Below are 57,671 nucleotides of genomic sequence, written 5' to 3' on the forward strand. Positions count from 1 at the left end.
GCTTGGCGTCGCGTAGAAGGTGGTGTTGCCTTCTACGGTATGGAACACCTGCGCGTACTTTTCGAGCCTTTCAGCAGGTTTGGTTCCACTGCCGTAAAAGCTCTGTTGCCAGTCTGAATGGGACCAGAGGGTCAATCCGAGTCTGAGGGGAAGTTTTTCCATTAATTCACTGCCTTTTTCACCGCAATATTACTTTACGTGATTTTTGATGAAATGGGTAAATTCAAGCTATAATCCCCGCCGCGTTTACATCATGCTGCGCTTTTGAACGTTTATTGTACTAAAAAGCATCAAGGCACGGTTAAAAGCAATAAATTGTATTCTGATTGGTCGATTTTGATCTGCTTTCAGCGTATAAATGGAGCTTTACTCTGTCGGCCAAGCAGACCGGCAGTCGGTAGTCATTCAACAATAGAGAATTTGGGAATTTCATTATGCGTACCCATTACTGTGGTCACCTGAACAAGTCCCTGGCAGGACAAACTGTAGAACTGTGCGGCTGGGTTAACCGTCGTCGTGATTTAGGCGGTCTGATTTTTATCGATATGCGAGATCGTGAGGGAATCGTTCAGGTAGTTGTTGACCCAGATATGGCCGATGCGTATACCGTAGCCAACCAGTTACGCAATGAATTCTGTATCAAGCTAACCGGTGAAGTCCGCGCTCGTCCTGACAGCCAGGTGAATGCTGATATGGCGACCGGTGAAGTGGAAATTCTGGCCAAAGGTCTGGAAATCATCAACCGCGCAGACGTGCTACCGTTGGACTTCAACCAGAAAAACACCGAAGAGCAGCGCCTGAAATACCGTTACCTGGATCTGCGCCGTCCTGAAATGAGCGATCGCATTAAGCTGCGTGCCAAGGCGTCCAGCTTCGTTCGTCGTTTCCTGGATGAAAATGGCTTCCTGGATATCGAAACTCCGGTTCTGACCAAAGCCACTCCGGAAGGTGCCCGTGATTATCTGGTACCAAGCCGGGTACACAAAGGTAGCTTCTACGCGCTGCCTCAGTCTCCACAGCTATTCAAACAGCTGCTGATGATGTCCGGATTTGACCGTTACTATCAGATCGTTAAGTGTTTCCGCGATGAAGATTTGCGCGCTGACCGCCAGCCTGAATTTACCCAGATCGATATCGAAACCTCGTTCATGTCGGCTGACCAGATACGCGATGTAACGGAAAAAATGATTCGAGACATGTGGCAGGAACTGCTCAATGTTGATCTCGGTGAATTCCCGGTGATGTCGTTCGCGGAAGCGATTCGTCGCTACGGCTCGGACAAGCCAGACCTGCGTAACCCGCTGGAACTGGTGGACGTCGCTGATCTGGTTAAAGACGTCGAGTTTAAAGTATTCTCTGGCCCGGCGAACGATGCCAGAGGCCGCGTGGCAGTCATTCGCGTACCGGGCGGTGCCAGCCTGACACGCAAACAGATCGACGCCTACGCAGAGTACGTTGCTATTTACGGCGCTAAAGGTCTGGCCTGGATGAAGGTCAATGATCGCGCGGCAGGAATGGAAGGCATTCAGTCTCCGGTAGCCAAGTTCCTTAGTGAAGAAGTGATCAACGGTATTTTGGATCGCACAGGTGCTGAGTCTGGCGACATCATCCTGTTCGGCGCTGATAAAGCTCACGTGGTGGCTGAAGCCATGGGCGCACTGCGTCTCAAGGTAGGTAAAGATCTGCAACTGACCGATGAGTCTGCCTGGACACCACTGTGGGTTGTGGACTTCCCAATGTTTGAAGAGGACGATGAAGGTAACCTGCATGCGATGCACCACCCGTTCACTTCACCGCTGGGTGTGTCTCCGGAAGAGTTGAAAGCCAATCCGGCGGGTGCTAACTCTAATGCCTACGATATGGTCATCAACGGCTACGAAGTGGGTGGCGGTTCCGTTCGTATCCACGATGCAGCGATGCAGTCTGCCGTGTTTGATATCCTGGGTATTGAAGCCGACGAGCAGCGGATAAAATTTGGCTTCCTGCTGGATGCGCTGAAGTTTGGTACGCCGCCGCACGCCGGTCTGGCGTTTGGTCTTGACCGCCTGGTGATGCTGCTGTGTGGTACCGAGAACATTCGTGACGTTATCGCGTTCCCGAAAACCACTGCGGCTGCCTGTCTGTTGACAGACGCTCCAAGCCTGGCCAACCCGGCAGCGCTGGATGAACTGGCGATTGCCGTGACAGCGGCACAGAAAAAAGAAGCGGAATAAGCTTCCAGCGAATAAAAAAACCGCCGATATCCGGCGGTTTTTTACTTTCTACGGCTTAAGAACTTGTCGCACGGCTCCCGTTTATGCTCAGGCCAGGCGAACGTTGTCGAGCAGAGGCGAAGCGCCGTCGCTTTGAGGCAATCAGACTAGATGCTGATTTCGCGCCATTCACCCGGGGCGAGGTTGCCCAATTCAATCTCGCCCATCGCCACCCGAACCAGCCGCAGGGTAGGAAAGCCAATGTGGGCGGTCATACGACGTACCTGGCGGTTTCTTCCTTCAATAATGGTGATACTGAGCCAACTGGTGGGGATATTGGCACGAAATCGCACCGGCGGATTGCGTGGCCACAGTGATGGCTCGGCTATTAGTTCCACTTTGGCAGGCAGAGTCATGCCATCTTTCAGTTCGACCCCGCGGCGCAGTTGATCTAAATCGGCTTCCGTTGGCGCGCCATCGACCTGGACCCAGTAGGTCTTGGCTGATTTCGATTCGGGCTGGGTCAGCCTGGCTTGCAAAATGCCATCATTGGTCAGTACCATCAGCCCTTCGCTGTCTCGGTCCAGACGGCCTGCCGCATAGACATCTTTCACCTTGATGAAGTCGGCCAGTGTCTGACGTCCCTGACCATCGGTAAACTGGCTAAGGGTGTCATAAGGCTTGTTAAAGATGATGACACGGCGATTTTCCGGCGTGACTCTGGCTTTTGTCGCGCTGGCGTTTTTGGCTCGCTTTGGTTTAAAACGTGCGTTTGGGGTCGATTGTTTGAATTGTTTCTGCCGTGCCGGTTGACCGGATCTGGAGGAGGAGCGACTGGATCGCGGTGACATGTTAACTACCTTGCAAAATTGTAAACGAACTGTATGGGAAAGTTTTAACCTGTGACGATTTAAGCTATTATCTGCGCGCCCGAAAACAGGATAATCAAACGAGATGATAGACTATTGTCTCCGTTTTGTTTAATTATAAGCACTCAAGGAATAAGGTTAAGCTTTTGTTTTAAAGTAAGACCAAAACAATTAACGAGTGACAAAATTCGTGAGCAAGTTTTTAGGGGATGCACCAACTTGTGAGCGGCCATTCACACAGCACCATTCATCCAATGATGCTGTAAGAACAATAGGGAAATTTCATGCCTACAGAAAAACCGACAATTATCTACACCATTACTGACGAAGCACCGGCGCTGGCAACCTATTCGTTGCTACCAATTATTCAGTCGTTTACTGCTTCTTCAGGCATTGATGTAGATACTCGTGATATCTCTCTTGCCGGACGTATTATTGCCAACTTCCCAGAGCATCTTTCTGAAGAACAACGTATTGGTGACGCCTTGACTGAGCTGGGTGAACTGGCTCAAACACCAGAAGCAAACATCATCAAACTGCCAAATATCTCGGCTTCTGTTCCACAGCTGAAAGCAGCGATCAAAGAGCTTCAGGCTAAAGGTTATGACCTGCCTGACTACCCAGAAGAGCCGAGTACTTATGAGCAGGAAGCGATCAAAGCCACATACGACAAAATTAAAGGCAGCGCAGTAAACCCGGTACTTCGTGAGGGCAACTCTGACCGTCGCGCGCCTCTGTCAGTGAAAAACTATGCTAAGAAGAACCCACACTCAATGGGTGCCTGGTCAAAAGATTCGCTGTCTCACGTTGCCAGCATGGACGAGAAAGACTTCTTCGGTAGCGAGAAATCAGTCACTGTTGATGGTGCCACCGACGTACGTATCGAATTCGTTGGCAAAAACGGCAACGTAAAACAGCTCAAAGCACCTTTCCCACTGCTGGATAAAGAGATTATCGACAGCTCGGTAATGAATAAGAAAGCACTGGTCAAATTCTTCGAGAAAGAAATTGCTGAAGCCAAGCAACAGGACGTACTGCTGTCGCTACACATGAAAGCGACCATGATGAAAGTATCGGATCCAGTGATCTTTGGCTACGCCGTGAAGGTGTACTACAAAGAGGTATTCGACAAATATGGCCAGCTGTTCGACCAGCTGGGCGTAGACGTGAACAACGGTCTGGGCGATGTATACGCTAAGATCGAATCTCTGCCTCAGGCACAGAAAGAAGAAATTGAAGCTGCGCTGCAAGCGGTATACGAAACCCAGCCGCCACTGGCCATGGTTGACTCAGACCGCGGCATCACCACCCTGCATGTACCTAGCGACATCATCGTTGATGCCTCTATGCCGGCGATGCTGCGCGCATCTGGCCAGATGTGGGGCCCGGATGGCAAACAGAAAGACACTAAAGCCATGATCCCAGACCGTAGTTACGCGGGTATCTATCAGGCAGTGATCGACTTCTGTAAAGAACACGGCGCATTTGACCCAACCACCATGGGCAGCGTGCCAAACGTTGGTCTGATGGCGCAAAAAGCGGAAGAGTACGGTTCGCATGATAAAACCTTCATTCTGGATGAAGAGGGTGTGGTCCGTATCGTAGATTCGTCAGACAAAGTGCTGATGGAACAACCTGTCGAGGCAGGCGATATTTTCCGTATGTGTCAGGTGAAAGATGCACCGATTCAGGACTGGGTGAAACTGGCTGTGACTCGCGCACGTGCAAGCGGTGCACCTGCAGTATTCTGGCTGGACGAAGCTCGTGCTCATGACGCTGAACTGATCAAGAAAGTGAATCAGTACCTGCCAGAGCACGATACTGACGGCCTGGAAATTAAGATTCTGAACCCTGTTGAAGCGTGTAAGTACTCGCTGGAGCGTATGAAGCAAGGCCTGGACACTATTTCAGTAACCGGTAACGTACTGCGTGACTACCTGACTGACCTGTTCCCAATTCTGGAGTTGGGTACCTCGGCGAAAATGCTGTCTATCGTACCGCTGATGAACGGTGGTGGCCTGTTTGAAACTGGTGCAGGCGGTTCAGCGCCTAAACACGTTCAGCAGGTACAAAAAGAGAACCACTTGCGTTGGGATTCTCTGGGTGAGTTCCTGGCTCTGGCTGCTTCTCTGGAGCACCTGAGCGTCGTGGCAAACAACAGTAAAGCCAAAGTACTGGCAGATACGCTGGATAAAGCGACCGGTGAGTTCCTGGATAATAACAAGTCTCCTTCACGTAAAGTAGGTGAGTTGGACAACCGTGGCAGCCACTACTACCTGGCGACTTACTGGGCCAAGGCGCTGGCAGAGCAAACTCAGGACAGCGACCTGGCTGCTGAGTTCGCTCCAATCGCAAAAGCACTGGCTGAGAACGAAGAGCAAATTGTCGCTGAACTAAACGATGCTCAAGGCGTAGCGGGCGATTTAGGAGGCTACTACCTACCTGAAGATGCTAAGGCTTCGGCTCTGATGCGTCCAAGTGCGACGCTGAATGCCATCATCAACCGCTAAGCTAAACGGTTGGATTGCTGAATAAACAAAACCCGCCTTTTGGCGGGTTTTTTACTGTCTGTCTAATGTGTGCTGTGAGTTTTCACAGTGTGATTGCAGCGGCAATTACTTAGATTGGTGGGCCTCGATCGGCACCACGCTACTGGCGTGATATCCTTTCGGCCCTTGCTCTACCTCATAGGTAACTTGTTGGCCAGCTTTTAGGGTACGATATCCATCCATCTGGATTGTGGAGTAATGGGCAAAAATATCCCCGTCCTCTCCTTCGGGGCAGATAAAACCAAATCCCTTGGCATTGTTAAACCATTTCACTGTACCTGTAGCCATGCTATACATCCCTCATTGCATTGTGTTACTGATGTTGTTACTTCGCGAGCATCAAGTCATTTGAACTCACCTCAAAATGTGAATATCAATTCAGCCGCTGCCAAATTATTAGTCACTATTTGACCAATGTAGCCAATGATTGAGCGCAGTCAATAGGAAAAAGGTATAACGTGTCAATTATTTGCGCGCTGATTGAGTGGGAGATTGTCATTTTAATCAGCAATGACCAGCGCTGGCGCCGTTTTCGCCTTTTGAATATTTTTTGGTTTCTTTTTAACCAATTGCTCATGAAGCTCTAATTCTGGGGTATCTTTTATTTGCAGCGATACCGATGCTGCATTAGTCTCTAGGTAAGGGGTTAATCTATTTGGTTGTGTAAACCGCTTGTACCCATAAACTGTGCTCAATATTCTGATATTGCGATGGTAAAATACGCATAAAAATACGCTTAAAACTTAACCTGACTATGAGCAGACATTTTGAATGGGTATCTCCAGGCTCAGACTTGCTGGAGAAGGAAGAAACAAAAGTTAAACCACCTGCAATGTATAACGTGGTTCTTAATAATGATGACTACACACCGATGGATTTTGTGATAGAGGTTCTTGAGCGTTTTTTTGCCATGGATATCGATAAGGCGACCCAAACCATGCTCAGGGTCCACTATGAAGGGAAAGCAATTTGCGGTACGTATACAGCCGAAGTTGCCGAAACCAAAGTAGCGCAAGTGACGATGTACTCTAAAGAGAACGAGCACCCGCTGCTTTGTACAATGGAGCAAGCCTAGACTTGCATGAGCAACAATGTTGTTCTTTTAGGAGGTTGTTATGCTTAATAAAGAATTAGAGTCGAGTCTAAACGGCGCATTTGCTCGTGCCCGTGATAAACGACATGAATTTATGACAGTCGAGCACCTCCTGCTGGCATTGCTGGAAAACGATGCCGCCAGAGAAGCCCTGCTGGCCTGCCAGGCGGATTTAGACGCCTTACGCCAGGAATTGGACGTATTCATTGATCAAACCACTCCACTGATCCCAGAAAATGATGATACCCGCGAAACGCAGCCAACGCTCAGTTTCCAGCGGGTACTGCAGCGGGCAGTCTTCCATGTGCAGTCATCCGGCCGCAATGAAGTAACCGGGGCGAATGTGCTGGTTGCGATTTTCAGTGAACAGGAGTCCCATGCGGCTTACTTACTGAAGAAGAATGACATCAGTCGTCTGGATATTGTTAATTACATCTCGCACGGAATCACCAAGGCGTCCAGTTCTAGTGATGAACCGGGTTCTTCTGATTCGTTCAGTAGTGATAATGTCGAAGAGGTTGGCTCTGACGAGCGGTTGGAAAGCTTTGCAACCAACCTAAACCAACTGGCGCTTCAGGGCGCTATCGACCCGTTAATCGGACGTGACCAGGAACTGGAGCGTACCATTCAGGTGTTGTGTCGTCGTCGTAAAAATAACCCACTGTTGGTCGGTGAAGCCGGGGTGGGTAAAACCGCCATCGCGGAAGGATTGGCCTGGCGGATTGTTGAAAAACAGGTCCCGGACGTTATAGCAGACAGCGTGATCTACTCACTGGATATCGGCTCGTTGCTGGCCGGTACCAAGTATCGTGGCGACTTTGAAAAGCGCTTTAAGACCATTCTTAAGCAGCTGGAAAAAGAGAAAGACGCCATCCTATTTATCGATGAGATCCACACCATCATAGGGGCTGGTGCCGCTTCTGGTGGCCAGGTGGATGCTGCCAACCTGATCAAACCGTTACTCAGTAGCGGCAAGCTTCGCTGTATCGGCTCGACCACCTATCAAGAATACAGCAATATTTTTGAAAAAGAGCGTGCCCTGTCTCGCCGCTTCCAGAAGATTGATATCGTCGAGCCTTCACTGGAAGATACCACCAAAATTCTGATGGGCCTGAAACAGAAGTATGAAGCGCATCATGACGTCCGTTACACCACCAAAGCGCTGCGCGCGGCGGTAGAGTTATCGGCCAAGTACATCAATGAACGCCATTTGCCCGATAAAGCGATAGATGTGATTGATGAAGCGGGCGCCCGCAGTCGTTTAGTACCGGCCAGCCGCCGTAAGAAGACGGTGGGTGTGGCTGATATTGAAGCCATGGTTGCCAAGATGGCCCGGATACCAGAGAAGTCGGTTTCTTCTTCAGACAAAGCTACCCTGCAGAAGCTAGACAAGAAAATGAAAATGCTGGTGTTTGGCCAGGACAAAGCTATCGAAAGCCTGAGCGAGGCGATCAAGCTGTCCCGTGCGGGCTTGGGTGCCGACAACAAACCGGTTGGTTCATTCTTGTTTGCCGGTCCGACCGGGGTGGGTAAAACCGAGGTTACGTTACAGCTGTCTAAATTGCTTGGCATTGAACTGCTGCGCTTTGACATGTCTGAGTACGGTGAACGCCATTCCGTCAGCCGTCTGATCGGTGCGCCTCCGGGTTATGTCGGATTTGACCAGGGCGGTCTGTTGACCGATGCGGTTATTAAGCATCCACATTCCGTGGTGCTGCTGGATGAAATTGAAAAGGCGCATCCTGACATCTTTAACCTGCTGCTGCAGGTAATGGATAACGGTACCCTGACCGACAACAACGGCCGCAAAGCCGATTTCCGGAACGTCATTCTGGTGATGACAACCAACGCCGGCGTGCAGGAAACCGTGAAGAAATCCATTGGTCTGATCCAACAGGATCACAGCCATGACGCCATGGCAGAGATCAAAAAAGTCTTTACGCCGGAATTCCGCAACCGTCTGGATAACATCATCTGGTTTAACAGCCTGGATGAAACTGTGATTCACCAAGTAGTGGATAAATTCATCGTTGAGTTGCAGGCACAGCTGGATGCCCGTGGCGTGTCTTTAGAAGTGAGCGAAGAAGCCCGTCACTGGCTAGCCCTGAAAGGCTACGACAGAACCATGGGCGCTCGTCCAATGGGTCGGGTGATTCAGGAACAACTGAAGAAACCGCTGGCGAACGAGCTGCTGTTTGGCTCTTTGATCAACGGTGGTACGGTGAAAGTCAGCCTGGAAAACGATCAGCTGCACTTTGAATACCTCAACCACACTAAAGAGACCGTCGCTCATTAAGCAATTGTTTTCAGAATAGAAAAGCCAGGGGAGACCCTGGCTTTTGTTTTTCCGACATCGGCAAGTTACGGCGCGCTGGCAAATATGGGCTTGAGCTGCTGGTAGGCCTGTTCCACCTCTTCAGGAATGTCCTGCGCGGTTTGAAAGCCCAGCGCCGGGTAGTCTTTGACCCGCTGAAAATCTTCTATCAGCGCGGATATCACGGTGAAAGAGGGCAGTTCATCACAGAAGTAATCCCATACGCCGAGGGGAGGTGACGTCACTTGCACTTTGCATTGGTTATCTGGCCACTGCTTTTCAAATGTCGCTAACGCACGGCGCTCCATGAATGGCTTTTGCACCAGTAAGATACGCTCGTTAGCCAGGCCGAGCTTTTGAATGAGTTGATAAGAAAACAGTACGTTCTCACCACTGTTGGTTGACTCAGTCTCCAAATACATCGCGTTGCGATCCACGCCCATGCTTTGCGCCACAGCCGCAAAGGTTTCGGCTTCACTGCCAGCAAATTTACCGTGCGTAAAACGGCCGACGCCTCCGGAGAACACCAGCGTGTCGGCCATTCCGCGCTGATACAACTGGGCGGCATATTCGGCTACTCGTAAGTCATTACTGCATAGCACCAGAATCAGGTCGGCTTTTTCGACGTTCTGGTGCATTAGCATGTAATCCCACACGGTTTCTACCGCTTGATAAAGTTTCTGGCTCATAAGGTCTGCTCCAGATGATCCAGGGCATCCAGTGTGTGTTGAAAATGGTACTGGTAGCCTAGCTGAATCAGGGCGTCAGGCATAATGCGTTTGTCCGGTGTGTCGACAACCGCTGGCAGGGCGTCGGCCTGATCCACCAGTTGCAGCGCGTGCTGATAGAATTCGGCTTTGCTAACCGTATTAGGGGTGGTGGCATTGACCACTAAGTTGTCCTGACGCTGCGCAACGAAACTGGCGGCACCGATGGCGTCGATAAGATGCAACATGTTGGCGGGAGCCAGGCGGCTGACCTGCTTCATGTACTGGGCAAACCGGGCTGGATTGCGATCTGGGCCCATCAGGCCGCTGCAGCGGACGATGGCGTAACCGATTCCGCTGTCGATTACTGCCTGCTCCGCGGTTAACATGTCTACCGCTTTGTCCCCATAGCCGCTGTGATGCTGGCTAAGGTGCAGGCTGGCCATGGTTTCATGCATATCACCATCCTGGCTGGGGTAGACAGTGGTGGAGCTGATCATCACTAAACGCTGAACACCGGCCTGTTGTGCCGCCGATACCAGTTGCTGCCAGTTGGCCACGTAGTGGCTGGCTCCAGGCTGGCGAAATCCGGGTGGGAAACAGCCGATGACAATCTCGCTCTGCTGCTCTTTCAACTCTTCGGCCAGCTGGGCTGGCTGGTTGAGGTCGCAGACAAATCCACGGACCTGTTCCGAATCAAATGCGGCCAGATGTTCCGCCGTAGTGCGGCTGGCGTATACGGTGTGGCCTTGCGTGGCCAGATGTTTCGCCAACGGCAAACCAAGCCAGCCGGCTCCAATGATGCTAATAACGCTCATGCCTCGATTCCTTGTAACAGAGTGCGCAGTAATTGCCGTATCCGGAAATGGGCCGGATCATTACTAAAACGCTTATGTTGAATGACTTCTATGTTAGCCTGCCTGCCGAGCTGTTCAAACTGGGCCGGGATGACCACCAACTGGTCGTTGTTTACCGCCGGTCGGGCGATGTGCTCTGGGAGCAGACTCCAGCCAAAACCATAAATGGTCAGCTCCAGCAGCATATAGTAGCTATCGCCGTACCAGATGTCCGGGCTGACGGCTAAGCGGCTTTTGCTCGTCGACATTTGGCGGGAGTGCATTAAAAGCTGCCGGTGCAAACGTAACTCATCAATATTGCTGGTTACCGACGAGGCAAGCGGATGGGACTTGGCAACATAAATGTTAAATGCCACGGTTCCCAGGTGTTCAAAATCAAGCTCTGCAAAAGGGTGGGGGGTACTGAATACCACGCCGGTGGTTGCTCTTCCGGTTCGAACCATCTCGATAACGTCGGTACTGGAAGCACAAAGAAACTCCATCTCGATCGAGGGGAACTCTTGGTTGAGCTGCTGAACAGAGTTTGAAATGTTATCCAGCGGGACGCCTTCATCCATGGCCAGAACCAGGCTGAGGTTATCAGTCTGATGTAGTGAGTCTATGGTGAAGCTCATGCGCTGATGTTGCGTCAGGGTCGCACGGGCAAAAGGCAACAGCCGCTCGCCGGCAGGCGTCAGGACCGGATAACGGCCGCGGCGATCAAACAGTTCCATCCCGGCATCAATTTCCAGGTTAATAATATGCTGACTGATAACAGATTGGGCTTTGCGCAGATGGCGTGCAGCGGCTGAAAATGACCCGTTGTCGGCGGTGGTACAAAATGCTTCTAACTGCTCAATGCTATACATATCGATACCAACGATACTTACTAACTTTATAACATCTAATTTATAGATAAAATGGCACCATGTACAGGAAGCACTAGGGGGCCTTATGTCTGGAAGAGAACGAATTTTTCATGCCGTATTATTTGAACTGATCGCAATACTGATGATTGTCCCCTTGTCAGGATTGGTCACCGAGAATGGCAAATCAATGGTCGTCGCCCTGAGTATTGGCCTGAGCGTTTGCGCCGTGGTTTGGAATTACGTCTATAATCTGATGTTTGACGCCGTGATGGGCGCAGATCGGGAAAGCCGCCGGCTCGGTATACGTATCGTCCATGCGTTTGTCTTTGAAGGTGGCTTGGTGCTGGTCAGCGTACCGGCTATTGCCATTGTACTTAATGTCGATCTGTGGACGGCGCTACTTTATGACGCCTCATTGCTGATCTTTTTCTTCTTCTACACCATTGCGTACAACTGGCTATACGATAAGCTGACACCTTATCAGCGGTTTGGGATCTCGTCACTGGTAGAAAAACAGGGTACCTGAATAAGCCAATGGGCCTGGTAGGCCGCTGCAACATGTCATTGCCCGCCTTCCAAGCCCATCGCCGTAATGTGATAAAGGGTGATAATCCGGAACTATTGACTTAACACTCGCAATATTTTGTCTGCGTGTTCTGCAACTTCAATACCCTCATCGGTCAGATAACCGCCATCAGGCTGGGTGCATAAACCTTTCTGGTAGAGTCTTTTTACACTGGCCTGCATTTCCACGCTGGCGTCACTATGTACCTTAATGCCTGTTGCAGCGCTGCGAAGATCAAATTGCAACAGCAGGTTTAGGTCGTGCATATTTTCGGCTGTGTATTTCATACAATTTCCTGTCTCGATTAGATCTTCTTTACCCTAGGCGTGAGGCCTCTGCGATGCAAATGCTAATCTTCCAATCTGCAAGCAATCACCTAATTTGACTGAAAAAATTCGCTACAACCTTGACTAAAATCATATCGGGTAAAGTGTTGCCTAGCTCACGTTCTTTGGCCTAACTCTAACGAGTTATGATTATGACGTACTGAAAAAAACCGCTTGTATTTGCTCACAATGCGCGAGATTATCCGCAGTCATCGTTAACTGTTACCAAATGTTTCATCGTGCTTAATCTCAATCAATTTGACTCCTTGTTGCCACCACAAATGGCGGAGCGTGCGGCCGAAGTCGGCGTAGGTAAGGCCACCAAAGATATTACCAAATCATTTTTGCTCGCCATTTCGGCGGGTATTCACATCGGAATCGCCTTTGTCTTCTATACCACGGTCACGACAGGCAGCGGAGAGATGGCTTGGGGTATGAGCCGTTTCGTCGGCGGTTTAGCTTTCAGCCTGGGATTAATCCTGGTGGTCGTCACTGGCGGTGAGTTGTTTACCAGTTCGGTACTGACGCTGGTGGCGCGTGCCAGTGGCAAGATTTCCTGGCGGGTGCTGATTAAAAACTGGACTGTGGTTTACTTTGGTAATTTGGTCGGTGCCCTGCTTCTGGTGACCTGCATGCTGATCAGCAAGCAGTACATGTTTGATCACGGTGCAGTGGGCCTCAACGCGATGGCCATTGCTCAGCATAAGCTGCATCACGGATTCTTTTCCGCGGTGGCGCTCGGCATTATGTGTAATGTGCTGGTCTGTCTGGCGGTGTGGATGACTTTCAGTGGCCGGACACTGACCGATAAAATTCTGGTGATGGTGCTGCCGGTGGCTATGTTCGTATCCGCCGGGTTTGAGCACTGTATTGCCAATATGTTTCAAGTTCCGATGGCGATTGCAATTAAAGCTACCGCTTCGGCTGAATTCTGGCAAATGACCGGTGCAGATATTGCTAATTATGCAGATCTAACCCTGACTAACTTTATCCTCAATAACCTCATCCCGGTCACCCTGGGCAACATTATCGGTGGTGGGGTGTTTGTCGGCATGTGGTACTGGATGATCTATCTGCGTGACTGATCGGCATTAAAAGAGTATTAGCATTGGACAGCCAGGCTAGCCTGGCTGTTTGTCGTTTTGACGTCCGTGACAAGATCGCGACCCAGAGACACCATCGAAATAAAATAGAGGTCATCGGTGACATCTGACCTGAATGGGGTTATCCACAATTTTTGTGGATAAGCTGTTGTCCACCGTTTAGTGACTGCTCATTCTGATTTTATTTGCGTAATCAGAACCTTACCGAAGCGGTCGAACGACATTTTCACCGTTAACCTGAGTGTCACTGTGACTGAAATCGACAGCATCACCAGAATCGCAATCATGATCATCATCTGATATTTGATTGCCACCATCGGCGACGCGCCGCCGAGGATTTGCCCGGTCATCATGCCTGGCAGTGTCACCAGCCCCATGGTAGACATACTGGCTAACGTCGGCGCCATCGATTTGCCGATCGCCGCCTGTACGAAAGGCCGACAAGCATAACTGGGCGCCGCACCGAGTGAAATGGCCGCCTGATACTCAGTCTGCCGTTCCGTTAATGAAGTAAAGAAGTTCTGTAGCGCCACAATGCAGCCACTGAGGCTATTGCCAAGCAACATTCCGGCCAGAGGAATCATATATTGTGCGTGGTAAACCGGGCTGGGTTGTATCAAGCCTACGGTAATAATGAACAGCAAAGGCACCAAGCCGGAAAGCAAGCCAGCCATCACCGCCAGTAGTAGCGGCTGTTTCGGCAGTTTGGATTTGTTCAGGATGGCGCTCGCACCCACAACCACCATCACCGCCAACCAGAGCAGATTAACCAGCAGGCTATTTAAGTGAAACAGGTAGCCGAGATAAAGCCCGACCAGGATCAGCTGCAGTGCCATGCGCCCCACACTAATGAGGCCGTCGCGCTCTAGTTCCAGGTGTAACTTTTTACTCAGCCAGTAAGGTATCAGCAACAAACCGCTAAACGAGGCCAGCAGGCCCCAGGAAATGTCGACGGTTGTATTCATGTACGCTCCTAGACCAATTTCAAACTATCGCAGGTTGTCGTTAGACAACCCAACAGGTGGGTGCTCTAATGACATTAATCTTTCACTGACTTTTCAGCATATGTCAAATTGTTCGGCCTCTGGCCGCCCGAGAAAAATTTCTATTCAAAATCCGGATGTTGTTGTTGAACGTGACCAACATCAGCTGCATTTTCGCTTCAATGGCCTGAGTAATAATCCAGTATCCGACCACTATCTGCTATGTACTACGCCATTTGATTTCGAGCACAGTGCCCGCATTCTCGGTGACGGTTTCCAGATGCTGGCACAGACCAGTGGCTACTTAAGTCAACCCGTCGATGTTGGGCGCTGTCCGGATAACAGCCGCAGCTATCGGATTTACCCCAGTACCGCGGCCAAGCGCTATTACAACTACCTGGTCATTGAGCAGGCAGAGGGATTCAGCCTGTTTGGCTTTACCAGCTGTCACCGGTTTGCCGGTTATTTTGAAATAGCAGAAACCCTAGACGGGCCCGCCATTTGTGCGTACATCGACGGAGAGCATACCCATCCTCAGGATTGGACAAGTTGCGATCTGGAATCGATGGTGATGCTGACCGGGCCATCGCTGGATGAACTCTATGATCAATATAGTCATTATCTGACGGCGACTCACCCGCCTCGTCACGGGGTAACCCGGCCAGCGCCGTGTGGCTGGTGTTCATGGTATGCCTACTACGCTGAGGCGACCGAGCAGGACATCTATACCAACCTGGCCTGTATGGAAGGAGAACTCAGTTCGCTGGAATGGGTGCTGATAGACGATGGCTATCAGGCTTATATGGGCGATTGGCTGACGCCTTCAGACAAGTTTTCCTCCGGGGTTAAATCTCTGGTTGCCGATATCAAAGCCAAGGGCAAAAAAGCCGCTATCTGGCTGGCGCCATTTATTGCACAGCCGGAATCAGAGCTGTTCCGCCAGCACCCGGACTGGTTCGTCCGTCATGCCGATGGCCGCCATTTAAAAGCGGAAGATGTCACCTACGCCGGTTGGCGCTGCACGCCCTGGTATATCCTCGATACTTCCCATCCGGGCGCGCAGCACTATCTGACTCAGGTATTTAAGACCATGCGTGAAGAGTGGGGCGTCGAAATGTTCAAGCTCGATGCCAACTACTGGGGAACGTTAAAAGGTGCGCGCCATACTTCCGGTATGACCGGTGTGGAAGCGTATCGGCTCGGCATGGAGGCGATTGCCGAGGGGGCAGGGGAGGCGAATTTAATCGGCTGTAATGCGCCCATGTGGCCATCGCTGGGCCTGGTGGATGCAATGCGGGTATCAGACGATGTCGAGCGGGACCCGCGCCGGTTTGCGCAAATTGCCCGTGAAACGTTTTTCCGTAGTTGGCAGCACCGACGCCTATGGCAAATCGACCCGGATTGCGCCACCTTTGTCTCGCTGCCCAATCAGGGCGCTGAACGGAGTGCGTACGAATTCCATCGTGATGTCTTGCTGGCCAGTGGCGGTTTGTTGCTGTCGGGCGACCCGTTACCCGACCTGACTCCGTTTGCCAAAGCGAGCTGGCAGAAACTGATGCTGCGCCAACGCTTCAGTCAGTCGGCGGCTCGCTTTTCATCCCTGTCGCTATCCCATGCGTGCCTGGCGCTTACTGATCAGGCAGAGCTGCATTGTGTGTTCAATTATCAGGGGCCAAGCCGCGAGATCACCCTGCGGTCAGAACAGCTGGTTCACTGGTTTGATTACTGGACGGGACGTCGACTTTCCGATGAGCCGAGCTGTGTATTCTCGGTCAGCTTGTCGGCAGGGTTATCCAGCAGAGCCATCCTGGCTGCCCCGGTGATGTTATCGCCAGCTTAGTTGCTGAACAAATGGCCAGTTAACCGTGTAAGCCTCGCTTATCCGGGCTGATTTGATTAGCATTGACTCTGATTTATCAACCACAACAGGACAGCGCATGTCGATTATCTTGGGTATCGACCCAGGTTCACGTATCACCGGCTATGGCGTAATAAGGCAAACCGGACGACATTTACACTACCTCGGTAGTGGCTGTATCCGTACTTCGGAAAAAGATCTGCCCAGCCGCTTGAGACAAATCTACGCCGGAGTGAGTGAAATTATCACCCAGTTTCAACCGGATGTGTTTGCCATCGAGCAGGTCTTTATGGCCAAAAACGCCGATTCCGCGCTCAAGCTGGGTCAGGCCAGAGGCAGCGCCATCGTGGCGGCGGTCAATGCCGATTTACCGGTTTATGAATACGCCGCCAGATTGATCAAACAGGCGGTGGTCGGCACCGGTGGGGCAGACAAAGCGCAGGTGCAGCACATGGTAAAACATATGCTGAAACTGCCCGCTACCCCGCAGGCGGATGCCGCCGATGCTCTTGGGGTGGCTATCTGCCATGCCAATACCAACAAAACCCTGGTGGCACTGGCAGGCAAGGCAACCAGCGCCAGACGGGGACGCTATCGCTAACGGCGACGGCTAACTTTTACTGGCTATCCATCCAGTTATTGATTATGATCGCCAGACTGAAAATGACTATAGGATTCCCCTGTGATTGGACGTCTGCGCGGCACCTTGATCGACAAAACCCCACCTGAGCTCCTGATCGAAGTGAACGGTATCGGCTATGAAGTACAGATGCCGATGAGCTGTTTTTATGAACTGCCCAACCTGGGTGAAGAAGCCATTATCTATACTCATTTCGTGGTGCGTGAAGACGCTCAACTGCTGTACGGGTTTAATACCGTTAAAGAGCGGGCCCTGTTTCGGGAAGTCATTAAAGCCAATGGCGTAGGCCCTAAACTTGGCCTGGGTATTCTTTCTGGTATGAACGCCAGCCAGTTTGTCGCTTGTGTCGAGCGGGAAGATATTTCCAGCCTGGTCAAACTGCCTGGCGTGGGTAAGAAAACCGCCGAGCGCCTGGTGGTGGAAATGAAAGATCGCCTCAAGGGGTGGGGTGAAGGGGACTTGTTCACGCCATACACCGATGCGGCGCCAGCCGACGCGGGTGGATTGATGCAGTCTAATGCGGAAGAAGAAGCGGTGAGTGCACTGCTGGCTTTAGGCTACAAACCAACTCAGGCTTCTAAAGTAGTCTCACAGGTTATGACCGCCGATATGACCAGCGAACAGCTGATTCGCGAAGCGCTTAAATCCATGGTTTAGCTGGCCCGTCTTTCAATTAGGAAACCGTTATGATCGAGGCAGATCGATTGATCGCACCGGATAGCCCGGTATACAAAGAAGAAGACGTTATAGATCGCGCAATCCGTCCCAAGCAGTTGTGTGATTATCAGGGCCAGGACCACGTCCGCGACCAGATGGAGATTTTCATCAAAGCGGCCAAGCTGCGTGAAGAAGCGCTCGACCACTTGCTGATCTTTGGTCCTCCCGGGCTGGGTAAAACCACCCTGGCGAACATTGTCGCCAATGAAATGGAAGTGAACATTCGTACTACGTCGGGTCCGGTGCTGGAAAAAGCCGGTGATCTGGCCGCCTTGTTGACCAACCTGGAAGAGAACGACGTTCTGTTTATTGACGAAATCCATCGCCTCAGTCCTATGGTGGAAGAGGTGCTGTATCCGGCAATGGAAGACTATCAGCTGGATATCATGATTGGCGAAGGGCCAGCGGCACGTTCGATTAAAATCGATCTGCCCCCGTTTACTCTGGTTGGCGCGACCACCCGAGCCGGCTCACTGACTTCTCCGCTACGCGACCGCTTTGGTATCACGCAGCGGCTGGAGTACTACAAGATCGCCGATCTGCAACATATCGTGAAACGCAGTGCCGATTGCCTGAAATTGTCGATGGATGCGGAAGGCGCCTTAGAAATTGCCCGCCGTGCGCGTGGCACGCCCCGGATCGCGAACCGCTTATTGCGTCGAGTGCGCGATTTTGCCGAAGTGAAAGGTAATGGCCACATCGATGCTAACACCGCAGACCAGGCGCTCAATTTGCTGGATGTGGATGCACAAGGCTTTGACTACATGGACCGAAAGCTGCTGCTGGCGATCATGGAAAAATTCGGCGGTGGTCCGGTTGGTCTGGATAACATGGCCGCGGCTATCGGTGAAGAGCGGGATACCATTGAAGACGTGCTGGAGCCTTACCTGATCCAGCAGGGTTATTTGCAGCGCACCCCGCGCGGCAGGATTGCCACAGACCGCGCCTACCTCCATTTCGTAATTGAGAAATAAGTTTTCAGAGCCAGACCGTTAAGTCTGGCTCTTTTTTATTGTGAGCTAGATCTTATTTTTGTACTCTCATTCCGCCTACAAGGTGAGGGATTCGTTAGCAGGGATTGTTAACGACATGTGTTTGTTTGCCGTTTCTCTGCCGCTTTCCTCGCCGATAATTTACATTCTTTTCATGTTTACCTTTGATTGTGATCAATAGTATCGCTCGTTGGCTACTATTTGTTCATGTTGATTGATGAATATCAATGCAAACGAGTTAGATAAACTCTTTGAAACCTTAGATTATCGGCAGTAATATTAGTTCCAGCTATATTAGCTATAGCTTAACAATAAACTAACTAAAACGGTACATAGTCGCAACAGAATTGCGGTATTTGTAAACAATTGTCGCTTTTGTATAACTTGAGCGTTGTTTGCATATGCTAATGTTCGTTGTTGATTAGTAGAAAGTGTCATTCAGCCGACACAAAGGAGTTATCACGATGGACATAGTTGATCTGTCCCGGTTGCAGTTTGCATTAACTGCAATGTATCACTTCCTGTTCGTACCCCTGACTCTTGGCATGGCGTTCTTGCTGGCCATTATGGAGTCACTGTACGTCATGACCGACAAACCTATCTATAAGGACATGACCAAGTTCTGGGGAAAACTATTTGGTATTAACTTTGCGCTTGGTGTGGCGACCGGCCTGACGATGGAATTCCAGTTTGGTACTAACTGGTCCTATTACTCTCACTACGTCGGCGACATTTTTGGTGCGCCGCTGGCCATTGAAGCCCTGGTCGCGTTCTTCCTGGAATCCACTTTTGTTGGTCTGTTCTTCTTTGGCTGGGATCGGCTGTCGAAACGGCAGCACCTGGCGGTGACCTGGCTGGTGGCACTGGGTTCAAACTTCTCCGCCTTGTGGATCCTGATCGCCAACGGCTGGATGCAGAACCCGGTCGGTGCCGAGTTCAATTTTGAAACCATGCGAATGGAAATGGTGTCGTTTGCCGATGTGGTCTTTAACCCGGTTGCTCAGGTGAAATTTGTCCATACCGTCGCATCCGGTTACACCACCGGTGCCATGTTCGTACTGGGCATCAGTGCTTACTACATGCTGAAAGGCCGTGACCTGGCGTTTGCCCGTCGCTCATTCGCTATCGCCGCTTCGTTTGGTATGGCCTCGATTCTGTCCGTTATCGTACTGGGTGATGAATCGGGCTACGAGCTGGGTGAAGTGCAGAAAGTCAAACTGGCCGCTGTTGAAGCTGAATGGCACACCGAACCGGCTCCGGCGGCATTTACCGTATTTGGTCTGCCGAATCAGGAGACCATGCATACCGATTATGCCATCAAGATCCCTTATGTGATGGGCATCATTGCGACTCGCTCTATTGACGAGCAGGTGACGGGGCTGCGTGATTTGCGTGAAAGCCATGTCGAGCGTATCCGCACCGGTATGTACGCTTATGAGCTGCTGCAAAAGCTGCGCGCGGGCGAGGAGACAGTGGCCGAGCAGCAAGAATTTGAACGGGTCAAACAGGACCTGGGCTATGGCCTGTTGCTGAAGCGCTATACCGAACAAGTGACCGACGCGACCGAAGAACAAATTCAGGCGGCGGCGGATGACTCGATCCCTAAAGTGTGGCCGCTGTTCTGGTCATTCCGCCTGATGGTGGCGTGTGGAATGATCATGCTGGTGGTATTTGCCGCGGCATTCCTGCAAACCTGCCGTCAAAAAATCATGCAGAAACCTTGGGTACTGCGTGCTGCCTTGCTGAGTATTCCACTGCCCTGGATTGCCATTGAAGCCGGTTGGTTTGTGGCCGAGTTTGGTCGCCAGCCTTGGGCTGTCGGTGAAATACTGCCGGTTCACGTCGCCGCTTCTGCGCTGTCTGCGGGTGAAATCATTACCTCGCTGCTGGCGATACTGGCGCTCTATTCCGTGTTCCTGGTGGTGGAAGTTTACCTGATGGTGAAATTTGCCCGTAAAGGACCGAGCAGTCTGAAAACCGGCCGTTACCACTTTGAGCAGGGCGAAACGTCGCTGCAAGACAAAGTGAACCGTCAAGTTGAAGCGTAAGGTAAGGAGAGCATTATGTTTGATTATGAAATCTTGCGCCTGATCTGGTGGGTGCTGATCGGAGTTCTGTTGGTCGGTTTTGCCATTACCGATGGATTCGATATGGGGGTAGGGGCGCTGGTTCCTATCATAGGCAAAAATGACCAGGAGCGTCGGGTGATGATCAACTCCATCGCCCCGCACTGGGATGGTAATCAGGTGTGGCTGATCACCGCAGGTGGGGCGCTGTTTGCCGCCTGGCCACTGGTTTACGCTACCTCATTTTCAGGTTTTTATCTGGCGATGATCGTGACCTTAGCGGCGCTCTGGCTGCGTCCGCTTGGCCTTGACTACCGCTCTAAGATTGAGCAGCCAAAGTGGCGTAGCAACTGGGATATCTGCATCTCTATCAGTGGTTTTGTACCACCGGTGATTTTCGGTGTGGCCTTTGGCAACCTGCTACAGGGTGTCCCTTTTCAGCTGAATGAGTTCCTGATGCCGAGCTATCACGGCTCGTTCTTTGGCTTGCTGAATCCATTTGCGCTGTTATGCGGTGTGGTCAGCCTGAGCATGATCTTATTGCAGGGTTCAACCTGGCTGCAGATGAAAACCACCGACCAGGTGCATGCCCGGGCGCGTAACGTGGCGCAGTTGATGGCGCTGTTGATGGTGGTCAGTTTTGCTCTGGCAGGAGTGTGGGTGCAGTCGCTGCAAGGCTACCTGATTGTCAGCGATATCGACACCAGTGCGGCGTCCAACCCACTGAATAAAGAAGTTATCCGTCAGGCGGGTGCCTGGCTGCATAACTTTGAGCTGATGCCAAGCTTATGGCTGGCTCCGGCTCTAGGCTTGGTGATGCCGCTGCTAGCGGCCCTGGCGTCGCGACTGGAAAGGGGAGGCATTGCGTTTCTGGCTTCCAGCCTGGGTAACGCAGGGGTGATTTTCACCGCCGGTTTTGCCATGTTTCCGTTTATTATGCCGTCGGATCTTAACCCGAGTCACAGCCTGACCATGTGGGATTCTACTTCCAGCGAACTGACGTTGAACCTGATGACCGGCGTGGCCTTTATCATGGTCCCGATAATCCTGGCTTATACCTGCTGGACTTACTACAAGATGTTTGGCCGTCTTGATAACAAATTTATTGAAGACAATAAAAACTCACTCTACTAAGGAGCAAGCTTATGTGGTATTTCGCATGGATTCTGGGTGTTCTGCTGGCATGCGCATTCGGCATCATTAATGCGCTCTGGTTAGAGCATTCCGAGATGATGGATAAAGATAAAGAATAAGCGTGATTCATTCACCTACCGGTAACCGAAAAGCAGGCCAGTCAGGGCCTGCTTTTTATTTGAGCAGATGGATATCTTTTATAACAGGGTATTTTCGGCCACATAGCAGGCAGGTTCTACTTTGGAGCCAGTTGCATAATGCAACTTGGTAATAGTTTGAAAAACAATGGTTGATATTCGGCCACGGTGTGAAAGCAGTTATTGAACTAGCGCCGGTTTTTGCTGCAACTTAACCAAAATAAGTAAACGTACTTGTACTAACGGTTAGGAGTTGCGTTATAGTAATTGCCTGATTTTTCATGTTACAGGGATACGAAGTGCACTCATCGACTGCGCCATTTCATTGGCCTGTTACCGTTTACTATGAAGATACCGATGCCGGTGGTGTAGTGTATCACTCAAACTACCTAAAATTTTTTGAACGGGCCAGAACCGAAATGCTGCGCCATGCAGGTATATCCCAACAAACTTTGTTGGAACAAAAAGTGGGTTTTGTCGTCCGACATATGGATATTGATTTTTTGCAGGGTGCACGACTTGACGATCAACTGACGGTCGTCTCGCAAATCACCGAACAGAAGCGTGCTTCGATGACATTTTGTCAAGAGATCGTAAACCCTGTGGGCAATACCTTGTGTAGAGCAATGGTTAAGGTAGCATGTATCAATACTGATAAAATGAGGCCAATCGCGATTCCTCAGTCTGTAACTACGGAGTTAGCTTTAAGTGAGCGCTGATATTTCAATTTTGGATCTATTTTTACAAGCCAGTTTCTTGGTAAAAATGGTGATGTTAATCCTGTTGGGAATGTCCATTGTGTCTTGGGCGATGATCATCAAGCGCAGCAAGGTTCTGTCCCAGGCAGGAAAAGATGCTGAAAAGTTTGAAGATAAATTCTGGTCAGGAGCGGATTTGTCGGTGCTTTACCAAGAGGTGAAAAAGCGCAAAGACGAACTGGCCGGTACGGAAGAAATTTTCTATTCGGGTTTTACTGAGTTTGCCCGGTTACGTAAATCCAATTCCAACTCGCCTGACTTCATTATGGAAGGCACGGGCCGCGCCATGCGTGTTGCTGTGGCCAGAGAAGTTGATGAACTGGAAAATAGCTTACCATTTCTAGCCACTGTCGGTTCTATCAGCCCCTATATCGGTCTGTTTGGTACCGTGTGGGGCATTATGCACGCCTTTATCGCGCTAGGCGAAGTCAAACAGGCGACGCTGGCGATGGTTGCGCCGGGTATTGCCGAAGCTTTGATTGCAACAGCGATGGGTCTGTTTGCCGCAATTCCTGCGGTTATGGCCTATAACCGCCTGAGCAATAAAGTGGGCAAGCTGGAGCACAACTACGCGACTTTTTCAGAAGAGTTCCACAGTATCCTGCATCGTCAGGCAATGGCGGGCAGAGAATAAGCCATGGCGGGTTACCAGCGTAAGAAGCGCAAGATGACGGCAGAAATCAACGTCGTGCCTTATATTGACGTGATGTTGGTATTGCTGATCATTTTCATGGTGACATCACCATTTGTCACTCAGGGCGTCGATGTCGAGCTGCCGAAAACCACCAATTCCAAATCTGCCGCCGAACTGGCGGGAGACAGTGACAGCAGTTTCATCATTGTGGAAGTGGATCAGGATGGCAATCTGGGTTTGAGCGTCAATAACGAAGATGTCGTTCGGGGGCTCTCTCTGCAAGACATTATCGTCAGAGTGAAAGCGGAGCTATCTATCAACCCTAACTCACCGGTTGCGGTAGGCGGAGATGCGTCAACGCCGTATGCTGAAGTCGTGTTATTGCTCGATGAACTGAGCCAGGCAGGTATTGCCAAGGTTGGTTTGCTGACAGATATCAGGGAATAACATTAAGCAGCCATGAAAGATAAACGAGCGCGTAAGAACAGCGTAAAACTTCCTCTGCTGGTGTCAGTAATGTTGCATGCACTATTACTGGTGGTATTGCTGTGGGGAGCAGATTTTTCCATGTCCAAACCTAAGCCATCAGGCCAAATGGTGCAGGCGGTGGTGATTGATCCTTCGGTCGTTAAGCAGCAAGCGCAACAGATCCGTGAGCAGCGTCAGCAGGCAGCTAAAAAGGAGCAGGACCGGCTGGATAAACTGCGTCGGGAAAGCGAGCAGCTTGAACGTAACCGTAAAGCGGAAGAAGAGCGAATTCGCAAGCTAAAAGAGCAGCAGGCGAAAGAAGCCAAAGCAGCTCGTGAAGCGGAAAAGAAACGGGTTCAGAAAGAGCAAGAGCGTCAGGCTGAAGAACGTAAATTGCAACAGCAGCGTGAACAAGCCGCCAAGCTGGAGCAACAGCGCAAAGAGAAAGAAGCTGCTATTCGCAAGGCAGAGCAGGAGCGTCAGGCTAAAGAAGCGGCCGCCGCCAAAGCGGAACAACAACGCTTAGCCCAGGAAAAAGCCGCCAAGGAAGCTGAGGAAAAAGCCCGTCGCGAACGCGAAGCGGCTGCCAAAGCGGAACAAGAGCGCCTGGCCAAAGAAAAAGCGGCTAAGGAAGCAGCGGAAAAAGCGCGCAAAGAAAAAGCGCGGCTAGAGCAGCTCGAACGTGAGCGTAAGCAGCAAGAAGCGGCGCTGAACGATATCTTTGCCGGGCTGGAATCTGAGAATGCCCAAAACAGCACGGCTCGCTCACGCTTTGTCGCCAGTGAGTCAGACCGTTACGGCGCCATCTATACTCAGCTCATTCAGCAAAATCTGCTGTTGGAGGACAGCTTTCGGGGAAAGTCTTGTAGAGTTAACCTGCGCCTGATCCCGACCGGAACGGGTGCGATTGTGGGTGAGCTGAATATCCTCGATGGCAACAACCGTCTCTGTTCAGCAACTCGCCGGGCCGTTGCGCAGGTAGGGACTTTCCCGATGCCAGACGACAAGCAAGTAGCTGAAAAACTTAAAAACATAAATCTAACTGTAGAACCAGAGTAAAAAGGAACAGCTTGTGATAAAGCGATTGATAATAGGATGTTTGCTCGTTATTTCGAGTAGCTTTCAATTTGCCAGCGCGGCATTGGAGCTGGTTATTACTGAAGGTATCAACTCAGCTCGACCTATCGCCATTGTGCCATTCAAGTGGGAAGGCAGTGCACCGCTACCTCAGGATGTCTCGGCGGTCATCGCGTCGGATTTGCAGCGCAGTGGTAAATTTAGCCCGGTTGAAACCAGCAAAATGCCGCAGACGCCGTTTAACGAATCTGAAGTGAACTTCGATGCCTGGACCCGTCTTGGCGTGGATGCACTACTAACCGGCACCATCACTCAGGCGGCAGACGGCAATTATCAGATCAACTACCAGTTGGTCGATATTGTGCGCGGTCAGTTGACCCAAGGTCAAAGCAAAGCGCTTAGCTCTGACGGCCAACTGGTGCTGGCCAAAGACCATATCCTGTTTAATAAGCGGGCATCTGTGCCGGGCTCGCGTCTGCGCGAATACGCGCACCGTATCTCGGATCTGGTTTACGAGCAGCTTACCGGTGAACGCGGTGCCTTCCTGACCCGGATCGCGTATGTGGTGGTTAACGATAAAGACAGCTACCCATATCAGCTGCGGGTTGCCGACTACGACGGTTACAACGAACGGCTGGTATTGCGCTCCAAAGAGCCGCTGATGTCACCAGCCTGGTCTCCTGATGGTAAACAGCTGGCCTATGTCAGCTTCCAGAACGGTCAGGCTGAAATCTTCATCATGAATATCTACACCGGCAAACGGGAGAAGGTGACTTCATACCCTCGTCATAACGGTGCACCAAGATTTTCTCCAGATGGACGTAAGCTGGCGCTGGTGCTGTCCAAGACCGGTAGCTTGCAGGTTTATACGCTCGACTTAGCCAGCCGCAAGCTGACTCAGATTACTCGAGGCCGCTCCAATAATACCGAACCGTTTTGGAATCCAGATGGTAAATCATTAATATTTACTTCTGATCGGGGTGGTAAACCACAGATTTATCAAGTAAATTTGGCAGACGGAAATTCCAGCCGCCTGACTTGGCAAGGTAGTCAAAACATGGGCGGTCAAATCACACCGGATGGTCGTTCTCTGATTATGGTTCATCGAAGCAATTCGGGCTTTAATCTGGCCAAGCAAGATCTGCAAACCGGTGCGGTACAAATTTTGACTAAGACGCTGCTGGACGAATCACCTAGTGTGGCTCCTAACGGCGCAATGGTCATTTATAGCTCTATCTACAACCGGACCAACGTATTATCGATGGTTTCGATAGATGGACGTTTTAAAGCTAGATTACCGGCAACGAATGGGCGAGTGCGTGCACCTGCTTGGTCTCCGTTTTTATAGCAAATAAGAAGTATCAAAACGTAAGGAAAAACAAATGCAACTTAATAAAGTTCTTAAAGGTCTGCTTATCGCGCTACCTGTACTTGCAGTGACTGCATGTAGCTCAAGCGATGAAGCGACAAGCGCAACTGGCACAGAGACTAACCAGTCGACTACTGGCACTGAAAGCAACGTTGATACTACCGTTGTTTCTCCAATTGATGCGAGCAGCCAGCTGTCTGAACAAGAGCTGAAAGAGCAGGCTCTGCGTGAAACGCAAACTATTTACTTTGCGTTCGATAACGCTACTATCTCTAGTGATTACGAAGAGATTCTGGCAGCTCACGCGGTATACCTGGGCAACAACGCGGGCCTGAAAGTGACTATCGAAGGTCACGCTGACGAACGTGGTACTCCAGAGTACAACATCGCACTGGGCGAGCGTCGTGCACAAGCTGTAGCTAAATACCTACAAGCTCTGGGTGTTCAAGCTGACCAAATCTCAATCGTAAGCTACGGTGAAGAGAAACCGCTGCTGCTGGGTCAGTCTGAAGACGTTTATGCGAAAAACCGTCGTGCGGTTCTAGTATACTAATCAAGGAAATATCCTATGTTCAGTAACTTTAAGCGAATAGCTACGCTTGCGTTACTGGCAAGTGCAGCGGGCCCTGTGCTCGCTGCACCAGCTCCAGTATCTGATTTAAACTCAGGCTCAACGGCCACAGTCGCTGCGGTAAGTTCATCGGCAGAATCCGATGTGCAACGTTTAGAACGTCTGCTGCAGAGCCGGAACCGTGCACAGTTGCAAATGCAACAACAGATTGACCAGATGTCATTGGAAATCAATGAACTGAGAGGTCAGCTTGAGAAAAACAGCTACGACATGCAGCAGATGTTAGAGCGTCAGCGTCAGCTGTTTATCGAGTTGGACAAAGTGCGTGGTGAAGTGAAAAACGGTGCCGCCGTTGCGGTTAACCCTGAGTCGCAAGCAACCGACAGCGCAGGAACATTCAGCTCCAATGCCGATGAGCAGACCGCCTATCAAAACGCGGTGGACCTGATCCTGAAAAAACGCGATTACAATGGTGCCATCACTGCGTTACAGCAGTTCCAGAAAGACTTCCCAGATTCCGTATTTACCGCCAACAGCCACTACTGGCTCGGTCAGTTGTTCTATGCCAAGAAGCAGGACAAAGACGCGGTGAAGAGTTTTGCTACTGTGCTCTCCTATAAAGACTCCAACAAGCGCGCCGACGCTTTGGTGAAACTGGGTGATATTGCACAGCGCAACAACAACCGGCCTCAGGCGAATAAGTATTACCAACAGGTAATCGATGAGTACCCGGATAGCGCTTCGGCCAAAGTGGCCAAAGAGCAGATGAAATAACGAAAGAGGCGCTTGGCGCCTCTTTTGGTTTGGCTTTGATCCCGGCTACGCCTTGGGTGTACAATGCTTGCAATAACGGAAGTTGTATAGAGCTAGAGCAATGAGCCACATTTTAGACAAGATCGAAACCGTATACCCGTTCCCGGCCAAACCTGTACCTCTCACCGAAGAAGAGAAACAGGCACACATCGCCAATATTAAAACGCTGCTGAAAGAGAAAGACGCGGTGTTGATTGCCCATTACTACACGGACCCGGAAATTCAGGCCCTGGCTGAAGAAACCGGCGGCTTCGTGGGTGATTCGCTGGAAATGGCCAAGTTTGGTAATCGTCATCCTGCCAGCACCCTAATCATTGCAGGGGTTCGCTTTATGGGTGAGTCCGCCAAGATTTTAACTCCGGAAAAACACATCCTGATGCCAACTCTGGAAGCCGAGTGCTCTCTGGATCTGGGCTGTCCGGCGGATAAATTCACTGAATTCTGCGACGCTCACCCGGACCACACCGTGGTGGTTTACGCCAATACCTCCGCAGCCGTCAAAGCACGCGCCGACTGGGTAGTGACCTCCAGCATCGCGCTTGAAATTGTTGAGCACCTGGACAGCGAAGGCAAACCGATTATCTGGGGGCCGGACCGCCACCTGGGTTCGTACATTGCCAAGCAAACCGGCGCTGATATGCTGTTGTGGCAAGGGGAATGTGTCGTGCATGACGAGTTCTCTGCCGATGCCTTGCGCAAAATGAAAACCCTCTACCCGGAAGCTGCGGTACTGGTTCACCCGGAATCGCCAGCCAGTGTGGTTGAACTGGCCGATGCGGTGGGTTCGACCAGTCAGTTGATCAAAGCCGCTAAGCAGTTGCCGCATCCACAAATGATCGTGGCGACCGACAAAGGCATTTTCTTCAAAATGCAGCAAATGGTGCCAGAGAAAGAACTGATCGAAGCGCCAACGGCCGGCGCCGGCGCAACCTGCCGCAGCTGTGCTCACTGTCCTTGGATGGCAATGAACGGCCTGAAAGCGATTGAAAATGCCCTGCGCGAAGGTAACGAACAGCATGAGATCTTTGTTGATGAAGAGCTACGGGTGAAATCCCTGGTGCCGCTGAACCGAATGCTGGAGTTTGCAGAGCAGCTCAACTTACAAGTCAAAGGCAACGCCTGACGATTCGCTTCACAGAATATAAACCAGCCCTGAGTGGCTGGTTTTTTATCGCCTTCAGGTCGTCTAGTCTTAATACAGGGCTAACCTGAAGGTAACAGTTTCAGGCAGATAGAGTGAAAGGGGATTGTGGTGACAATTTGGTTTGTAGTCAAAAAATGGATTAGCTCGCACCTGTTCAGGCTGAGTAACCGTAATCTGGCATTTCTGACCATTGTCTACCTGGTGGTGTCGTGGCTGCTACTGCAGCTGTCCGGTGAAACGGCGCTGACTGACAATGTCACCACTTTCATCTATTACATTTTCGTCACTGCCTCCACCGTCGGTTACGGGGATTTCTCCCCGGTGACACCGGCCGGCAAATGGGTGGTGGTGCTGTGGGTAATCCCGGGAGGGCTGAGCCTGTTTGCCGCCTTATTGGGGCGCCTGGCTTCCTATGGCATAGATTACTGGCGGGCAGGCATTTTGGGAAAACGGAGAGTTCGCGTGGAAAACCACATTCTGTTATTGGGCTGGAATGGCCAGCGCACGTTACATCTAATTCGTATGTTACAGCATGAGGAAGCGGGTAGACGTCCGCTGGTGCTCTGCTGCCGTTCAGACATTGAAAACCCGCTACCCGGCGAAATCGGTTTTGTCAGAGTTTCCAGCTACACCGACAGTCAGGATATGGCCAATGCCGCGGTAGAGCAGGCCAGTTGTATCGTGGTCGACAACCTGGAAGACGATATCACGCTCTCTGCGGCACTGTTTTGTGCTAATGCCAACCCGTCTGCCCATTTGCTGGCCTATTTCAAAGACGATGCCCTTAGTCAACTGCTGATGCAGCACTGTCCGAATGCCGAATGTATTCCGGCCGTCGGGGCTGAGATGCTGGCCAAAGCCGCCGTGGATCCTGGCTCGAGCACGTTACATCATGAGCTGTTAGCGTCAACCCGGGGGATGACTCAGTATTCCACCGTGTATCCTTCCAACGTACCGGATACTGACATCGCAACCCTGTTCCAGGCGTTAAAAACAACCCACCATGCCACTCTTATTGCAGCAGATACCGGCCAGGGGATTCGGCTGAACCCGCCTCTGGAAACCCAAATTACTGCAGGGGCAAAGCTGTTTTACATTTCTGATGAGCGGATCGAAGCGTTTGACTGGAGCGATTTAGTCAGTAAAAAAGGGTCCTGAGGACCCCTTTATCTATGATTTGAAAACTACCAGGCGCTTATTGACTGGCGGCCAGTTGCGCACCACGAATGGTTAAGCCACACAGCATGGTTGGCATGGCATTGAAAATTTCTTCGAACTGTTCCAGGCCGTCAACGCCTTGCTCAGCCAGGGTGGCCATGGACGTTTCAGGATCATACAGCAGGCTTAAAGACAGCAACACGCCACCGAGCAGGGCATTGTCTTCGCTCTCATCCGGCATAATGGTTTCCCAGTCATCCCGGGAGAGTTGCCAGCCTTGTAGCACACCCTCACAAAAGTCGCGGGTCGGCTGGTTAACGATTTCTTCTTCGTCCAGCGCGCACATTTGTGGCCAGACCCAGCGATTTTCCATCAGTGCTGGTCGAGTCTGGTTCCAGATATCGACGACCTGCTCGATGTAACACTCCAGTTGCTCACCGTCGCTAAATGGTGCCACTTCTTCACCACCCCACAGGAAGGATAACCACTCTTCCGGATTTAGCAGGTTTGGCGCGGCGGCCATGGAGGTGACGAAACCGTAGGTTTTCGCCTCACTGATAAGTTTTCCTTCCAGTTCTGGAATCGACAGGATCTGTTGTAGAGTCAAGCTGCTGTTCGCTCTGTTGGGTTATTGAATGCGCTATAGTACCAGCCCCGCTCAAGGAGAAAAAGGGTGGATAAATTGATCGCTTCACTATAATGGTAGTAATCATTTTAAAATGAGTTGGCTATGGATCCGCAATCTTCGCTTAAACGGCGCAGCATCGTTGCGCTGGCCATATACCTCTGCGTTGTGATCGCCATTATCGGTACGGTGAGTTATCTGGTGGTTGAGCCAATTGTTCGCAAGCAACTGGAACAGAATCTGGATTTACGCACCAGATTGATTTCCCAGCAAATTCAGGAGCCAATGGGGCGTTCACTCAGTGTGCTGGAAAGCATTGTCAGTATCGGCAATAGTGCAGGCTCAGAGGCCGAGCAGGCGCGGCTGCTGCGTGAACTGTTTAAGATGGCTCAAGGGGTTACGGTAAGTGGGGGGCTATGGCCTAAACCCTACTCAGTCAACCCCGACAAGGCTTTTCAAAGCCTGTTTTTCAATAAAGTTTCCAATGGCCGGATAGACCGGGTTTTGTCGTGGGATAACCCCGCATCGGGCGGCTACCAACAGGAGCAGTGGTATCAGTCGGCCGTTAACCAGCCGCCCGGTTCGGTCAGTTGGTCGCGCGTGTATATCGACCCCTTTACCCATGTGCAGATGATTACTGCGTCATCGCCTTACTACCGAGACGGGCGATTTGCCGGGGTGGCGACGGTCGATTTATCACTGGAAAGCCTGGTCGAGTTTGTCCAGCACAGCGCCGAGACGTTTGACCTTGGCTTGGTGGTGAAAGATGCCTATCAAGAAGTGATAACCGAGTACAACTTTCTCCATAGTCAGTCGCTGTATATCAGCCATCATCGATTCGGTCAGTTTAACTGGTCGGTTGACGTGATCAACGCCAGGCGAAGCGTGCAAGAGCAGCTGTACGAGCTGGTTACCCGGGTGGAGCTGGTGATCATTCCGATTATGCTGCTGTGTGTGATGGTCGGCTATGGGACTGATCAACCGCTATCTGATCAAACCCATCGTGCTGATCGCTGAGAAAGTCGACGATTCAAAAACCGGTGGCATTATCGATTTAGAATACCACCGCCAGGATGAAATCAAACACCTGGTCGATATGTTCAATCAGAAAACCGTCTACCTGGAAGCTGAACGGCACAAAGCTCAGGCCTCGACCCAGGCTAAAAGTGCCTTTCTGGCCACGTTATCCCATGAAATCCGCACGCCGATGAACGGCGTGTTAGGCGCGGCGCTTATTCTGCTGAAATCTCCTTTGAGTCTTGAACAGCGTAAGCAGATGAAAATGTTGTATGACTCTGGTGAGCATATGATGACCCTGCTCAATGAGATACTGGATTTCTCCAAAATCGAGCAGGGTAAGCTGGAGCTGGACAAAACCATGTTTCCGCTGGATTCGATTATCGGCAGCCTCAACAGCGTTTACCGCGCTCTGTGTGAGGAAAAAGGCCTGCGGTTCGACATCTATTCAGATGTCCCCGGTACCCGCTGGTACTACTCAGACAAAGCCCGTTTACGGCAGATCCTGTTTAACCTGCTCAATAATGCGGTCAAATTTACCGCGAAAGGATTTGTTCAGGTCAGCTTTACCGAGTACACCCATCAGGGCCAGCTGTTTTTGTCTATCTCGGTGAAAGACAGCGGGATAGGCATTGCCAAATCGGCACAGGCGAAAATCTTTTTACCCTTTGAACAGGCGGAATCGGCCACCACTCGTCAGTACGGCGGCACAGGGCTCGGCCTGGCGATAGTGAAACAGATCGCCGAACTGATGGGCGGTGCTGTCACGCTTAGCAGTGAACCGGGTATTGGTACCAGTTTCCGGGTTGATGTCGCGGTTGATGTCGGCCATCCGGTCAGCAAAACCGCCCGGTTGCACCGCAAATTGGACTACCACGGCTTACGCTTACTGATAGCCGAAGATAACCGCACTAATGCGGTGATCATGGAGACGATACTGCGAGGTAAAGGATTTGCGTGTGAATGCGTGGGAAACGGCGAACTGGCGCTTAAAAAAATGGCAGATCAGCCGTTTGATGTGGTGCTTATGGATAACCACATGCCGGTGATGGATGGGGTAGAGGCGACCCGGCAGATCCGAAGCGGCGCAGGCAAACGGTCAAACATCCTGATACTCGGCTGTACCGCCGATGTATTCAAGGAAACCCGAGAGAGTATGATGGCGGCAGGTGTGAATGACATTGTTACCAAGCCCATTCAGGAATCTGAACTGGATGACGCGCTGCATCGGCATACCCAACTGCTGTTTCAGTATCAGCCGCAACTGGCTCCGGTTGATGATATAGAGATTGATGAAGACAGCCTGGTGGATCTTTTTGTGGCCATCGAGAGCCAGAATTTCAAACATGCTCTGACCATACTGGCGACCATCGTCGAAAGCCCAAGAGTACTGAACGATTCTGCAATGTCGAAACTGGTTTATGAAATCGACAGTTATCTGCGCCAGGAGCAGTCTCCGCCCAGCGAATTGCTGCAACAGATGAACGTATTAGTGGCCAATTCGTGTAGTTAAATTACAGAAACAACCTGCTTCAAGGTTAATTAGTGACCTGCATCTTAAAAAGTAGTGATAGCGTCTAATTTTATTACCAAAACTGGTGAAATATTGACTCTGCACGTTTAAATACGGAATTTAAAACCAATAAAACTATGTTTTAATAGCGCCAAAATCTAGCATTGAATTAAATGTATAGATATATCATCCACAAAGTTGCGTTTAAATAGTTACATATTTTATTGGTGAGTAAATTGAAACCACGCGGTCCATTCTGTATTCGTCATGCTGCTGCTGATACTTTTGCTATGGTTGTGTTCTGCTTTGTATCAGGTATGGTCATTGAGATTTTTGTCTCTGGGATGTCGTTCGAACAATCATTGCAATCCAGGTTGTTGTCGATTCCTGTCAATATTGCTATCGCGTGGCCCTACGGCATCTTCCGGGATTTTGTCCTGCGCCAGGGTGCCCGGTTCTCTGATAGCTCGGTAATGCGTAACATCTCTGACTTGCTGGCTTATGTTCTGTTCCAGTCTCCGGTTTATGCCGCCATTCTGCTAGCAGTGGGTGCATCTACCGATCAAATCATTACCGCAGTGGCCACCAATGCCGCGATTTCCTGTGGTATGGGCGTGCTGTACGGTTACTTCCTGGATTACTGCCGCCGCTGGTTCAAAGTGCCGGGTTACATTCAGCAAGCATAACGCGGCGGAGAATGACCAGTTTTTGTACGGGTTTGTTATTTAGTAATCAAACAGATAACTTAGACTGGTTTTTTTCATGAATTCGCTTGACCTACCAGGCCAGAATCATTAAATTAGCGCCTCGTTAGCCGAGAGGCTGACACAACAATACGGTGAGTTGTCCGAGTGGCTGAAGGAGCACGCCTGGAAAGTGTGTATACGGCAACGTATCGAGAGTTCGAATCTCTCACTCACCGCCACATTCAAAACCCCAGCAGAAATGCTGGGGTTTTCTCGTTTTAGTGCTTTCCAGTTGAGATTTTGCTGACTTAAAGCTGTCTGCATTACGACTCTAGTCACAACATTTCATACTTTTCTAATACTTAATCGCCTTAGGCGACCCAGCCGTATATCATCAAGTAAGAATGATTTATGGCTTAGTATATGTCTGCAACTCTCTCTTTTTACAATGAAAACTCAGCTCGGCTCGCGACTCAATATGACTCTCTTAGCTTTGAGTCAGTTCACCGCTCGTGGAGTGACTACTGGCCCAGAGCAGGAGGGGCAGTACTGGACGTTGGTGCAGGCTCGGGGCGCGATGCCAGGTGGTTTTTAAACAATGGTTGCACGGTTACTGCAGTGGAGCCTGCACATGATCTTCGCCAACTAGCCATGTTGAATTCCTCTCCACAAATCCAATGGTTGGATGATTCGCTACCAGAGCTTGCAAGAGTCTGTGAGCTAGCAGGCCAGTACGATCTTATTTTGATTTCGGCGGTTTGGATGCATCTAACTTCGCAGCAGCGAGTCGAGTCGATGAAGAGCTTATCTCTACTGTTAACCGAGAACGGCAAACTCGTGGTTACATTGCGCCATGGCTGCTTTGACGATAGACGCGAAACATTTGGTGTTTCTGTCGATGAGATTAAACAGCTGGCTGAAGCTAATGGGCTTTTTGCCTGCCTTGTTGCGGATGGCGAAGATTCATTGAAGAGAGCCGGAATCGCTTGGCAAACCGTTGTGTTGGAGTCTAACAACCCCGTTTAGATTGGAAGGTAGTCGATGTCACTTGAGTATTATTTAGATCGTTTCCAAAATTTGAAAATGAATAGCTCTGGCGGGAAAAAGAGCCCACACAAAGTGTGTATGCTAATGGCCGTGATGGATTTAATTCAGGCGGGCCATATTGTGTCAAATCAGATTAAGTTCAACCAAGTCCTTAAAGAGCGATTTACTCACCACTTTGACAATTTTGCTCAGGGCAACGACAAAAACACACCGGAAAACCCTTTCTTCCATTTGAGAAGTGAAGGCTTTTGGCATCTCTCTTATAACGATGGATATGAGGAAAAGAACACCAGCCGCTACTCACCAAAAGCCATAGCATATGCTTACCTTGATGATGAGCTGTTCGACTACATGAAAAGCTACATTGTCTCTAATGAACTTAAGCAAGCTCTGGTATCGAACTTGTCGGATCTGGCGACACTTTATTACCAGTGGCTTTTTGATATCGGTAAATCTGAAAAGACGGCGGCCAATTATCTCGGCGCGATTCGTGGTTCCATTTCTAACTGGCTGATGGAAGCTGGTGAAATCGATCAACCGTTAACCGAACTCAGTTGCTACCGAAAATTTGTCGGTTATGAAGAGAAAGCCAGGAAGCTAGAGCAGTTTCAAGTTCGAGACTCCAGAGGTAAGGGGATGTACAGCGCGGCACTCTCTCACTATCACAAGTTCTTAGCCGATTTATCGCAAGTCGATGTCAATGCCGATATCAAGCAAGTGATGGCAGACAAGACATTAACGGAAACTGAAAAGACCATCATGGTGAATACCAGAATGGGGCAGGGGATATTCCGTACTCAATTGATTCAGCTGTGGGGAAGGTGTGCCGTGACAGGTTACCGGAATACGCAACTGTTGCTGGCATCGCATATCAAGCCATGGCGAGCATCTAACAATCAAGAACGCCTCGATAAGTTTAACGGTTTGTTGCTGTTGGCTAATCTTGATAAGGCCTTCGACCTTGGCTTTATTTCGTTCGATGATAGTGGAAAGGTTTTGATTTCCAGCCACTTAGAAGCGCCTGAAGTGTTGGGCCTCAGTGACGATATGGCTTTTAATATCCTGCCTGAGCACAAGCCTTACCTTGGGTATCATCGTGGCGAACTATTTAAAGGTTTATAACTTTTTTGGGGAAGGACGGAGCCTAATCCCGATTCGCCAAATGTTCCATATACACTTCGTACACTTCATCGGTGGCGGCGGCCAGCATGGCGTCGTAGAGATCGCCAATGAGTTCAGCTTCTTCGCCCTGGGCTTCGGCGTGCAGTCTTTCCCACTCCAGGAATGATTCCAGAGTGATCGGGGCTTGGGTGAGTTGCACGGCTTTGTCTAATCGTTTCATAGTCTAAGTTTAGTTGCTCTGGCGGTGTTAGGTGAGTGCTGCCTGCTTGTCATTGCCATTCTGTTACATCATTAAACCGGATATATATGCGGTTAACCTTCGCTTAAGGCCAGTGGGTCGCTTATATCCAATTGATAGTCATAATTTATTGCTTGTCTTCTCCTGCATCTACCGCCATTGAAGCCACATTTTTATGGCGATAAAAACCTCGCTGAGATTGTTGTCACACTAATTGAATTTTCAGCGCTTGTCGCTACGGTTACGCCTAGACTTAAGAGAGTACGATTGTTGTAAAAAGAGGAACTTACCTCTTTTTGTATTAGGTATTTAATCAACTTATTGAAAGAGTTGATGAGCTGGTCGAAAGGGATTTGATCTAAGCGAGCTAAAGGAAAGGAGACCCATGTGAGCAGGTGGCGCATCGCCGGAGTACTGGTTCAATTTGTATTTGCGGTTTTAAGCTTTGAAGTAGCAGCAAAACCAGCATTGCGGGTGGTGTTTCCTGACGACTATTACCCGTTTTACTATCGCGATGCCGCGGGTGACTACAAAGGCGCATCGTTTGAAATCGTAAGCCAGCTGTGCCGCAATCTGGGGTACGATGTCAAAGTAACCCAACTGTCCAGCATGCGCCTGATGCTTGATGACCTGGGTAGCGGCAAACAAGATGTCAGCGTCAACTTAACCACCACACCTGAACGTGCCAAAGTGGCACTGTTTACCTCGGTGCCCCATATCTATGAATCTCAGAATCTTATCAGCCGCGCAGACAACAATGTCAATTTTCAGGGGAGGCTGATTGATTTATCACGTTATCGGTTTGGTCCGATTCTGGGCTGGACGTACGGCCCGCAGTTTGACAATGCTGAGTTTCTCAACAAAGCCTATGTGAATAATTCGGTCGATCAATTGAAGGGGTTGTTGTCGGGCCGGTTCGACTTTGCGATTAATAATCCGCTCTACTTTCGTAATATGGCGTTAAAGCTGGGGGTTTCCAGGGCATTTAAAGTGTTGGAACCAGCGGTGTTTACTCTGCCTGTCACCATCGGAGTTTCCCGCCAGTATCCTCAGGCCGCTCAACTGGTTCAGGATTTAGAGCAAGAGCTGGTCAGGTTCCAGGCTCAGGCGGCGTATAAAGAAATCCTCACTCGTTATGGATTTGAACCAGCGCAAATGCTGGGGGGAGACGGATCATGAGCTGCCTGCATTCGCTTGTTCGCCTGGGGTTATTGCTAGTCTGGCTGCTCTGCTCAGTTAACGTCGCCGCGACGACAGAAACGGATAGTGGCGCGGAACGGGAAGCGCGACTGCATCATCTGATCGGTTTAACGGCGGATGTCAGGCTGCAGGACGAAATCATGGTCAGCTCTATCACCACTTATGCCTACGTCTCTGATGATAAGTGGCGCGAGCGGTACCTGGTCGCCAGCGAACGGTTTGACCAGTACCTCAACCAACTCAGACAGCAGGATGACAGTATCGCCGCCGATTACATTGAAAAAATCGCTGCAGCAAATGCCAATCTGTATGAAATTGAGGGAGAAATACTGATCCACATGCAGAAAGGCCGCGCAGCCCAAGCTCAGCAGTTGTTAAATTCAGACCAATATATCAGCCGAAAAGCGCAGCTGGTCACGGCCATTGAGGCGCTGGACCAGCGATTTCAAAACCTGCTGGAATCGCTCATCGCTAAGAGGCAGTTGGGGGCACAGGCCATACCGCTGACGGAAGAAGAAAAACAGTGGATACGCGAGAATCCCATCGTCACCGTCGGCAATGAAGCAGCCTGGCCACCGTTCATTTTCCAGACTGCAGATGGGCAAACCGAAGGGATAAGTATCGATTATCTCAACACGATCGCGGCCAAGACCGGATTGCAATTCGAATTTTCTGCGCCGGCCAGCTACGCCACATTGCATGAACAGTTACGTGTAGGCCAGCTGGATGTTATTGCTGCGGCCTATTATTCTGCCTCCCGCAGCCTCTATGCGCTGCATACACCGGCTTATATGGTGGTGAAAGAGTTTATCTATGTACGGGAAAACAGCGGTATCAGCTCAATGGATGACCTGGCCGGGGGGAGTATCGCGATTCCATCGGGTTATGCCACCATCGATATTATCCGCGCCCAGCGTCCGGATATTAACATTGTCGAAACCCGCAATATTCTTGATGCCATCGAACTGGTTCTGACCGATCAGGTTGATGCCACCATGGACTCGCAAAGTGTCGTAGAGCATTACATTCAGGAAAATGCGCTGTCCGGTTTGCAGTCGTTTCCCAGTGGCTTTGGCCATAACCCGCTGCGCATGTTGGTCACCAGTAACAAACCCTTGCTTGGGGCCATCCTGACGAAAGCGATTACCTCGATTACCCGCAATGAGCGCAATCAGATACTGGCCAAATGGCTGAGCCCGGAACAGCAGAATGAGGAGCAGTTTAAAGCCGCCCAGGCCTCTTTGTCGCAAGCTGAGTATCAGTGGCTGAATGAACACCCGGAAATCAGAATGGGGGCAGACCCAGACTGGCGACCGTTCGAGTTTGTCGACAAACTTGGCCGACATCAGGGAATTATTTCCGATTACATGAAGCTGATTTCCGAGCGGTTGGGCACTAAGTTCAAGTTGTCTGCCCGGCCGACCTGGGATGCCGTTGTCCGCTCAGCGCTGGCTGGCGAAATCGATATTATTGCCGGGATGTCGCCCACTCCCGAGCGGCAGAAGCAGTTTCTGTTTACCCGTCCGTACCTGACAGAACCGGCCGTGGTCATTACCCAGCAGGATCGGGCCCAACTGAAGAACTTAAATGAGCTGGGCAGCGAAACGCTGGGGGCAGTACGGGGCTATGCGTCAACTGAATGGTTACAACGTAACTATCCGGATTTGAATGTGGTGCTGGTCAATAGCGTTGGTGAAGGCTTAAAGCAGGTGATGGATGGGGCACTGGATGGCATGCTTGCCAATCGGCTGACCGCCACAGACAGGGTGAATGCACTAGAGCTGTCTGATCTGAAACTTAATCTGGTGACCGGCTATGAGTATCAGCTTGCGGTAGCGGTACGGAAAGACTGGCCGCAGCTCATTCCAATACTGAATAAAGTCCTGGCGGATATTACGCCGGCTCAGCAGGACAAAATTCGCAACAACTGGGTCAATACCGAATTAGCGGGTCTCAGCCCACAAACGAGTTACATTCTTCATTCAGACCAGTTACCGCTGATCCGCATTGCGATCATTACGGTGGTGATCGCCGCGCTGTTCTTAATTGCAGCCCGGGTGCTGAGTAAGCGTTCCGGCGATATTCTGCGCTTATATCAATCAGGTAACTTACGCCTGTTTGGCGTACTGGCAATCTGTTCCATTCTGGTACTGGTTATTGCCATCACATGGGTGTCGCTGAGCCGCGAAGAACAACTCGCGCGGGTACGGACTTCTGATGCATTAACCACCATTTTGCACTCGACTCATGAGCGGGTTCGATACTGGATAGACGGCGGATTGGGTCAGGTGACTCTGATTGCCAATGAAACTAACCTGGATACCTTATTTGCCGACCACCAGTTACTCAACGGAAATGAAGGCCGGAAAAACCTCAGTGTGTTGCTGGCGTCGCAGAACCTCGCCAACCGTGACTGGCAGTACAGCATGATCTTAACTGACGGTACCTCAGTATTTGATAACTCATTTGCAACCAGCCATATATACGACCGGTTACTGGTCACGGTATTTCAGGGTCAGTCTACCTTTATTCCGCCACAGCGGGTGCCCGGTGATAACAGTGTCCGGATGTACTTTGCCGCTCCGGTATGGGATTACGCCGGACGTCCGGTCGCGGCGGTAATAGCATCGGTCGACCCGGAAAAAGAATTTTCCAATATCTTCCTGACCGGCCGCATCGGTAACGTGGGAGAATCTTATGCGGTCAACCGCAGTGGTGTGATGATCTCCCGAAGTCGATTTGAAAAACAGTTGGTTGAAAGTGGTGTGCTGGAACAGGATCAGTCCAGTATTTTAAATGTGTCGCTGCGCGAACCCGGGGTCGATCTCACCGCTGGGGAACAGCCGCTGCAGACGCTCAGCCAACAACCTTTTACTCAGGTAGCCTCGCAGCTTATGCGGGGAGAATCCGGGGTATTGCCTAACGGAGCGTTAGACTATCGCGGTGTGTCTATGATCAGCGCCTGGGTTTGGGACGATGTATTAAAGCTCGGTATCGTGGTGGAACTGGATGAGTCAACCGCGCTGGCGGCGTTTAAAATCTCGCGCAATACGCTGTACACGGTACTGGGTATCACCCTGGTGCTGCTGTTCAGTCTAATGGCATTCAGCTCCTGGATCGGTGACCGGGCGAATCAGACCTTAATGAAAGCCAAAGATGAACTGGAAGATAAAGTTCAGGAACGTACCGCCGAGCTGAATAAAAGCCGTAATATGCTTCAGGCGGTACTGGATAATTCACCGGCACTGATTTATCTGAAAGATCTGTTTGGCCGTTACATTCTGGTCAATAAAATCTGGCAACAAGTGGTGGTGAGGGGAGACGAAAGCCCGATTGGATTGCCTACCCATCAGTTTCTGCCAAAAGAGCTGGCTGACCAGATGGTGGCCAGGGATAAACAGGTTATCGCCCAGCACCAGACGATTCAGATAGAAGAGCAGATAGAACTGGCCGACGGCAAACAACACGTGTTTATGTCGTATAAATTCCCGGTGGAAGACGAACAGGGCAGGTTGGTTGCCGTAGGGGGGATTTCTACCGATATCACCGAACTGGCAGAGGCGCGGGTCATCGCGGATGAAGCGAACAAAGCCAAGAGTGACTTCCTGGCCAACATGTCCCATGAGATCCGTACACCGATGAACGCGATTATCGGTATGTCACATTTGGCACTGCAGACCGATCTTAGCGCCAGGCAACGCAATTACATCGACAAAGTACACCGCTCTGCTGAGTCTTTACTTGGCATCATCAATGACATCCTGGATTTTTCCAAAATCGAAGCCGGCAAGCTCGAGATTGAATCGATTGAGTTCCGGCTTGAAGACGTGCTGGATAACCTATCTAACCTGATAGGACTGAAAACCGAAGAGCGGGGTATTGAACTGATGTTTGATGTTCCGGCCGATATTCCGACTGCGCTGGTCGGCGACCCGCTCAGATTGGGCCAGATCCTGGTTAACCTTGGCAATAATGCCGCCAAATTTACCGACCAGGGCGGCGAGATCGTAGTGTCCGCAGAGGTGCAGTCGCAAGACGACCACTCCGTTATGTTGCTGTTTAAAGTCACAGACAGCGGAATTGGTATGACCCAGGAGCAGACCAGCAAGCTGTTCCAGTCATTTAGTCAGGCCGATACGTCAACCACCCGTAAATATGGCGGCACCGGGCTGGGCCTGACGATCTGTAAAAAGCTCACCAGTTTAATGGGCGGCGATATCTGGGTTGATAGCCAGCCGGGCGTCGGCAGTATTTTCTATTTTACCGTCAAGCTGGGTAAACAAACCGGCACGCCGTCGTCGCGCAGAGCAACCCAATCCGCTTTGGAGCATATGAAAGTGCTGGTGGTCGACGATAACGACACCGCAAGAGAGATTCTGGCTGGCATGCTGTCCGCTACGGGGGCGGAGGTGAGTCACGTCGCCAGTGGTGAAGAAGCTATCACGCAAATTCAACACGCCGATCAGCAGCAGGGTTTTGACATTGTGTTGATGGACTGGAAGATGCCCGTCATGGATGGGGTAGAAACGGTGCGCAGAATTCAGACAGAACTCAGCCTCAGCAAGCCGCCAGAGTTTATTATGATGACCGCCTACGGGCGCGATGAAGTGGCCGCCGCGGCAGCGGACGTCAAGCTGGAGCGGGTGCTGACCAAGCCGATCACCGCGTCCAGTTTGCTGGATGCGATAGTCAGTGTGAAGGGCATAGTCGACCCGAACAGCCAGTCCATAGTGCGTCGGGATGACGATCTGAAAGCACTCAAGCAGTCACTCAGCGGCGCACGCATCCTGCTGGTGGAAGACAATGAAATCAACCAGGAACTGGCTATCGAATTGCTGGAACGAAACGGTATGCAAGTGGCACTGGCAGAGAACGGTCAGCAGGCGCTGGATATTCTTGCTGAGCAGACCTTCGACGGGGTATTGATGGATTGTCAGATGCCGATTATGGATGGTTATGAAGCGACTCGGCAGATCCGCAAGCGGTTACAACTGACGGAGCTGCCGATACTGGCCATGACAGCTAATGCAATGAAGAGTGACGTCCAGGATGCGTTAGATGCCGGTATGAACGGCTACATCTCCAAGCCGATTAACATCAAAAGTATGTTTATGACCATGGCCAGATGGATCAAACCCGGTGCGCTGGTCGGTGGATTATCAGGTGGCGCCGAACAACCAGCAGACAGGGCGGATCTGTCCCTGCTTGAAGGAATCGATACTGACGCCGGCATGACGGCGACCCAGCACAACGAACAGCTGTATCGCAGGCTACTGACTAAGTTCTGCGACAACTACGCCGATTTCGAAACTGTGTTTTTAACTGAATCCGACTCGGAAGACAGTCAGGCGGCTGAGCGCTGTGCACATTCGCTTAAAGGCGTGGCCGGGACTATCGGTGCGAAACAGGTACAACAGTGCGCGCAGCAGTTGGAAGTTGCTTGTCGCGAACACCAAAGTAGTGAGCAGATAATGGCGTTGCTTGCCCACGTAGCTGAAGCGCTTGCACCAGTCATCACGTCGATTGCGTCACTGGATAAAAGCGCTGATGCTGAACGTGCCCCTGGCCCTGCCGCAAAAGCAGACCCGCAGCAAGTTCGGCAACTGATTGGCAGGCTCAAACAGCTGGTTGAGGAGAGTGATGTCGCGGCCAGTGAGGTTGTCGAGGAGTTGCAACGGCTAAAATTAGCGCCGTCTCAGCAGCAGTCGCTAGCCAGGATCAGTAGCGCGCTGGCAGATTATGATTTTGACCTGGCTTTGCAGGAACTGGAGCCGCTATCTATCGACCGGCCTTAATCCGGACAGGCAGGATACGGCAGTTTTTGTTGTCAGACTGAGGTTGATACCGACAGCTGAGCGGCGCGAAACCAGCCGCGAAAAAGAATGTGATAAATCCTGGCCAATTGACTCAGCGGATATGAATCGAATACACAAAAAATGTGCATGATCGCAGGCTCTTATCACATTCTTGATCAGCACTTTTGTAGTATGCCGTATTGCCACTATGGTTATTATATGGGCGTCAGTTTGGTAAAAATAACATGAACAATACCAAGATCGTTGTGATCGACGATTCTCAGGCAATTCTATTGCTGATGAGTTCTATGCTTGCAGAATTAGGCTATGACCAGGTTGTGACTTTTTGCTCTCCGGTCAAAGCGTTAAACGCGATCCGCGAGAATCCTGAACAGTATTCAGCCGTGTTCATTGATCTAAATATGCCGGACGTCGACGGAATGGCGGTTATCCGGGAGCTGGGTAAAATTAATTATCACGGCGGCGTATGTATTGTGTCTGCAATGGAGAGTCGAGTCATTAAACTGGCTGCGGACATTGCCAGGCAACATCGGGTTAGCCTGATTGGTAACATCGCCAAGCCTGTGGAAAAACATACTCTGAAAAGAGTGTTTAACCGGTTTAACGAGCTGATAGCCAACAACGCCCATACCACAATGGAGATGACTAAAGATGAGTTACTCGATTGTCTGGAACAGAAATATTTTACGCCTTACTATCAGCCACAGGTGGATATCTTCACTAACCGCGTTACGGGTTTGGAAGCGTTGGCGCGTATTGCCAAACCCGGCATCCCCAACGCCATCTTACCGGGTAGTTTTCTGCCTACTGCCATGAGGCATGGCTTACTGAATGCCATTACCGACCAGCTATTTGAAAAAGCATTCGACGATCTGCCGGCACTGACAGCGGAATTTGGCAAACAGGTAAAGCTGAGCCTGAATTTATCGCCGTCACAACTGGTAGACCCCCACTACCCGGAGTACCTGCACAGTTTAATCAAACGGCATAACGCTGATATCAGACAAATCGTATTGGAGATTACCGAAGAACTGGCGCTGAAAAGTACCGAGCAGCTGGAAACGTTGAATCGGTTTCGCATTCGGGGGTTTGGCTTGTCACTGGATGACTATGGTACCGGCTTTACCAATTTGCAGGAGCTGCGCAGCCTTCCGTTTACTGAAATCAAGATTGATCGTTGCCTGATACAAGACATTCACTGTGATCGGTTTAATCAGGTGGTGGTGAAGTCGCTGGCGCAGATCGCCGGGCAACTTAATGTCTTACTGGTGGCGGAGGGAATCGAAGATTTTGCGGATTACCACTATCTTGAAACCAATATGAAGGCTCTGCATGTTCAAGGCTATTTGATCTGTAAACCCCGTTCGATGGACAGCCTGCTGCGCTGGCACCACAGCTGGATTCACAGTAAAGCCTGTTAGAATAGTTTTCTCCGTTGAAAAAGTGGCAATTGAGTTTCTCAACTGGTGGGCGTGGTCGACGACTGGCTGGCCAGGGCGGTTTTGTCCTGCTCGCGAGTTAGCCACCAACACGCCAGCGAGGCCAGGGTCACCATCGCCACGCCCTGCCAGAATTTGCCGGTCAGCTCGACGTTGAGGATCAGCGCCGAAAAGAACGTCGACAAAATCGGCGTGAAATACGACAGGGTGGCTAAGAACACCATGTTGCCACCGGTAATACCGATATTCCACAGTGCGTAGCCGCTCCCCATCACCGCCGCGGCAAGCAGCAAATCTAAACCGGCATCGAGATTAAACACCATCGCGGGCTCGTCACTCTGCGCATAATGGATCCATAAAGTGACCGAGGTCGCGATAAAAAACCAGCTGACGGCATTTTTGCCGTTGGCCATCCGCTTGGTGACGTTACAATACATCGCCCAGATAAACGCGCCGGCTAAGGCCAGCGAGTAACTCACTGGGTTATCGCGGAAATTGCTCATCAGCAGCGACAGCGACACATTCTGCTCGCCGCCCAGGGTCCAGGCTACGCCCAGAAACGACAGTGCCATTGCCGGGTAAAGTAACCAATTGACCGGTTTACGACTGGCTATGACGGCCAGTAACACCGTCAGGCTTGGCCACAAATAGTTGATCACACTCATTTCAATCGCCTGCATGCGGCTATGGGCCATGGCGAGTGCCAGCGACAGGCAGATTTCATACAGGACAAACATCGCACCACCGATAAGCAGGTAGCGCCAGTCGCTGCGGCCGATTTTAGGCAGACCGACAAACAGCACCAGCATGACCGATGCCACGGTATAGACCATGGCCGAGCCGCCTATCGGGCCCAGTTGTTCGGTAACATTGCGAAAAAAGCCAATGGTGGTGCTCCAGAGAAAAATAGCCCCGCAACCGGCCAGGGTGTATTTGTTCATGTTTGTCTCAATCAGTCAGAGGTGATGCCGAATCAGCGATAATTGCCTATCAAGCTACTGAATATTTCTGTTATTGGCGAGCAATTATTAACAGAATTTGGTGCATTTTTTTGTATAGAGAAAATATGGCTTATTTTTGCATCAAGTTAGAGGAATACTATTGTGCGAGCGGAGAGGGTGGCGATATGATATCGCTTCGTTACACAAAATTAACATAAACTGTGGTGGTCTGGAGCATGCTGAGCCACCGGGTATCTGCCGTTAGAATTAAGCGGCAAAAAAGGAGAGGCGCTGGTGAAGGGCAATGGATTGTGGGTAGAAAAATATGGTGTCGCGTCTGTCGCCATGGCGTTCACTTTATGGGGGATGCTGCCGCTTTACTATCAATATTTGCCAGCGGCTCCAGCCGATGAACTACTCAGCATCCGCATTGTTGCCTCTGTCCCCTTAGCACTAATCATGGTGTGGCTGTTCGGCAACCCGGCCGAGTTTAAGCAGGTACTGAATGACAAGACGTCTCTGCGCTACACCTTGCTGGCCAGTCTCATGATGAGCGTCTGCTGGACGGCGTTTACCTGGGCGATGACCCACGAGCGGGTGTTTGATGCCAGCCTGGGCTTTTTTATCAGCCCACTCACGCTGGTGGCGCTGGGGGTGATCGCTTATCGAGAACGGTTAACCCGCCATCAGAAAATTGCCCTGGTCTTCGCCACTGCCGGTCTGCTGGTATTAATTTCTCAAAGCGAGCAGGCCCCTGTTGCGGCACTGCTGATGGCGATTTTCTTTGCTTTGTATGCCTGGTGCAAACGCAAGTGTCACTATTCCTGGACCATGGGGCTGTTTCTGGAAGTCTTGATGCTGTCGCCGCTGGCCTTGATCTACCTGGTGTATGTAGAAACCAGCCGAGGTACTCAGATGCTGGCTGGCGACTGGACGCTGGTGGCGTTTTATCTTGGCTCGGCGCCGATGTTTCTGCTGCCGCTGCTGTTCTACTGCATTGCCATTCGCCATGTCAGCATGGCTAAGATTGGCCTGCTGCAATACATCGAACCCAGTATTCAGTTTTTCATCGCGTTGGCGCTGTTTAATGAACCGCTTAACCCGGTTAAGCTTGCCAGCTTTATCTTAATCTGGAGCGGGCTGACCATCAGTGTGGTAGGGCCGAGATATCGGCTGGCAAGAGGTGCCGCCAGGTAAACGCTGAGCCAGGCAACCGCATCGCTGCAAGCATTAAAAAAGTGCCCGCATCGGCGGGCGCTTGGTTTTTCTAACGCGCTTTCGCTATTTCAGATCAAAGCGATCGGCGTTCATGACTTTGGTCCAGGCGTTGACAAAGTCTTCGACGAACTTAGGCTCAGCCCCGTCTTCGGCATACACTTCGCTTAATGCGCGCAGCTGCGAATTGGAGCCAAACACCAGGTCAACCCGGGTTGCAGTCCATTTCACCGCGCCAGTGTAACGATCCCGTCCCTCAAACTCCTGAGCGGCTTCTGAGGTGGGTACCCACTCGGTGTTCATGTCGAGCAGATTGACGAAGAAGTCGTTGGTCAGGGTCGCCGGTTTGTCGGTAAACACACCGTGTTGTGACTGACCGTAGTTGGCGTTCAGCGCCCGCATACCGCCGACTAATACCGTCATTTCCGGCGCAGTCAGGGTCAGCAACTGGGCGCGGTCAAGCAGCATTTCTTCGGCACTGACCGAGTACACCTGTTTGGCAAAGTTACGGAAACCGTCTGCTATTGGCTCCAGTACATCGAACGATTCCGCGTCGGTTTGCTCATCGGTGGCATCGGTACGGCCAGGGGCAAAAGGTACCGCCACGTTGTGACCGGCATCTTTGGCTGCTTTTTCAACCGCCGCGTTACCACCCAGTACGATAAGATCCGCCAGTGAAACTCTCTTATTGCCAGACTGTTTAGCATTGAAGTCTTGCTGGACCTGTTCCAGTTTGGCCAGAATGCCACTCAGTTGCGCCGGCTGATTCACCTGCCAGTCTTTTTGCGGTGCCAGGCGGATCCGGGCACCGTTGGCACCACCACGGCAGTCTGAGCCACGGAAGGTCGAAGCCGATGACCAGGCAGTGTAAATCAAATCGGAGACGCTGAGGCCACTGGCCAGAATCGCGCTCTTCAGTTCAGCCTGGTCGTTAGCGTCAATCAGATCGTGGTCGACAGCCGGAACCGGGTCTTGCCAGATCAGATCTTCGGCAGGGACTTCCGGACCCAGATAGCGGGATTTTGGCCCCATGTCGCGGTGGGTTAGCTTAAACCAGGCTCGGGCAAACGCATCGGCAAACTCATCCGGGTTGGCGCGGAAGTGTTCTGAGATTTTGCGATACTCAGGGTCTTCGCGCAGTGACATGTCTGCCGTGGTCATCATGATGGGCACTTTGCGCGAGGCATCTTCTGGATCTGGTGCGTGGTTGCCTTCGGTCAGATTGACCGCCGCCCACTGGTTGGCACCGGCCGGGCTCTTGGTCAGTTTCCATTCGTGACCCAACAGCATTTCGAAATAGCTGTTGTCCCACTTAGTTGGGGTTGGGGTCCAGGAGCCTTCCAGTCCACTGGTGATGGCGTCGCGGCCTTTACCACTGCCATAACTGCTCTTCCAGCCCAAGCCCATCTGCTCAAGTGGCGCCGCTTCAGGCTCAGGGCCCACTAAGTCAGGATCTCCGGCACCATGACATTTACCGAAGGTGTGCCCTCCTGCGGTCAGTGCGACGGTTTCATAGTCGTTCATCGCCATCCGGGCGAAGGTTTCACGAACGTCTTTACCGGACGCGACCGGATCCGGATTGCCGTCAGGCCCTTCCGGATTGACGTAAATTAACCCCATCTGAACCGCCGCGAGCGGATCTTCCAGGTCTCGTTCGCCACTGTAGCGAGTGTTACCCAGCCATTCGGTTTCGGTACCCCAGTAGATATCTTCTTCTGGTTCCCAGATATCGACCCGGCCGCCGCCAAAACCGAAGGTTTTAAAGCCCATGGATTCGAGGGCCACGTTGCCGGCCAACACAAACAGATCGGCCCAGGACAGTTTTTTGCCGTATTTCTGTTTTACCGGCCAGAGCAGACGGCGCGCTTTATCCAGGTTGCCGTTATCCGGCCAGCTGTTGAGCGGCGCGAAACGTTGGTTACCGGTTGATGCTCCACCGCGGCCGTCCCCGGTACGATAAGTCCCTGCAGCGTGCCACGCCATCCGAATCATAAATGGACCGTAGTGACCATAGTCCGCCGGCCACCAGTCGTGGGATGTGGTCAGTACGTCTTCGATGTCGTTTTTGACTTGCTTGAGGTCGAGCTTGTTGAATTCGTTTTTGTAATCAAAGTCATCGCCCATCGGGTTAGCTTTGCGGTCGTTCTGATGCAGGATACGTATGTTGAGCTGGTTCGGCCACCAATCAAGGTTGGTGGTGCCCACGCCGCCTTGGTGGGTGTTACTGCCGTGCATAAACGGGCATTGACCGCCAGCACTGCCTTTATCTTTGTTCATGTCGAACTCCTGTTTCCATTAGGATTTTGAGTTGTCATCTGATACATCCAGTTGATTCTTTCTAACTATAGACGCTCTATGGGCAAGCGAAAGATGGCTTTTTCAATTGTTTCAATAGGTAGAATCAATCAATTTAAACCGCGCAGAAGGCGGCGCGTTGAAGTGATGTACCTGCTGACAAGTTGTTGGAATATGAGCGAGATATACGCGTAGTTAGAGAACGGAACTAAGGCCTGGCCGGGCAAGCGCCAGTTAAACAAAAGCCGCATTACCCGCCGGGATTGCTGAGCGGCTTTTTGTGAGTGAAGGGCAAATGGTTAGTGGCCTTGCGGCGGCTGATAACCCATGCGTACCGATCCCCAGTGTTTGCCGTCAACAAATATCGGTACTGACAGATCGTGCATCACTTCGCCGGTATCACGTTTATAGGTTTGCAGTAACATGGTATTGGTGTGTTTGCCGCAGCGCTGACCAACCCGGTCATCAAAAATCCGTTTGGTCCGGTTGGCGGCCATATCCTGTTCCGGATTACCGGTCAGTGGCTGACAGAACTGTTTGTTGTGCGTCGGCACATAGCCTTTATTGTCGTTAGCAATGGCATAAACAATGCCGGGCATTTCATTAACGATCGGTTCCTGCAACGCTGGCAGTACCTGGTCGCAATAGCGATCGTACTGGGTATGGTATTTGGCTGGTGTGGTGTTGGCGATGGGCTGATAGTGGCGATCAAACAGGTCATGTTGGGTGATTTTTCCGGCACGGATGTCTTGTGTAAACTGCTGGCCGATTTGGGCAGCCAGGGTGCTGGTTAGCTCGAAGTAGGGTCGGTGAATGCTCGACTCGTCATGTTCGACCAGCACCGCATTGCTGTGTTCGGCCATCTTCATCAGCCGATCCGCTTCTTGCTGCAATTTCATCAGTTGCTGATCGCTGTCGGCCAGATCCTGTTTGACATCGCTGATGGCATCGCCGATGTGGCGCAGACCCTGCTCATTAGACTCCACGCCCTGAGTGATGGCAGACACCTGCTGCTCCACGTCTTCGGCCTGAACGGCGATGTGCTTTAATCTGTCACCGACACTGGTAATACTGTCCGATCCCAGGCTCACTTTGTCTGACAGGCCGTTGATGGTGCTGTTTACTTCGGTGGTTTCGGTCAGGATCTGTTGGACGATTTGCGCCACTTCTTCTGTGCTTTGTGAGGTACGCTCTGCCAGGTTACGCACTTCATCTGCGACCACGGCAAACCCCCGGCCTAAATCGCCGGCACGGGCGGCTTCTATCGCGGCATTCAGCGCCAGCAAATTAGTTTGCGAGGCGATGTCTTCGATTACCTGGGCGACACTTTTGATCCGGTTGACCTGAGCATCCAGGTTGTCAATTTGCTGAACCGAGGCGGTGGTTTGCAGCTGGATCTGTTCCATGGCTTCCACGCTAACCTGTAACTCTTGCAGGCCTTGTGTGCTGGAGCGGTGCATTTCCTGCGCTGCCACCAACGTCTGCTGCGCGGAGACTGAGGTGCTGGTCAGGGTGTCGGTAATTGCGTCGGAGGTATCGGCAATATGGCCAATAGAGGTGATCTGGTTGCTGGCTTTGGATTTGAGCTGGTCGATGGCAAAGGAGACTTCCGCAGCACTGACCGCATTGGCACTGAGTTCGTCAGCAATTTTTGCCATGATAGTATCGTCTGTGGATATTGCCTGCTGTACAACCGGGGCGGTGTTTTTCCGGGCCCTGATAAGCGGAGTTAGCATGGCAATTGCGATGATTGGTACCGTGCTGGCGGGGCCAAAATAGTACAAACTGGCCAGTGCCGCAGAGGTCCAAAGTGCCAGCTCTGGCAGAATATCGCGCATTCGTGTTGTCATAGCCGCTACCTAATCGGATAAAAACTTAGGAGCAAAAATTAACGCTTTATCCCATAAATTTAATGAGTTAGCGTCAATCTTTGACTAAAGTCTATTAGGCAGAGCATTCGCATTGTGACTCAAGTTGGAAATTTATCCGGTTTTATACGCCATTTACTTGCTGTGCTGCCAAGCAAATGGCATGTGGATTGGCACGGACCAGCCGGGAGTCACTGTCGCTCAATTTGGTCCTAGAGGTACAATACCGGCCGGGTTGAGCGTCTTGATGGAATAGTAACCGTGTTTGATATGGTCAATACGGATAGTATTCTCAATGCCGTCCAACTGCCGGATGCGTTCAATATAACCCGATAACTGTGGCATTTGCGCAATCAGGTTGCGGTTACATTTGAACAGTCCGTAATAGGCCTGGTCGAAGCGAACCAGGGTGACAAACAGACGAATATCGCTCTCGGTCAGTTGGTCGCCCAGGATATAGCGACGTCCATCGGCAAGCTGCTTTTCAAGCACGTCCAGGGTAGAAAATACCTGTCCATAGGCCTCTTCATAGGCATACTGACTGCTGGCGAAACCTGCTTTATACACACCATTATTCAACTGGTGATAGAGGGTTTCGTTCAGCGCGTCAATCTCAGCACGCAGCGGCTCTGGGTAGAGATCGAGTGTCGAGCCGGTCAGGTGGTCAAAGGCGCTACCCAGCATACGAATGATGTCAGCCGATTCGTTGTTCACTATGGTGTTGCGCTGTTTGTCCCAAAGCACGGGGACTGTCGCTCGGCCATTAATGTTCGGGTCGACCTGAGTGTACAGCTGGTGCATATACTGGTGGCCATGCAGGGTATCGGCATCGGCACCGGGAAAACCACCAAATTGCCAGCCCTGGTTGGTCAGTACCGGGTTGACCACGCTGACGGTGATCAGCTCAGTGAGTTGCTTGAGTTCGCGAACCATCAAGGCGCGTGAAGCCCAGGGGCAAATGTACGCCACATACAAGTGATAGCGTCCCGCTTCAGCCTTAAAGCCAGCATCACCGGTCGGCCCGGCCGAGCCGTCCGGGGTGATCCAGTGGCGAAAACTGGATGTTTGTCTGACGAACCGGCCCTCACTGTCCTTTGACTGCACCGGCTGCCAATTTTCGCTCCATTTACCATCGACTAGCATGTGGATCTCCTCGTTGTTGGGTTTACGCTGTTTTTTGTTTGTTTTGCGCTGACTTTTCAGCCAGTTGCTGCAGTAACCAGTGGTCCAGTGACCAGCGTCCCGCACCCTGAATAGCCAGAGTTAGCGATGCCACTGTCAGCATCAGTGCGTATTCATAACCGTTATTGGAAAGAAACAGCCCGTTCGGCCAGTGAAAGGTCAGCGCCATCAGCATGGTGAAGCCCGTAACCAGAGCGGCGGGACGAGTCAATAAGCCCAGAACCAGTGCCAGACCGCCGAAAAATTCGCCGCTGCCGGCCAGCAGAGCCATCAGGTAACCAGGTTCGAATCCGATGCTAGCCATCCACTGACCAGTGCCTTCCAGGCCATAACCGCCAAACCAGCCAAACAGTTTTTGCGCGCCATGGGCCGCTAATACCAGTCCAAGTGGTACCCGCAATACCAGTGAAGAAACGGTGGTGTTGGAGTCTAAAACTTTATTAATCAATGTATTACTCATAATCTGTTCCTTTGTGCTCAATTCGCTCTTGCGTATCGTTGAGTTAACTTTATTACTCAATTACCATTTGATAAATGGCAAATCTGTTTAATAATTACCAACATATTGTTGTTAATAACAGAGTGCATAGTGCATGTTGTCGGTGCTATGGCGGAGGACATTAATGGACAAATTGACTACTATGCGCGCGTTTGCCGCGGTCGTTGAACAGGGCAGTTTCTCCAGAGCGGCAGAGAAACTACAGCTGTCGCCACAGCTGGTAAGTAAGTATGTGTCTCATCTGGAAGGACACCTTAATACCCGGTTATTTCATCGTACTACTCGTAAAGTTAGCCTCACTGAAGCCGGACGTCACTACTATCAGTCCTGCATGCAGGTACTGGAAGACATTGACGAGATGGAAAATGCCCTGTCAGACATGGATGCGGAAGTGCGCGGCAAGCTGACCATCAGTGCGCCAATGTCATTTGGTAGCCGCCATTTGCCGCAACTGCTGGTGGATTTTCAGCGTAAGCACCGCGAGATTGCGGTCGATATCCGCCTTGAGGACCGTAAGGTGAATATCGTCGAAGAGGGCATTGATGTGGCGCTGCGTATCGGCAAGCTGCCCAGTTCCTCGTTGATTGCCAAAAAAATCGTGCCGGTCAAGATGGCCATCTGTGCCTCGCCGGACTACCTGCGTGAGTACGGTGAGCCGGAGAGTCTTGACGATCTGGCGCAGCATCGGTTCTTAAAATATTCCTACGGTGATCCGGTTAATCTTTTTCAAGGGGTTACCCACAGCAGCGACATTAAACTGTCAGCAAAACTGGTGGCCAATAACGGCGATTTATTGGTAAACGCTGCGGTGTGCGGTGGTGGCATCATAGTCCAGCCCACTTTTATTGCCGGTGATGCTATCAGCCATGGCCAGCTGAAAGTGATTTTGCCAGGAATGGAGCCTGACCCTCTCTATTTGTATGCAGTGTACGCGAACCGCCAGTTTCTGGCCCGTAAGGTTCGGGCATTTATTGATTTCGTCAGCGACTATTATGGTGAGCAGCCTTACTGGGATAATCTTAGCCAACAGTGAGATTGCACGCAGAAACGGTAATTGACTGACCCAAGAGCCAGTGACTCGAAACCGCTTAATCATTGCTTAACTCTCTAGCTGCTATGCTGGAATTAAGCCTTTGATAAACGGATATTCGACATGATAGAGCTTAATGACCCCAGCCTGTTTCACCAGCGCTGCTACTTGAATGGTAATTGGACCGACGCTGAAAACTTAGCGACCTGTAAAGTGTATAACCCCGCCGATGGTGCGCTGATTGGCACCGTGCCGAATCTGACCTGTGGGCAGATAGAAATGGCAATTGAATACGCTCACGATGCTTTTAAACTTTGGAAAACCTCCACCGCGCAGCATCGTGCTGAGATCTTGTTACGCTGGTATCAGTTGATGATGGAACACAGGGACGATCTGGCTAAAATACTCACCCTGGAGCAGGGTAAACCGCTGGCAGAAGCGAAAGGGGAAATCAGCTACGCGGCCAGTTTTATCCAGTGGTTTGCCGAAGAGGCAAAGCGAGCTTACGGTGAATTGATCCCTAGCCATAAAGCCGATGCCCGAATTCTGGTCAACAAAGAGCCGGTTGGTGTGGTGGCGGCGATCACGCCGTGGAATTTCCCGGCGGCGATGATCACCCGAAAATGCGCACCGGCACTGGCCGCTGGTTGCTCAGTGGTACTGAAACCGTCCCACGACACTCCGTTCAGCGCCCTGGCATTAGCGGAACTGGCTGAAAGAGCAGGGCTGCCAGCCGGGCTGCTACAAGTGGTGACGGGGGATTCCGAGCGGATCGGCAAAAGGTTGTGCGAAAGTGAGCGGATCCGCAAACTGTCGTTCACCGGCTCAACCCGCATCGGTAAGTTACTGGCGGCGCAGTGTGCTGACAGCCTGAAAAAACTGTCGCTGGAACTGGGGGGGAATGCGGCATTTATCGTGTTTGACGACGCCGATCTCCACGCCGCCATCGAGGGCCTGATGGTGGCCAAGTTCCGCAACGGTGGACAAACCTGTGTCTGCGCTAACCGGGTTTTTGTTCAGGACGGTGTGTACGACAAGTTTGTTAAACTATTGGTCGACCGGGTCGCCAAGCTTAAAGTGGGCGATGGATTTTCTGGCAGCCAGATAGGGCCGATGATCAATCAGTCCGGCGCAGACAAAGTGCGTCGCCATATAGAAGATGCTAAAAGCCGTGGTGGCGTTGTCCAGTATGGATCCGCTGTACCGGCAGATTCCCTCTTCATCAGCCCGCATGTGATCAGCGAAGCCAGCGATGACATGTTACTGGCTCAGGAAGAAACCTTTGGCCCGGTCGCCGGGGTGTTTCGTTTCAGTGATGAGCAGGAAGTGATTGAACGCGCCAACGCCACGCCGTATGGGCTGGCGAACTACTGTTACACTCAGTCGCTGGCCAGGGCGTGGCGGTTATCTGAACAGTTGGAATCAGGTATGGTTGGGATCAACGAAGGGTTGGTTTCTACCGCGGTGGCCCCCTTCGGCGGCGTCAAAGAGTCCGGATTAGGACGCGAAGGGGGACGGCAGGGACTGGATGAATTCCTGCAGGACAAATATGTATTAATGGGTGGTCTTTAAGCTTTTGACCTTTTTCTCTGCCGGCGGTTGACTGCCGTCGGCCGCCAGGCGTTTCCAGGCCAGTGCACCGTTAGATTCGAAACTTTTTTCCGCTCGGCATTCCAACAGAAAATCACCCACGCTCAGCACCGCACCCAAAGAATAGGATTGGCCCTGATAGAAACAGACTCGCTGGCCGAGATTGGCACTATCCAGAGCAACAATCGCTTTTTCAGACGACGTAGAGATAACTTCAGCATTGGCCGCGCCAACTATAGTTAGGCTCAGTAGCAGAGCTGACTTGAAAGCTGTATTTTTGGAATGTTTTGAATGCATCGGTGAATTCCTTGTTCCCGGCTAATCATACTGGCGCTGGTAGCGTGGCAGCATACTTTCATTACCCAACAAACCACCTTGGTGAACGTAAATGATAGTTTTATCTGGGTTTTTTTGATGCCACTGACTAAGACAACGCCACATTAATGGATCATAGAGCATATCAAACTCAACGCCAGTGGATTCGAGAAGCTGCTGCCAGATTTGGTAATCCTCCCGGTAGAGATGACCAAAGTGATGTTTTCGTTCCAGCGGCAAAATCGTAGGGTGTCCGTCCGGTTCCAGTTCGGCAAACTGACTGCGCAGATAGGCCTCCCCGCCAACGCAGGGACAGGTCAGCACTTCTATGCCATGGGGAGCGAGATGCTTGTGCAAATACAGCGCGGTGGCCCCGGTTCCTGAAGGTAATGCCACCACAAACTGGTGCTCGCGGTAATAACGGCTCCAGCTCAGCAGTTCTCTCGCCAGCTGTTTGACGCCATGCTCCGCTTGCTTAAACCGTCCGCCTTCAGGCACCACCAGACAATAGCCATCTGGGCGTCGAATATCGCTGATGTAATCGCGAGGATGTATCGGTTTGTCGACACACTCCGAAACCGCAATGACCTGAGCGCCCAGCTCCAGCGCTCCCCGGTAATTGCCGATCGGCTGTTGTTTCAGCCAGTGCGGAATCCGGTCTACGTAGTATTCAAGCTGCCAGCCTTTGATGCATGCCAGCGCGGCGAGAGAAAACAGCGAATTGGCCTGGGCACTGCCATAACTGATTAGAGTGGTGATATCTGGCTGGTCTAGCTCCAGCAATGAGGCGAACTTGCGCGCCTTGTTACCGGAAAAATGCGCGTGAAGTTGATCATCGCGCTTTAAAAAGAAACCAATATCGCCAAATTGATGCTGTGTGACCGGGCTTTCGAGCAGTTTCATAGCAAACGGATTTTGAGAAAAGGCTGCACAGTTTAGCCGATTTAGCAGTGAAATCGTATCCCGCAACAATAAGGCTCGCGAATGTATTTTTGGCCTAACCTGAGGTTAAAATAAAAAAAGCCCAGAACAACGGGTTCTGGGCGGATACAAACATAGGAGTTAATAAGAAAAAGCAGCGTAACTTGTAGTCTCAGGTTGAATGCAGTTTGACGGCCAGTGAAACTCTCAATGCTCTGCGAACTACACTTGTTATGACTAGTCAATTGCCCGTCAGTTCCCAAAAAGTTGACGAATATTTTAAGTTTGTTTTTAGTCCTTTCTAATTCAGTAAGTTACTGACATTTATTTATTCGTGGTCAGACCAATCTACAAAATTGTGATGTTAATTGCTTGTTAATCCTGTAGGTCGCTTGTATATTTTCAAACAGATGTTTAATACGAGTGATTAAAATGGCACCCAGAAATCGCACTAAGGAAAAAATACTTGATGTGGCCGAAGCGCTGTTTGCAGAGCACGGCTTTAACGACACCTCACTGAGAACCATCACCAGTAAGGCGGCGGTTAACCTGGCATCGGTCAATTATCACTTTGGTGACAAAAAAACGCTGGTTAGAGCGGTATTGAACCGGTATCTGGAGGCTTTTATGCCAGCAGTGCAGGACGCGCTGATCACGCTCAACCTCAACGACGATTACAGCATGGAAGATGTGTTTGAGTCGCTACGAGGTCCACTTCGCGCTTTGAATGATGTTCGGCCCAATGGCACCAGCCGTTTTATGTTGCTGATAGGGCGCGGCTATACCGATGTGCAAGGTCACTTACGCTGGTTTATCACCACGCGTTATCAGGAAACTCTAACCCTGTTTACCGATTCGATTATGCGCGCCAATCCGGATTTGGACAGAGAAGAACTGTTCTGGCGATTGCACTTTACTCTGGGCACCTGCGTTTTCACCATGGCGTCCAGTAAGGCTCTGGCGGAAATTGCCGAAAACGATTATGGCCAGAAAGTCGATGCCAAAGCGATCGTGGATAAAATAATCCCCTACTTGGCGGCAGGAATGGCGGCCAAATAACGCTAACAATAACTACGAACCCTACAAAAACGTGAACAAAAGGATCTGATTATGAGCTCTTTGAGAAGAAAATGGGTGAGCGACCCGGCTTTTAATATGTTCAAAAAACTA

At 51.1% G+C, this 57,671-nt stretch carries 50 protein-coding genes, 1 tRNA gene and 1 pseudogene (1 of these 52 running past the window's edge); 35 read left to right on the top strand and 17 right to left on the bottom strand.

What is annotated here, in order from left to right:
• A partial coding sequence (locus ACQY6F_RS06510) for a DUF72 domain-containing protein (RefSeq protein WP_428773168.1) occupies positions 1-162 on the bottom strand: 162 nt, incomplete at its 3' end.
• A gap of 272 nt (positions 163-434) precedes the next feature.
• Between ACQY6F_RS06510 and aspS the strand changes: the two genes are divergently transcribed.
• Positions 435-2,213, top strand: coding sequence for an aspartate--tRNA ligase (aspS, locus tag ACQY6F_RS06515; protein WP_428773084.1), 1,779 nt, complete (start codon positions 435-437; stop codon positions 2,211-2,213).
• Positions 2,214-2,359: 146 nt separating this feature from the next.
• Here aspS and ACQY6F_RS06520 read toward each other — a convergent pair whose 3' ends face one another.
• Complete coding sequence (locus tag ACQY6F_RS06520; RefSeq protein ID WP_428773086.1) at positions 2,360-3,043, bottom strand: pseudouridine synthase; 684 nt, start codon at positions 3,041-3,043, stop codon at positions 2,360-2,362.
• Between the two features lie 302 nt (positions 3,044-3,345).
• Between ACQY6F_RS06520 and ACQY6F_RS06525 the strand changes: the two genes are divergently transcribed.
• Complete coding sequence (locus ACQY6F_RS06525; protein ID WP_428773087.1) at positions 3,346-5,571, top strand: NADP-dependent isocitrate dehydrogenase; 2,226 nt, start codon at positions 3,346-3,348, stop codon at positions 5,569-5,571.
• A 105-nt stretch (positions 5,572-5,676) separates the two neighbouring features.
• Here ACQY6F_RS06525 and cspD read toward each other — a convergent pair whose 3' ends face one another.
• Entirely contained in the window at positions 5,677-5,898 is a 222-nt protein-coding gene (gene cspD / locus ACQY6F_RS06530; protein ID WP_428773089.1) for a cold shock domain-containing protein CspD, read from the bottom strand.
• 466 nt (positions 5,899-6,364) lie between these two features.
• Here cspD and clpS point away from each other — a divergent pair, with 466 nt between their 5' ends.
• A complete protein-coding gene (gene clpS / locus ACQY6F_RS06535; RefSeq protein WP_428773091.1) occupies positions 6,365-6,685 on the top strand; it encodes an ATP-dependent Clp protease adapter ClpS in 321 nt (106 codons plus the stop codon).
• Positions 6,686-6,725: 40 nt separating this feature from the next.
• Positions 6,726-8,999: an ATP-dependent Clp protease ATP-binding subunit ClpA gene (clpA, locus tag ACQY6F_RS06540; protein WP_428773093.1), complete on the top strand. Its 2,274-nt coding sequence runs from the start codon at positions 6,726-6,728 to the stop codon at positions 8,997-8,999.
• Between the two features lie 65 nt (positions 9,000-9,064).
• On the opposite strand, the gene ACQY6F_RS06545 is transcribed toward clpA, so the two are convergent.
• From ACQY6F_RS06545 to ACQY6F_RS06555, 3 genes are read right to left on the bottom strand one after another with little or no spacing between them, the layout of a single operon-like run.
• Positions 9,065-9,706 carry a YdcF family protein gene (locus ACQY6F_RS06545; RefSeq protein ID WP_428773095.1) on the bottom strand — a complete coding sequence of 214 codons (642 nt, stop codon included), beginning with the start codon at positions 9,704-9,706 and terminating at the stop codon, positions 9,065-9,067.
• Entirely contained in the window at positions 9,703-10,542 is an 840-nt protein-coding gene (locus ACQY6F_RS06550; protein ID WP_428773096.1) for an NAD(P)H-binding protein, read from the bottom strand. The genes ACQY6F_RS06545 and ACQY6F_RS06550 overlap by 4 nt, the downstream gene beginning before the upstream one ends.
• Positions 10,539-11,429: a LysR family transcriptional regulator gene (locus ACQY6F_RS06555; RefSeq protein WP_428773098.1), complete on the bottom strand. Its 891-nt coding sequence runs from the start codon at positions 11,427-11,429 to the stop codon at positions 10,539-10,541. The genes ACQY6F_RS06550 and ACQY6F_RS06555 overlap by 4 nt, the downstream gene beginning before the upstream one ends.
• An 85-nt stretch (positions 11,430-11,514) precedes the next feature.
• Between ACQY6F_RS06555 and ACQY6F_RS06560 the strand changes: the two genes are divergently transcribed.
• Positions 11,515-11,955, top strand: coding sequence for a PACE efflux transporter (locus ACQY6F_RS06560; protein WP_428773100.1), 441 nt, complete (start codon positions 11,515-11,517; stop codon positions 11,953-11,955).
• Positions 11,956-12,047: 92 nt separating this feature from the next.
• On the opposite strand, the gene ACQY6F_RS06565 is transcribed toward ACQY6F_RS06560, so the two are convergent.
• Positions 12,048-12,281 (bottom strand): TIGR02647 family protein, encoded by a 234-nt coding sequence (locus tag ACQY6F_RS06565; RefSeq protein WP_428773102.1) that lies wholly within the window; start codon positions 12,279-12,281, stop codon positions 12,048-12,050.
• 320 nt (positions 12,282-12,601) lie between these two features.
• Here ACQY6F_RS06565 and focA point away from each other — a divergent pair, with 320 nt between their 5' ends.
• Entirely contained in the window at positions 12,602-13,405 is an 804-nt protein-coding gene (gene focA, locus ACQY6F_RS06570; protein ID WP_428773170.1) for a formate transporter FocA, read from the top strand.
• A gap of 188 nt (positions 13,406-13,593) precedes the next feature.
• Here focA and ACQY6F_RS06575 read toward each other — a convergent pair whose 3' ends face one another.
• A complete protein-coding gene (locus ACQY6F_RS06575) occupies positions 13,594-14,388 on the bottom strand; it encodes an ABC transporter permease (protein ID WP_428773103.1) in 795 nt (264 codons plus the stop codon).
• 100 nt (positions 14,389-14,488) lie between these two features.
• Here ACQY6F_RS06575 and ACQY6F_RS06580 point away from each other — a divergent pair, with 100 nt between their 5' ends.
• The 16 genes from ACQY6F_RS06580 to ACQY6F_RS06655 all read left to right on the top strand — a co-directional run bounded on the left by ACQY6F_RS06580 (position 14,489) and on the right by ACQY6F_RS06655 (position 29,942).
• Entirely contained in the window at positions 14,489-16,246 is a 1,758-nt protein-coding gene (locus tag ACQY6F_RS06580) for a glycoside hydrolase family 36 protein (protein WP_428773104.1), read from the top strand.
• A 97-nt stretch (positions 16,247-16,343) separates the two neighbouring features.
• Positions 16,344-16,865, top strand: a complete 522-nt coding sequence (gene ruvC, locus ACQY6F_RS06585) for a crossover junction endodeoxyribonuclease RuvC (protein ID WP_428773106.1) — start codon at positions 16,344-16,346, stop codon at positions 16,863-16,865.
• Positions 16,866-16,946: 81 nt separating this feature from the next.
• Positions 16,947-17,561 (top strand): Holliday junction branch migration protein RuvA, encoded by a 615-nt coding sequence (ruvA, locus tag ACQY6F_RS06590; protein ID WP_428773107.1) that lies wholly within the window; start codon positions 16,947-16,949, stop codon positions 17,559-17,561.
• Between the two features lie 29 nt (positions 17,562-17,590).
• Positions 17,591-18,595: a Holliday junction branch migration DNA helicase RuvB gene (gene ruvB, locus ACQY6F_RS06595; RefSeq protein WP_428773109.1), complete on the top strand. Its 1,005-nt coding sequence runs from the start codon at positions 17,591-17,593 to the stop codon at positions 18,593-18,595.
• A gap of 482 nt (positions 18,596-19,077) precedes the next feature.
• Positions 19,078-20,661 (top strand): cytochrome ubiquinol oxidase subunit I, encoded by a 1,584-nt coding sequence (gene cydA / locus ACQY6F_RS06600; protein WP_428773111.1) that lies wholly within the window; start codon positions 19,078-19,080, stop codon positions 20,659-20,661.
• Positions 20,662-20,676: 15 nt separating this feature from the next.
• On the top strand, positions 20,677-21,813 hold the full coding sequence (gene cydB / locus ACQY6F_RS06605) for a cytochrome d ubiquinol oxidase subunit II (RefSeq protein WP_428773113.1): 1,137 nt from the start codon (positions 20,677-20,679) through the stop codon (positions 21,811-21,813).
• 11 nt (positions 21,814-21,824) lie between these two features.
• Entirely contained in the window at positions 21,825-21,932 is a 108-nt protein-coding gene (gene cydX, locus ACQY6F_RS06610; RefSeq protein ID WP_428773114.1) for a cytochrome bd-I oxidase subunit CydX, read from the top strand.
• A 299-nt stretch (positions 21,933-22,231) separates the two neighbouring features.
• A complete protein-coding gene (ybgC, locus tag ACQY6F_RS06615) occupies positions 22,232-22,669 on the top strand; it encodes a tol-pal system-associated acyl-CoA thioesterase (RefSeq protein ID WP_428773115.1) in 438 nt (145 codons plus the stop codon).
• Positions 22,659-23,342 (top strand): protein TolQ, encoded by a 684-nt coding sequence (tolQ, locus tag ACQY6F_RS06620; protein WP_428773117.1) that lies wholly within the window; start codon positions 22,659-22,661, stop codon positions 23,340-23,342. Before ybgC ends, tolQ begins: the two co-directional genes overlap by 11 nt.
• A 3-nt stretch (positions 23,343-23,345) precedes the next feature.
• Complete coding sequence (gene tolR / locus ACQY6F_RS06625; protein WP_428773119.1) at positions 23,346-23,789, top strand: protein TolR; 444 nt, start codon at positions 23,346-23,348, stop codon at positions 23,787-23,789.
• 12 nt (positions 23,790-23,801) lie between these two features.
• Positions 23,802-24,869, top strand: coding sequence for a cell envelope integrity protein TolA (gene tolA, locus ACQY6F_RS06630; protein ID WP_428773120.1), 1,068 nt, complete (start codon positions 23,802-23,804; stop codon positions 24,867-24,869).
• Between the two features lie 13 nt (positions 24,870-24,882).
• Positions 24,883-26,235 (top strand): Tol-Pal system beta propeller repeat protein TolB, encoded by a 1,353-nt coding sequence (gene tolB / locus ACQY6F_RS06635; protein WP_428773121.1) that lies wholly within the window; start codon positions 24,883-24,885, stop codon positions 26,233-26,235.
• 34 nt (positions 26,236-26,269) lie between these two features.
• Positions 26,270-26,809 carry a peptidoglycan-associated lipoprotein Pal gene (pal, locus tag ACQY6F_RS06640; protein WP_428773122.1) on the top strand — a complete coding sequence of 180 codons (540 nt, stop codon included), beginning with the start codon at positions 26,270-26,272 and terminating at the stop codon, positions 26,807-26,809.
• Between the two features lie 15 nt (positions 26,810-26,824).
• The gene (gene ybgF / locus ACQY6F_RS06645; RefSeq protein WP_428773123.1) at positions 26,825-27,601 is read left to right on the top strand and encodes a tol-pal system protein YbgF; all 777 of its coding nucleotides are present in this window, start codon (positions 26,825-26,827) and stop codon (positions 27,599-27,601) included.
• 100 nt (positions 27,602-27,701) lie between these two features.
• Entirely contained in the window at positions 27,702-28,763 is a 1,062-nt protein-coding gene (nadA, locus tag ACQY6F_RS06650; RefSeq protein ID WP_428773125.1) for a quinolinate synthase NadA, read from the top strand.
• 129 nt (positions 28,764-28,892) lie between these two features.
• Positions 28,893-29,942 carry a potassium channel family protein gene (locus ACQY6F_RS06655; RefSeq protein WP_428773126.1) on the top strand — a complete coding sequence of 350 codons (1,050 nt, stop codon included), beginning with the start codon at positions 28,893-28,895 and terminating at the stop codon, positions 29,940-29,942.
• A gap of 37 nt (positions 29,943-29,979) precedes the next feature.
• Here ACQY6F_RS06655 and ACQY6F_RS06660 read toward each other — a convergent pair whose 3' ends face one another.
• Positions 29,980-30,549, bottom strand: a complete 570-nt coding sequence (locus ACQY6F_RS06660; protein ID WP_428773127.1) for a UPF0149 family protein — start codon at positions 30,547-30,549, stop codon at positions 29,980-29,982.
• A 123-nt stretch (positions 30,550-30,672) separates the two neighbouring features.
• Between ACQY6F_RS06660 and ACQY6F_RS06665 the strand changes: the two are divergent.
• From ACQY6F_RS06665 to ACQY6F_RS06685, 5 genes and pseudogenes are all read left to right on the top strand, one after another.
• Positions 30,673-33,097: pseudogene (locus ACQY6F_RS06665) on the top strand (ATP-binding protein).
• 236 nt (positions 33,098-33,333) lie between these two features.
• The gene (locus tag ACQY6F_RS06670; RefSeq protein WP_428773128.1) at positions 33,334-33,783 is read left to right on the top strand and encodes an L-alanine exporter AlaE; all 450 of its coding nucleotides are present in this window, start codon (positions 33,334-33,336) and stop codon (positions 33,781-33,783) included.
• A 151-nt stretch (positions 33,784-33,934) separates the two neighbouring features.
• Positions 33,935-34,022 (top strand) — tRNA-Ser (locus tag ACQY6F_RS06675).
• 184 nt (positions 34,023-34,206) lie between these two features.
• Complete coding sequence (locus tag ACQY6F_RS06680) at positions 34,207-34,809, top strand: class I SAM-dependent methyltransferase (protein ID WP_428773130.1); 603 nt, start codon at positions 34,207-34,209, stop codon at positions 34,807-34,809.
• A 15-nt stretch (positions 34,810-34,824) separates the two neighbouring features.
• Positions 34,825-35,952 (top strand): HNH endonuclease, encoded by a 1,128-nt coding sequence (locus tag ACQY6F_RS06685; protein ID WP_428773132.1) that lies wholly within the window; start codon positions 34,825-34,827, stop codon positions 35,950-35,952.
• A gap of 22 nt (positions 35,953-35,974) precedes the next feature.
• Here the strand turns inward: ACQY6F_RS06685 and ACQY6F_RS06690 are convergent, their stop codons facing one another.
• Entirely contained in the window at positions 35,975-36,172 is a 198-nt protein-coding gene (locus ACQY6F_RS06690; RefSeq protein ID WP_428773134.1) for a hypothetical protein, read from the bottom strand.
• Between the two features lie 405 nt (positions 36,173-36,577).
• On the opposite strand from ACQY6F_RS06690, the gene ACQY6F_RS06695 reads away from it, so the two are divergent.
• The 3 genes from ACQY6F_RS06695 to ACQY6F_RS06705 all read left to right on the top strand — a co-directional run bounded on the left by ACQY6F_RS06695 (position 36,578) and on the right by ACQY6F_RS06705 (position 44,627).
• Positions 36,578-37,369 carry a substrate-binding periplasmic protein gene (locus tag ACQY6F_RS06695; protein WP_428773135.1) on the top strand — a complete coding sequence of 264 codons (792 nt, stop codon included), beginning with the start codon at positions 36,578-36,580 and terminating at the stop codon, positions 37,367-37,369.
• Entirely contained in the window at positions 37,366-43,185 is a 5,820-nt protein-coding gene (locus ACQY6F_RS06700) for a response regulator (RefSeq protein WP_428773137.1), read from the top strand. Before ACQY6F_RS06695 ends, ACQY6F_RS06700 begins: the two co-directional genes overlap by 4 nt.
• A 245-nt stretch (positions 43,186-43,430) precedes the next feature.
• Positions 43,431-44,627, top strand: coding sequence for an EAL domain-containing response regulator (locus ACQY6F_RS06705; protein ID WP_428773138.1), 1,197 nt, complete (start codon positions 43,431-43,433; stop codon positions 44,625-44,627).
• A gap of 38 nt (positions 44,628-44,665) precedes the next feature.
• Here ACQY6F_RS06705 and yddG read toward each other — a convergent pair whose 3' ends face one another.
• Positions 44,666-45,586, bottom strand: a complete 921-nt coding sequence (gene yddG / locus ACQY6F_RS06710) for an aromatic amino acid DMT transporter YddG (protein ID WP_428773140.1) — start codon at positions 45,584-45,586, stop codon at positions 44,666-44,668.
• A 294-nt stretch (positions 45,587-45,880) separates the two neighbouring features.
• Between yddG and rarD the strand changes: the two genes are divergently transcribed.
• The gene (gene rarD, locus ACQY6F_RS06715) at positions 45,881-46,783 is read left to right on the top strand and encodes an EamA family transporter RarD (protein WP_428773142.1); all 903 of its coding nucleotides are present in this window, start codon (positions 45,881-45,883) and stop codon (positions 46,781-46,783) included.
• Between the two features lie 84 nt (positions 46,784-46,867).
• Here rarD and katG read toward each other — a convergent pair whose 3' ends face one another.
• From katG to ACQY6F_RS06735, 4 genes are all read right to left on the bottom strand, one after another.
• Positions 46,868-49,078: a catalase/peroxidase HPI gene (katG, locus tag ACQY6F_RS06720; RefSeq protein ID WP_428773144.1), complete on the bottom strand. Its 2,211-nt coding sequence runs from the start codon at positions 49,076-49,078 to the stop codon at positions 46,868-46,870.
• Between the two features lie 317 nt (positions 49,079-49,395).
• Complete coding sequence (locus ACQY6F_RS06725; RefSeq protein WP_428773146.1) at positions 49,396-50,946, bottom strand: methyl-accepting chemotaxis protein; 1,551 nt, start codon at positions 50,944-50,946, stop codon at positions 49,396-49,398.
• Between the two features lie 219 nt (positions 50,947-51,165).
• On the bottom strand, positions 51,166-52,107 hold the full coding sequence (locus ACQY6F_RS06730; protein WP_428773148.1) for a glutathione S-transferase family protein: 942 nt from the start codon (positions 52,105-52,107) through the stop codon (positions 51,166-51,168).
• A gap of 22 nt (positions 52,108-52,129) precedes the next feature.
• On the bottom strand, positions 52,130-52,606 hold the full coding sequence (locus ACQY6F_RS06735; RefSeq protein WP_428773149.1) for a DoxX family protein: 477 nt from the start codon (positions 52,604-52,606) through the stop codon (positions 52,130-52,132).
• A gap of 163 nt (positions 52,607-52,769) precedes the next feature.
• Between ACQY6F_RS06735 and ACQY6F_RS06740 the strand changes: the two genes are divergently transcribed.
• Together ACQY6F_RS06740 and ACQY6F_RS06745 are read left to right on the top strand one after the other, a co-directional pair.
• Positions 52,770-53,678, top strand: a complete 909-nt coding sequence (locus tag ACQY6F_RS06740; RefSeq protein WP_428773150.1) for a LysR family transcriptional regulator — start codon at positions 52,770-52,772, stop codon at positions 53,676-53,678.
• A 120-nt stretch (positions 53,679-53,798) separates the two neighbouring features.
• Positions 53,799-55,247: an NAD-dependent succinate-semialdehyde dehydrogenase gene (locus tag ACQY6F_RS06745; protein ID WP_428773152.1), complete on the top strand. Its 1,449-nt coding sequence runs from the start codon at positions 53,799-53,801 to the stop codon at positions 55,245-55,247.
• On the opposite strand, the gene ACQY6F_RS06750 is transcribed toward ACQY6F_RS06745, so the two are convergent.
• A complete protein-coding gene (locus ACQY6F_RS06750) occupies positions 55,230-55,562 on the bottom strand; it encodes a DUF1496 domain-containing protein (protein WP_428773154.1) in 333 nt (110 codons plus the stop codon). The two genes, ACQY6F_RS06745 and ACQY6F_RS06750, sit on opposite strands and share 18 nt — an antisense overlap.
• A gap of 21 nt (positions 55,563-55,583) precedes the next feature.
• Positions 55,584-56,483 carry a 1-aminocyclopropane-1-carboxylate deaminase/D-cysteine desulfhydrase gene (locus ACQY6F_RS06755; RefSeq protein ID WP_428773156.1) on the bottom strand — a complete coding sequence of 300 codons (900 nt, stop codon included), beginning with the start codon at positions 56,481-56,483 and terminating at the stop codon, positions 55,584-55,586.
• Positions 56,484-56,933: 450 nt separating this feature from the next.
• Here ACQY6F_RS06755 and ACQY6F_RS06760 point away from each other — a divergent pair, with 450 nt between their 5' ends.
• Together ACQY6F_RS06760 and ACQY6F_RS06765 are read left to right on the top strand one after the other, a co-directional pair.
• Positions 56,934-57,560, top strand: coding sequence for a TetR/AcrR family transcriptional regulator (locus ACQY6F_RS06760; protein ID WP_428773157.1), 627 nt, complete (start codon positions 56,934-56,936; stop codon positions 57,558-57,560).
• Between the two features lie 51 nt (positions 57,561-57,611).
• Positions 57,612-57,671 carry the 5' portion of an acyl-CoA dehydrogenase gene (locus ACQY6F_RS06765; RefSeq protein WP_428773158.1) on the top strand. The gene runs 2,220 nt beyond the window's last position, so only the first 60 of its 2,280 coding nucleotides appear in the window; the start codon lies at positions 57,612-57,614; its stop codon lies off the right edge, out of view.

The organism is Vibrio sp. (assembly GCF_050299255.1).
Classification (GTDB): domain Bacteria; phylum Pseudomonadota; class Gammaproteobacteria; order Enterobacterales; family Vibrionaceae; genus Vibrio.

Bases quoted from the DNA above. Each gene is read 5' to 3' on its own strand.
- aspS (WP_428773084.1), top strand. From the start codon at position 435: ATGCGTACCCATTACTGTGGTCACCTGAACAAGTCCCTGGCAGGACAA.
- ACQY6F_RS06520 (WP_428773086.1), bottom strand. From the start codon at position 3,043: ATGTCACCGCGATCCAGTCGCTCCTCCTCCAGATCCGGTCAACCGGCA.
- ACQY6F_RS06525 (WP_428773087.1), top strand. From the start codon at position 3,346: ATGCCTACAGAAAAACCGACAATTATCTACACCATTACTGACGAAGCA.
- cspD (WP_428773089.1), bottom strand. From the start codon at position 5,898: ATGGCTACAGGTACAGTGAAATGGTTTAACAATGCCAAGGGATTTGGT.
- clpS (WP_428773091.1), top strand. From the start codon at position 6,365: ATGAGCAGACATTTTGAATGGGTATCTCCAGGCTCAGACTTGCTGGAG.
- clpA (WP_428773093.1), top strand. From the start codon at position 6,726: ATGCTTAATAAAGAATTAGAGTCGAGTCTAAACGGCGCATTTGCTCGT.
- ACQY6F_RS06545 (WP_428773095.1), bottom strand. From the start codon at position 9,706: ATGAGCCAGAAACTTTATCAAGCGGTAGAAACCGTGTGGGATTACATG.
- ACQY6F_RS06550 (WP_428773096.1), bottom strand. From the start codon at position 10,542: ATGAGCGTTATTAGCATCATTGGAGCCGGCTGGCTTGGTTTGCCGTTG.
- ACQY6F_RS06555 (WP_428773098.1), bottom strand. From the start codon at position 11,429: ATGTATAGCATTGAGCAGTTAGAAGCATTTTGTACCACCGCCGACAAC.
- ACQY6F_RS06560 (WP_428773100.1), top strand. From the start codon at position 11,515: ATGTCTGGAAGAGAACGAATTTTTCATGCCGTATTATTTGAACTGATC.
- ACQY6F_RS06565 (WP_428773102.1), bottom strand. From the start codon at position 12,281: ATGAAATACACAGCCGAAAATATGCACGACCTAAACCTGCTGTTGCAA.
- focA (WP_428773170.1), top strand. From the start codon at position 12,602: ATGGCGGAGCGTGCGGCCGAAGTCGGCGTAGGTAAGGCCACCAAAGAT.
- ACQY6F_RS06575 (WP_428773103.1), bottom strand. From the start codon at position 14,388: ATGAATACAACCGTCGACATTTCCTGGGGCCTGCTGGCCTCGTTTAGC.
- ACQY6F_RS06580 (WP_428773104.1), top strand. From the start codon at position 14,489: ATGTCAAATTGTTCGGCCTCTGGCCGCCCGAGAAAAATTTCTATTCAA.
- ruvC (WP_428773106.1), top strand. From the start codon at position 16,344: ATGTCGATTATCTTGGGTATCGACCCAGGTTCACGTATCACCGGCTAT.
- ruvB (WP_428773109.1), top strand. From the start codon at position 17,591: ATGATCGAGGCAGATCGATTGATCGCACCGGATAGCCCGGTATACAAA.
- cydA (WP_428773111.1), top strand. From the start codon at position 19,078: ATGGACATAGTTGATCTGTCCCGGTTGCAGTTTGCATTAACTGCAATG.
- cydB (WP_428773113.1), top strand. From the start codon at position 20,677: ATGTTTGATTATGAAATCTTGCGCCTGATCTGGTGGGTGCTGATCGGA.
- cydX (WP_428773114.1), top strand. From the start codon at position 21,825: ATGTGGTATTTCGCATGGATTCTGGGTGTTCTGCTGGCATGCGCATTC.
- ybgC (WP_428773115.1), top strand. From the start codon at position 22,232: ATGTTACAGGGATACGAAGTGCACTCATCGACTGCGCCATTTCATTGG.
- tolR (WP_428773119.1), top strand. From the start codon at position 23,346: ATGGCGGGTTACCAGCGTAAGAAGCGCAAGATGACGGCAGAAATCAAC.
- tolA (WP_428773120.1), top strand. From the start codon at position 23,802: ATGAAAGATAAACGAGCGCGTAAGAACAGCGTAAAACTTCCTCTGCTG.
- pal (WP_428773122.1), top strand. From the start codon at position 26,270: ATGCAACTTAATAAAGTTCTTAAAGGTCTGCTTATCGCGCTACCTGTA.
- ybgF (WP_428773123.1), top strand. From the start codon at position 26,825: ATGTTCAGTAACTTTAAGCGAATAGCTACGCTTGCGTTACTGGCAAGT.
- nadA (WP_428773125.1), top strand. From the start codon at position 27,702: ATGAGCCACATTTTAGACAAGATCGAAACCGTATACCCGTTCCCGGCC.
- ACQY6F_RS06680 (WP_428773130.1), top strand. From the start codon at position 34,207: ATGTCTGCAACTCTCTCTTTTTACAATGAAAACTCAGCTCGGCTCGCG.
- ACQY6F_RS06685 (WP_428773132.1), top strand. From the start codon at position 34,825: ATGTCACTTGAGTATTATTTAGATCGTTTCCAAAATTTGAAAATGAAT.
- ACQY6F_RS06690 (WP_428773134.1), bottom strand. From the start codon at position 36,172: ATGAAACGATTAGACAAAGCCGTGCAACTCACCCAAGCCCCGATCACT.
- ACQY6F_RS06700 (WP_428773137.1), top strand. From the start codon at position 37,366: ATGAGCTGCCTGCATTCGCTTGTTCGCCTGGGGTTATTGCTAGTCTGG.
- ACQY6F_RS06705 (WP_428773138.1), top strand. From the start codon at position 43,431: ATGAACAATACCAAGATCGTTGTGATCGACGATTCTCAGGCAATTCTA.
- yddG (WP_428773140.1), bottom strand. From the start codon at position 45,586: ATGAACAAATACACCCTGGCCGGTTGCGGGGCTATTTTTCTCTGGAGC.
- katG (WP_428773144.1), bottom strand. From the start codon at position 49,078: ATGAACAAAGATAAAGGCAGTGCTGGCGGTCAATGCCCGTTTATGCAC.
- ACQY6F_RS06725 (WP_428773146.1), bottom strand. From the start codon at position 50,946: ATGACAACACGAATGCGCGATATTCTGCCAGAGCTGGCACTTTGGACC.
- ACQY6F_RS06730 (WP_428773148.1), bottom strand. From the start codon at position 52,107: ATGCTAGTCGATGGTAAATGGAGCGAAAATTGGCAGCCGGTGCAGTCA.
- ACQY6F_RS06735 (WP_428773149.1), bottom strand. From the start codon at position 52,606: ATGAGTAATACATTGATTAATAAAGTTTTAGACTCCAACACCACCGTT.
- ACQY6F_RS06740 (WP_428773150.1), top strand. From the start codon at position 52,770: ATGGACAAATTGACTACTATGCGCGCGTTTGCCGCGGTCGTTGAACAG.
- ACQY6F_RS06745 (WP_428773152.1), top strand. From the start codon at position 53,799: ATGATAGAGCTTAATGACCCCAGCCTGTTTCACCAGCGCTGCTACTTG.
- ACQY6F_RS06750 (WP_428773154.1), bottom strand. From the start codon at position 55,562: ATGCATTCAAAACATTCCAAAAATACAGCTTTCAAGTCAGCTCTGCTA.
- ACQY6F_RS06755 (WP_428773156.1), bottom strand. From the start codon at position 56,483: ATGAAACTGCTCGAAAGCCCGGTCACACAGCATCAATTTGGCGATATT.
- ACQY6F_RS06760 (WP_428773157.1), top strand. From the start codon at position 56,934: ATGGCACCCAGAAATCGCACTAAGGAAAAAATACTTGATGTGGCCGAA.